The sequence below is a fragment of the Opitutus sp. genome (genome assembly GCA_024998815.1).
Classification (GTDB): domain Bacteria; phylum Verrucomicrobiota; class Verrucomicrobiia; order Opitutales; family Opitutaceae; genus Rariglobus.
The window spans coordinates 1-57,671 of record JACEUQ010000001.1; the positions used below are offsets into that span (position 1 = coordinate 1).

General features: G+C 59.8%; 40 protein-coding genes and 2 pseudogenes (1 of these 42 running past the window's edge). 12 read left to right on the forward strand and 30 right to left on the reverse strand.

Features of this window, described 5'->3' with window-relative positions; all coding sequences use genetic code 11:
• Nucleotides 1–17: 17 nt before the first annotated feature.
• From H2170_00005 to H2170_00050, 10 genes are read left to right on the forward strand one after another with little or no spacing between them, the layout of a single operon-like run.
• On the forward strand, nucleotides 18–167 hold the full coding sequence (locus H2170_00005; GenBank protein MCS6298478.1) for a hypothetical protein: 150 nt from the start codon (nucleotides 18–20) through the stop codon (nucleotides 165–167).
• Nucleotides 164–1,192, forward strand: coding sequence for an N-acetylneuraminate synthase family protein (locus H2170_00010; GenBank protein ID MCS6298479.1), 1,029 nt, complete (start codon nucleotides 164–166; stop codon nucleotides 1,190–1,192). The genes H2170_00005 and H2170_00010 overlap by 4 nt, the downstream gene beginning before the upstream one ends.
• On the forward strand, nucleotides 1,189–1,419 hold the full coding sequence (locus tag H2170_00015; protein ID MCS6298480.1) for a hypothetical protein: 231 nt from the start codon (nucleotides 1,189–1,191) through the stop codon (nucleotides 1,417–1,419). The genes H2170_00010 and H2170_00015 overlap by 4 nt, the downstream gene beginning before the upstream one ends.
• Complete coding sequence (locus tag H2170_00020) at nucleotides 1,416–2,504, forward strand: IS630 family transposase (protein ID MCS6298481.1); 1,089 nt, start codon at nucleotides 1,416–1,418, stop codon at nucleotides 2,502–2,504. Before H2170_00015 ends, H2170_00020 begins: the two co-directional genes overlap by 4 nt.
• A 45-nt stretch (nucleotides 2,505–2,549) precedes the next feature.
• A complete protein-coding gene (locus H2170_00025) occupies nucleotides 2,550–3,044 on the forward strand; it encodes a class I SAM-dependent methyltransferase (GenBank protein MCS6298482.1) in 495 nt (164 codons plus the stop codon).
• Between the two features lie 2 nt (nucleotides 3,045–3,046).
• Entirely contained in the window at nucleotides 3,047–3,988 is a 942-nt protein-coding gene (locus H2170_00030; protein ID MCS6298483.1) for a formyltransferase, read from the forward strand.
• A complete protein-coding gene (locus H2170_00035) occupies nucleotides 3,985–4,614 on the forward strand; it encodes a class I SAM-dependent methyltransferase (protein MCS6298484.1) in 630 nt (209 codons plus the stop codon). The genes H2170_00030 and H2170_00035 overlap by 4 nt, the downstream gene beginning before the upstream one ends.
• Nucleotides 4,611–5,336, forward strand: a complete 726-nt coding sequence (locus H2170_00040; GenBank protein MCS6298485.1) for a WbqC family protein — start codon at nucleotides 4,611–4,613, stop codon at nucleotides 5,334–5,336. Before H2170_00035 ends, H2170_00040 begins: the two co-directional genes overlap by 4 nt.
• Nucleotides 5,333–6,016, forward strand: a complete 684-nt coding sequence (locus tag H2170_00045) for a PIG-L family deacetylase (GenBank protein MCS6298486.1) — start codon at nucleotides 5,333–5,335, stop codon at nucleotides 6,014–6,016. Before H2170_00040 ends, H2170_00045 begins: the two co-directional genes overlap by 4 nt.
• Before the next feature lie 36 nt (nucleotides 6,017–6,052).
• A complete protein-coding gene (locus H2170_00050; protein ID MCS6298487.1) occupies nucleotides 6,053–10,615 on the forward strand; it encodes a glycosyltransferase in 4,563 nt (1,520 codons plus the stop codon).
• Nucleotides 10,616–10,819: 204 nt separating this feature from the next.
• On the opposite strand, the gene H2170_00055 is transcribed toward H2170_00050, so the two are convergent.
• Entirely contained in the window at nucleotides 10,820–12,409 is a 1,590-nt protein-coding gene (locus H2170_00055; protein MCS6298488.1) for a transposase, read from the reverse strand.
• Nucleotides 12,410–12,443: 34 nt separating this feature from the next.
• Entirely contained in the window at nucleotides 12,444–12,635 is a 192-nt protein-coding gene (locus H2170_00060; GenBank protein MCS6298489.1) for a hypothetical protein, read from the reverse strand.
• Nucleotides 12,636–13,378: 743 nt separating this feature from the next.
• Between H2170_00060 and H2170_00065 the strand changes: the two genes are divergently transcribed.
• Complete coding sequence (locus H2170_00065) at nucleotides 13,379–14,353, forward strand: transposase (GenBank protein MCS6298490.1); 975 nt, start codon at nucleotides 13,379–13,381, stop codon at nucleotides 14,351–14,353.
• 138 nt (nucleotides 14,354–14,491) lie between these two features.
• Here H2170_00065 and H2170_00070 read toward each other — a convergent pair whose 3' ends face one another.
• The 27 genes and pseudogenes from H2170_00070 to H2170_00200 all read right to left on the reverse strand — a co-directional run bounded on the left by H2170_00070 (nucleotide 14,492) and on the right by H2170_00200 (nucleotide 51,561).
• On the reverse strand, nucleotides 14,492–15,457 hold the full coding sequence (locus H2170_00070; GenBank protein MCS6298491.1) for an FAD-dependent oxidoreductase: 966 nt from the start codon (nucleotides 15,455–15,457) through the stop codon (nucleotides 14,492–14,494).
• A 318-nt stretch (nucleotides 15,458–15,775) separates the two neighbouring features.
• Nucleotides 15,776–16,543 carry an ATP-binding protein gene (locus tag H2170_00075; protein ID MCS6298492.1) on the reverse strand — a complete coding sequence of 256 codons (768 nt, stop codon included), beginning with the start codon at nucleotides 16,541–16,543 and terminating at the stop codon, nucleotides 15,776–15,778.
• Entirely contained in the window at nucleotides 16,540–18,006 is a 1,467-nt protein-coding gene (locus H2170_00080; protein MCS6298493.1) for an IS21 family transposase, read from the reverse strand. Before H2170_00080 ends, H2170_00075 begins: the two co-directional genes overlap by 4 nt.
• Nucleotides 18,003–18,362: a hypothetical protein gene (locus H2170_00085; GenBank protein MCS6298494.1), complete on the reverse strand. Its 360-nt coding sequence runs from the start codon at nucleotides 18,360–18,362 to the stop codon at nucleotides 18,003–18,005. The genes H2170_00080 and H2170_00085 overlap by 4 nt, the downstream gene beginning before the upstream one ends.
• Nucleotides 18,363–18,977: 615 nt before the next feature.
• Nucleotides 18,978–19,250, reverse strand: coding sequence for a hypothetical protein (locus tag H2170_00090; GenBank protein MCS6298495.1), 273 nt, complete (start codon nucleotides 19,248–19,250; stop codon nucleotides 18,978–18,980).
• A 54-nt stretch (nucleotides 19,251–19,304) separates the two neighbouring features.
• Complete coding sequence (locus H2170_00095) at nucleotides 19,305–19,649, reverse strand: hypothetical protein (protein MCS6298496.1); 345 nt, start codon at nucleotides 19,647–19,649, stop codon at nucleotides 19,305–19,307.
• Between the two features lie 177 nt (nucleotides 19,650–19,826).
• A complete protein-coding gene (locus tag H2170_00100; protein ID MCS6298497.1) occupies nucleotides 19,827–20,165 on the reverse strand; it encodes an acetylxylan esterase in 339 nt (112 codons plus the stop codon).
• A 297-nt stretch (nucleotides 20,166–20,462) separates the two neighbouring features.
• A pseudogene (locus tag H2170_00105) lies at nucleotides 20,463–20,844 on the reverse strand (FAD-dependent oxidoreductase).
• 45 nt (nucleotides 20,845–20,889) lie between these two features.
• Nucleotides 20,890–21,582 (reverse strand): carbohydrate-binding family 9-like protein, encoded by a 693-nt coding sequence (locus tag H2170_00110; GenBank protein MCS6298498.1) that lies wholly within the window; start codon nucleotides 21,580–21,582, stop codon nucleotides 20,890–20,892.
• On the reverse strand, nucleotides 21,575–23,056 hold the full coding sequence (locus H2170_00115) for an FAD-dependent oxidoreductase (GenBank protein MCS6298499.1): 1,482 nt from the start codon (nucleotides 23,054–23,056) through the stop codon (nucleotides 21,575–21,577). Before H2170_00115 ends, H2170_00110 begins: the two co-directional genes overlap by 8 nt.
• 11 nt (nucleotides 23,057–23,067) lie before the next feature.
• On the reverse strand, nucleotides 23,068–23,802 hold the full coding sequence (locus tag H2170_00120; protein MCS6298500.1) for an SDR family oxidoreductase: 735 nt from the start codon (nucleotides 23,800–23,802) through the stop codon (nucleotides 23,068–23,070).
• A 28-nt stretch (nucleotides 23,803–23,830) separates the two neighbouring features.
• Nucleotides 23,831–24,598: a sugar phosphate isomerase/epimerase gene (locus H2170_00125; protein MCS6298501.1), complete on the reverse strand. Its 768-nt coding sequence runs from the start codon at nucleotides 24,596–24,598 to the stop codon at nucleotides 23,831–23,833.
• A gap of 11 nt (nucleotides 24,599–24,609) precedes the next feature.
• A complete protein-coding gene (locus tag H2170_00130; GenBank protein ID MCS6298502.1) occupies nucleotides 24,610–25,608 on the reverse strand; it encodes a hydroxyacid dehydrogenase in 999 nt (332 codons plus the stop codon).
• A gap of 46 nt (nucleotides 25,609–25,654) precedes the next feature.
• Nucleotides 25,655–27,928, reverse strand: a complete 2,274-nt coding sequence (locus H2170_00135; protein ID MCS6298503.1) for a heparinase II/III family protein — start codon at nucleotides 27,926–27,928, stop codon at nucleotides 25,655–25,657.
• Between the two features lie 222 nt (nucleotides 27,929–28,150).
• Complete coding sequence (locus tag H2170_00140; protein ID MCS6298504.1) at nucleotides 28,151–30,646, reverse strand: hypothetical protein; 2,496 nt, start codon at nucleotides 30,644–30,646, stop codon at nucleotides 28,151–28,153.
• A 9-nt stretch (nucleotides 30,647–30,655) separates the two neighbouring features.
• Entirely contained in the window at nucleotides 30,656–31,585 is a 930-nt protein-coding gene (locus tag H2170_00145) for a glycoside hydrolase family 130 protein (protein ID MCS6298505.1), read from the reverse strand.
• A gap of 13 nt (nucleotides 31,586–31,598) precedes the next feature.
• On the reverse strand, nucleotides 31,599–34,646 hold the full coding sequence (locus H2170_00150) for a glycoside hydrolase family 2 (GenBank protein MCS6298506.1): 3,048 nt from the start codon (nucleotides 34,644–34,646) through the stop codon (nucleotides 31,599–31,601).
• 21 nt (nucleotides 34,647–34,667) lie between these two features.
• A complete protein-coding gene (locus H2170_00155; GenBank protein ID MCS6298507.1) occupies nucleotides 34,668–35,663 on the reverse strand; it encodes a glycosyl hydrolase family 43 in 996 nt (331 codons plus the stop codon).
• 110 nt (nucleotides 35,664–35,773) lie between these two features.
• Nucleotides 35,774–38,995, reverse strand: coding sequence for a LamG domain-containing protein (locus tag H2170_00160; protein MCS6298508.1), 3,222 nt, complete (start codon nucleotides 38,993–38,995; stop codon nucleotides 35,774–35,776).
• A 58-nt stretch (nucleotides 38,996–39,053) separates the two neighbouring features.
• Nucleotides 39,054–40,337, reverse strand: coding sequence for an FAD-dependent oxidoreductase (locus H2170_00165; GenBank protein MCS6298509.1), 1,284 nt, complete (start codon nucleotides 40,335–40,337; stop codon nucleotides 39,054–39,056).
• Complete coding sequence (locus H2170_00170) at nucleotides 40,334–42,379, reverse strand: alpha-galactosidase (protein ID MCS6298510.1); 2,046 nt, start codon at nucleotides 42,377–42,379, stop codon at nucleotides 40,334–40,336. The genes H2170_00165 and H2170_00170 overlap by 4 nt, the downstream gene beginning before the upstream one ends.
• Nucleotides 42,380–42,512: 133 nt before the next feature.
• Nucleotides 42,513–43,844 carry an SGNH/GDSL hydrolase family protein gene (locus tag H2170_00175; GenBank protein MCS6298511.1) on the reverse strand — a complete coding sequence of 444 codons (1,332 nt, stop codon included), beginning with the start codon at nucleotides 43,842–43,844 and terminating at the stop codon, nucleotides 42,513–42,515.
• Between the two features lie 418 nt (nucleotides 43,845–44,262).
• A complete protein-coding gene (locus tag H2170_00180; GenBank protein ID MCS6298512.1) occupies nucleotides 44,263–45,879 on the reverse strand; it encodes a glycosylase in 1,617 nt (538 codons plus the stop codon).
• Nucleotides 45,876–47,072, reverse strand: coding sequence for an SGNH/GDSL hydrolase family protein (locus tag H2170_00185; protein ID MCS6298513.1), 1,197 nt, complete (start codon nucleotides 47,070–47,072; stop codon nucleotides 45,876–45,878). Before H2170_00185 ends, H2170_00180 begins: the two co-directional genes overlap by 4 nt.
• A 138-nt stretch (nucleotides 47,073–47,210) precedes the next feature.
• The gene (locus tag H2170_00190) at nucleotides 47,211–49,517 is read right to left on the reverse strand and encodes a DUF5110 domain-containing protein (protein ID MCS6298514.1); all 2,307 of its coding nucleotides are present in this window, start codon (nucleotides 49,515–49,517) and stop codon (nucleotides 47,211–47,213) included.
• Between the two features lie 2 nt (nucleotides 49,518–49,519).
• Nucleotides 49,520–51,364, reverse strand: coding sequence for an FAD-dependent oxidoreductase (locus H2170_00195; protein ID MCS6298515.1), 1,845 nt, complete (start codon nucleotides 51,362–51,364; stop codon nucleotides 49,520–49,522).
• Nucleotides 51,361–51,561: a hypothetical protein gene (locus H2170_00200; protein MCS6298516.1), complete on the reverse strand. Its 201-nt coding sequence runs from the start codon at nucleotides 51,559–51,561 to the stop codon at nucleotides 51,361–51,363. The genes H2170_00195 and H2170_00200 overlap by 4 nt, the downstream gene beginning before the upstream one ends.
• 441 nt (nucleotides 51,562–52,002) lie before the next feature.
• Here H2170_00200 and H2170_00205 point away from each other — a divergent pair.
• Nucleotides 52,003–52,677 (forward strand): annotated as a pseudogene (locus tag H2170_00205) (transposase).
• Between the two features lie 221 nt (nucleotides 52,678–52,898).
• Here H2170_00205 and H2170_00210 read toward each other — a convergent pair.
• On the reverse strand, nucleotides 52,899–57,671 hold the 3' portion of the coding sequence (locus H2170_00210) for an autotransporter domain-containing protein (GenBank protein MCS6298517.1). 501 nt of this gene lie beyond the right edge of the window; only the last 4,773 of its 5,274 coding nucleotides appear in the window; its start codon lies off the right edge, out of view — the gene reads right to left on this strand; the stop codon is at nucleotides 52,899–52,901.

The window sequence follows — 57,671 nt, forward strand, 5'->3', positions numbered from 1 at the left end:
GCTTTCGCGCGATGACCATGGGCGAATTGCTTTCCGGCGATTTGTCGGCCGAACTGACGGCGCTGCTTGCAGCCAGGCCGGAATTTGGCGATTTCGATGCTGATGGCGCGGCTCGGGTCGTTGCCTGCTTAACCTCGCCTCCCCAGACCCCTGTTTCAATTCCATGAATCCCCCCCTTCCCCTTCTCGTGGCCGAAATCGGCATCAATCACAACGGTGACATGGCGCTCGCCGAGGCGATGGTACGTGCGGCAGCGGACGCCGGTGCCGATGCGGTGAAATTTCAAAACTACGCCACCGAGGATTTTCTCTCCGATCATGCGCTCACCTATACCTACCGTAGCCAGGGGCGGGAGATCACCGAATCGCAGTTCGCGATGTTTAAGCGCTGCGAGCTTGGCGACGCTGATCTGGCGCGGCTGAAGGCCTGTTGCGACGCGTGCGGGGTGATGTTTTTCAGCACGCCGACCAGCTCGGCCGGGGTGGATGCGCTGGTGCGCGCCGGGGCCACGCACCTGAAAAACGGTTCTGATTACCTCGGGCATCTTCCGCTGATCCGGCACATGGCGCGGAGTGGGCTGCCGACTATTCTTTCAACTGGCATGGCCACCGAGGTCGAAATTGTCGAAGCGGTGGACGCCTACCGGGGCGCGGGGGGGCGCGAGTTGGTGTTGCTGGCGTGCACCTCGGCCTATCCGACGCCCCCGGAGCAGGCCCACCTCCGGCGCATACCGGCGCTGGCTGCTCGTTTCGGCTGCGCCCCGGGTTTTAGCGACCACACAGCGGGCTGGGAGGCGGCGGTCGCCGCGGTGTGTTTGGGCGCCGTTATGGTGGAGAAGCATTTCACCACCGATCGCACTTTGCCGGGGCCCGACCAGTGGTTCTCCTCCGATCCGGCGGAGTTTGCTGAACTCGTACGCCGGGTGCGAGACGCCGAGACCCTGCTGGGCCACGCCGACCTCGGACCGACCGCGGCCGAGAAGCGTTCCCGCGTTGATTTTCGCCTGTCTTGCGTGGCAGCCCGGGATTTGCCGGCAGCTCACGTTGTTGAAGCGGGGGACATCGCCTTCCGGCGCCCGGCCACCGGTCTTCCCCCGTCGCAGGTTGAGCGGCTGGTGGGCCTTCGCCTGCCTGGCCAGCTCAAACGCGGTGAACCATTTACTGAACAACAACTACTTACACTTTTATCATGAATACAGCTCCAATCGACCCGGCTTGGGAAGATGCCATTTATTCGCAAGGTCGGCACCTCAACCGCTACCCCTTTGATGCGGTAGTCAGTTTTGTTTATCGCTATCGCCCCACAGGCCGCGCGCCGCAGGAAATCCGTATACTCGAAGTGGGTTGCGGAGCGGGTAATACCGTTTATTTAGCTAAACAGGTCTATTGGAATGATTGCTGCTTTAGGGGAAACCAATGAAACCGAAAATCAAGTTGGTGGATGAGCAGGGGCGAAAAGAGGTGAAGGCGCTGTTGGCCGGGGAGGAGCAGGCAGGATTGCCAAAGGCCAGGTTGATGGCCGTGAGGTTGGCGTTTACTGGACAGCATAGCCTGGAGGAGATTGCGGAGTTGACGGGGATGGTACGCAGTCGGGTGATCGAGTGGATCGGACGTTTCCGCAAAGAGGGAGTACAGGGGCTCAAGAATAAGCCCAGAGGGGGCGCGAAGGCGGGTAGCACCCAAGTGACCCCGAGCGCTGAATCCGGGTTGATCGAAGGGCTCAAAGAGGGCCGATGGAAGCGGGCCGAAGAAGTCCAACGTTGGGCGAAGAGCCAGGGGGTGAACTTGTCACGGCCCGGGGTGTATGGATGGCTGCGGCGGGTGGGGGCGAAGCTGAAGTTGCCGCGCAAAAGTCACGCGAAAAAGGATCCTGCCAAAGCCGATGCGTTCAAGCGGGAGTTGGACACTCGCCTAGCCGCGCTGGGTTTACCAAAAGGAACGAAGGTAAGGGTTTGGGTGGCCGACGAACACCGCTACGGACTGATCAGTGTCTTGCGCCGCGTGTGGACTTTAAGGGGGCACCGCCCCACTGCGCCTTACCGCACTCGTTACCAATGGGGCTATCTTTACTCCGCGCTCGAGGTAGCCGGCGATGGTTTGGCCGAAGCCATGTTCGCCGATGGAGTAAGTCTGGACATGAGCCACGCCTTTCTTCGCCAAATCAGCACCCGTGATCCCGAAGCAGTCCACGTCATCATCTGGGATCAGGCTGGTTTCCACCAGAACACCGACACCTCGCTCGATCAACTGCCCCCGAACGTACGCATTATCTCGCTGCCTCCCTATAGCCCTGAACTTAACCCGGTCGAAAAACTTGGTGATCTGATCAAGGACCGCATCGGCAACATTCTTTACGACACCCTTGGCGACATCGAAGCGGCCATCAGCGAGAAACTCCATCCCATCTGGCACGGTCCAGAGCGCGTTCGAAAATTGATCGGCGAGGGTTGGCTTCTCGCTAAAACAAACTGTTCCTTCAAACGCTATAGACCCGTTTTGGCATAGAAATAGTATAACAACTTGTGGTTTGCCGCTCGGGAAGGGTTCGATGTGGCCGGTATCGACGGCAGTGTTTCGGCCGTGGACCATGCGCGGCGGCGCTTTGAACAGGAGGGACTCAAGGGCGACCTTCGGGTGGGTTTGTTTGGGCAGTTGCCTTGGCCCGATGACAGCTTCGACTTGGTGGTGGACCGCGGTTCGCTGACCTGTGTTGCGCCCGCTGGGCAGCAGGAGGCGGTGACGGAGATTCACCGCGTGCTGCGACCGGGCGGATATTTTTTCCATAACGGCTATTCTTCCCGGCATTTAAGCGCCCAGTTGGGGACTAAACTGCCGGATGGTCGCACCACCGATATTACCAGCGGAAGCTTGGTGGGCGTTGGCGCATTGTATTTCAGCACGCGTGAGGACATTTTTGCCCGCTTTTCGCATGGCTGGGAAATCGGCTCGTTTGAACACGTCGTGAGTGAATCGGTGGCGCTCTCGGCGGATACCTCGCCTGCTTGTACCCACGCTGAGTGGAGGGTGGTCGTTCGTAAGCTATGAGTATGTCGCTGCGGGTCGTCTTCCTCGGCAACCACACCGTGGGTGTACGCACACTCACGGCCATCCGCCAGCAGGCGCTGCTTGTGGGCGTGGTCGCCCATCCCGATGACCCCGAGGACGGCGTGCGCTACGAGTCGGTTCACGCTGAGGCCGTTCGCCTCGGAGTGCCGGCGATCCGCTCGACGGGCAAGGCCCCAGCGCTGAAGGAATTTATCCGCGCCTGTGCTCCCGATTTGTTGTGGATTGCGGATTTTCGCTACCTGCTGCCGCCCGACGTAGTGGCGCTCGCCTCTCTGGGCGCGGTAAATCTCCATCCCAGCCTGTTGCCGGCTTATCGGGGCCGGGCTTCGATTAACTGGGCCATCCTGCGCGGCGAAGCTCGCCTGGGACTCACCGCCCATATCGTGGAGGCGGGCATGGATACCGGGGATATCGTTGGGCAAAGTTCCTATGAGCTACGCGCTGATCAGGACGTGGGCGATGCGCTCAATTTGCTTTATCCGATTTACGGACACCTCACGGCCGAGGTCTTATCCGCCTACATTGCCGGGAGGGTTACGCGTCGGCCCCAAAATCAAAGCGAGGCCAGTGAGTTTCCTCGCCGCACGCCCGCAGACGGGGCTGTTGATTGGACACGGAGTGCACGTGAGGTGCGTGATCTCATTCGGGCGGTTGCCCGCCCTTATCCTGGTGCATTTGCACCCACTCTCGGTGGCTGTGTGCGACTTTGGCGCGCAGGGGAGATTTTGCGCTTTTCGGGCACGAGCCATCCCGCCCCAGGTGAAATTCTGGAGGCTGCGCACGACGGCCATCTGCGGGTGGCCTGTAAAGACGCCAGCCTTCTTATAATCGAAAGTGCATGGGAGGGCGTTGTTCATGCCCGTCCATCCGTCGGCGTTATCCTTGGCGATGGCTCACCCCAAAATTCCCTACGCGGCAAATGACCTCCCTCGATTCCTCCACTGCCCGCGATGATCAAACCACCATCGCATTTTTCAGTAAACAGTTGGAACGCCACCAAGAGGGACCATTGGCGGTGAATTGGGGCAGCCAAGCCGGTCAGGATCGCCGCTTTGCTGTGTTGGCTGGAATTGGGGATATGACCGGTTGTCGGGTGCTTGATGTGGGCTGTGGTCTTGGAGGGTTCTATGATTGGCAACTGCGGCAGGGACTCGGACTGGACTACGTCGGGGTGGATATCACTCCGGGCATGATTGAAGCGGCGCGCTTGCGCCACCCAGGGGTGGATTTTCAAGTGGCCAATGTTTTGGCGACCGACCCCGGCCAGTTTGATTACGTTATCGCCAGTGGCATTTTCTACCTGCGGCAACACGAGCCCGAAGCGTTCCTTGAACGGATGGTGACCCGGTTGTTCGGGCTAGCCCGGCGCGGCGTGGCCGTTAACTCGCTCAGCACTTGGAGTCCGCGGCGCGATGCCGGTGAATTCTACGCTGACCCGGTGCACACCCTTGAATTTTGTCGCTCTTTAACCTCCGCCGTTGTGCTTCGGCACGATTATCATCCCGGAGACTTTACCCTTTATCTCCACCAAGCAGCCTTCGCCTCATGATCGTCTCCATCATGCAACCTGCCTACCTGCCTTGGTTGGGCTATTTCGATCGCATCGCCAAAAGCGATCTTCACATCGTGCTGGACGACGTCGCTATCGATGCCAACAGCAAGACCAAGTTCGCCAACCGTAACAAAATCCGCACGCCGGATGGCTGGATTTGGCTTACCGTGCCGCTCCGCTCAAAGGGCAAGCACGGCAACTTGCTCCTCAGTGAGGCTGAGATTACCCCTGACACCCCTTGGAGGCAAAAACACCTTGGGGCGCTGCAATCCAACTACACCCGCACGCCTTACTTTGCCGAGCACCGGGCCTATTTCGGGGATATCTATGCGCGGGATTGGGCCCACTTGGATGCGCTCACGGCGGAGACCACCGGTTATCTCCGTGGCGCTCTGGGCATCACCTGTCCGATTCAGCGCAGCTCGGCCATGAATGCCAGCGGCGAGAAGGATGCGCTCATCCTGAATTTATGCCGCGAGGTGGGCGCAACCACCTACATTTCGGGCCCGTTCGGCAGGGAGTACCTTGACGCAGCCGCCTTCGCTGCGGCTGGAATCCAGCTGGTGTTTCATGATTATGCGCATCCCGAGTATGCACAGGGCTTCCCTGGTTTTGAGCCCTACATGTCTGTCGTGGACTTGCTTTGCACCCAAGGCCCGGCTGCTGGCGACATCCTGCGCAGCAGCGAAACTTCACTGGTTAAAGCCGACCTTTTATGAACCGAATTCTTGTAATCGCCGCCCATCCTGATGACGAAGTGCTCGGCTGCGGGGGCACCCTGGCGAAGTTCGCCGCCGAGGGCGCCGCCGTCTCCGTGCTCATTCTCGCCAACGGCCTCACCTCGCGCCCCGGCTTCGATCCGGTGCGCGACGCCGAAATGCTCAAAGTCCACCACGAGCGCGCTCGCCGCGCCGGTGCGCTGCTTGGCGTGCGCGAAGTCAACGTGGCCGGCTTCCCCGACCAGCGCATGGACACCCTGCCGCTGCTCGACATCACCCAGACAATCGAGCGTGAGATCGCCCGCGTGCAGCCGTCGATCGTCTTCACCCAGCACGGCGGGGATTTGAACCTCGATCACGTTATCACCTTCCGCGCCACCCTGACCGCCACCCGCCCGATGGCCGGAGGCGTTGTGCGCGAGCTTTACAGTTACGAGGTGCCGTCATCGTCGGAGTGGGCGTTCGGTCAATTCGAGCCGCGTTTCCAGCCGTCGGTCTTTTTCGACATCGCCGACCACCTCGACGCGAAAATCGCGGCCATGCAGGTTTACGAGAGCGAGACGCGCGTCTTCCCGCACCCGCGCTCGCCCGAGGCCCTGCGCGCCTTAGCCCTCCAGCGCGGGGCCGCCTCCGGCCTGCGCGCCGCTGAGGCCTTCCACTGCGTGCGTTGCCTTCGCTAAGTCAATTCCTGGTCCGCCCCCTCTTTCTGTCCCCTGATGAAAAACATCCTGTTCTTTTCGCCCTACGCTTTTTGGAAACTGCATGCGTTGTATGAGGTCGGGCTGTTTCACCACTTTAAGCACCGCGGGCTTAATGTGGATTACATCCACTGCGACGGGGTTTTTGGCGACTGCGATCTGTACTGGGAGGCCACCGTCGGCCCACGTCCCGCCTGTGCCTGCGAGGTTTGCCAACGTGAGGTCAATGCCTTCCTCAAGCAGTATCACTTGCCCGTCGATCCGCTCGGCGCTTACACCCGACCCGAGGAGAAAATCGCCGCGCGCGGGTTTGTCGACGCGTTGCCCAACACCGGGCTGCTACAGGCGGAGTTTCTTGGCTTCCCCTTGGCCACGTGGATCAAGTCCTCGGTTCACACCCACCTGCGCGTCAACGTACTTGATCCGGCCAACCCGGGGCATGCCCGGAGCCTGCGCAGCTACCTTTACCATGGAGCTGTCGCGCTACAGGCGATTCAGCGCGTGTTGACCGAGAAACGCCCCGACGTGGTCGTGTTGTTCAACGGCCGCATGTCCTATCCCAACATCGCCCTCGAGCTCGCCAGACTGCGCGGCATCCGGGTGGTCTGCCACGAGCGCGGCGTGCTGCGCGAGTCGCTCGCGCTTTGGGAAAACAACCACTGCATTTCGTTCGGGGTCTTTGCCGAGATGGCGGAAAAGTGGGGCGCAGTCCCCCTGAATGGACCGGAGGCGACCCTGGCCGCCAAATGGCTGGCGGACCGCGCCAAGGGCAAAAACCTCAACTGGCGGGCGTTCAGCACCGACGGGTCCAGCGGCGCTTTCCCAGGGTTCATGGCCCGGCACCCCGGTAAGAAAGTCGCTGTGCTGTTCACTAGCAGCATGGATGAGATGATCGCCTGCGAGGACTACCAATGCGTTTTCGGCGATCAGATTCCTTGGATCGAGCGCACCGTGGCCGAGTTTGCGACCATGTCAGACGCCGTGCTCGTGATACGCGCTCACCCGAACTCGGGCAGTAAACAATCCACCGGCGTCAACCTCGACGAACTGGGCTATTACCGGGAACTGCAAGCGAGGCTTCCGGCCAACGTGTTTCTGGTTCAGCCCCAGGACTCGGTGAGCTCCTATGCACTGATGGAGGCGGGTGACCTGGGCTTGGTTTTCGGCAGCACTGCTGGGCTGGAGATGTTAGGACGGGGCAAACCGGTGTTGGTGGCCGCCCGTTGCCAATGGACCTATGCCCAGGTCCTGCCGCAGATCATGGATTCCTCCGGCTACGGCGATTTGCTCCGCAGCACTCTCGCCGCGCCCAGCACGCTGGCCGAGAAGTTGGCGCGGATGCGCACCGCTTACCGGTTCATTTACGCTTACCTCTACCGTTGGCAAATCGCGTTCCCACTGGTGGCCATGCCCGATCCGCACACCGGCGAACTGCGCGCCCAGACCCTCGAGGATTTCAAACCTGGCCGCCACGCGTGCCTCGATGCGGTCGCTGGCATCGTCCTGGGTGAGAATTCACTGGTTCCCGAGGTGAGCGGCCGTTCATTAACCGACGATTCCGCCGAGACCGCCGCTTTGGAGCGTTATGAGCGGCAGGGCGGTTATCGCTCGGGCCGCGCCGAGGGTGTGACCATCAGCGCGGTGGTGACGTGTTATAACTATGCCGATTTCCTCCTCCCGTGTGTGCGCAGTGTCGTCGAGCAAACCCGGCCGGTGGATGAGATCATCATCGTCGATGATGGTAGCACCGACGACAGCGCTTTGGTTGCCGAGCGCTGCATTGCCGCGTTTCCCCAGGCCAATATCCGGCTTCTGCGTCAGGCCAACTCCGGCCAACCGGCGCTGGCCCGCAACGCCGGCATCCACCAGGCGCGCGGCGATTACATCCTGCCAGTCGATGCCGACGACCGGATTGATCCCGGCTACATTGAGGCCTGCTGTGAGGCCATCGAGGACCAGCCCACCGTCGGGCTCATTTATGCTGACCCGATTTATATTAAAAACGGCCAGGCCAAGCAGGTGGTCGCGGGGCAGTTTTCTGTAGCATCGATGAAGCTGGGCAACCAGCTCGTCTATTGCTCGCTGTATAAACGCGAACTGTGGTGCCGGATCGGCGGATACCGGGACAATATTCGCGGCTATGAGGACTGGGATTTCTGGGTGGCGATCGCTCTGCTGGAGGTAAAGGTGGTACACCTTTCGCGTCCCGGCCTGCTTTATAACGAGAAGGATACCGGAGTGTTTTCGCAGACCACCGGCTCGCATCAGCAACGCGTCGCCCGGCTGACGTTGAACAATCCCGGCGCCTTCACCGCCACCGAATTGCAGGCGGCCGCCCGGCTCCTGCGCAGCCAGGGGCAAGATGTCCCCGCGCTGTTTACTCCGGCGGCGGTCGATCGTTTTCGTAAGGAGGTCGCACTGTTGCAGGCTCGCCGTGATCGGCTCGCCGGGGCCACCGTCGGTGACGCCCCCGAGGCGGCGGGGCAGCTCACCGCCGAGTTGTTGTTGGCCTGGCGCCATCACGACTGGATGTTGGGCGCGCAGCTGGCCGGACAGTGGCTCGCCGCCGTGGGGGCCGATCCGTTTGTGCTCACGGTGCAAGCGACCTGCTGGCAGCGCACGATGCACCCCGACCTGGCCGCCGCCGCTCGCCAAGCGGCGCAAGCGTGGACCCCGGAGTTTGTTTCGAACAACGCGCAGCCACTCGCCTTGAGCGGGGACTGGCGAAGCCTCGTGCGGGCAGGGCTGGCGCAGATGACGCCGCCGCGCCGCGAGGGCAGGGGGGCCTGGAGCTTGGCCTGGGCGTTGGTGCGGCTGGGGCGCGCCGATTTGGCCGAGGCAGTGGTGCGCGCTTGGCGCTCGACCGCGCTCGAGGCGGGGCTGGCCGATCTGATGGAAGCGGCGCTGGCAGGGATGCCCCGGCCGCAGCCGATCGCCGGTGAGGTGACGCCGGCGGCCAGCGAAGGTGATTTTACGGCCGACGATGTGGCGGCGGTCGCCGCCCTGGCCGAGGAGGCGCGCAACGATTCGACCAACGAGGAGTTGCGCGGGCAATTACAGGAACTCGGCGATGAATGCGCCCGGCGTTTGCTCGCGCTTCCGCCCGCGGAGGTGCGGGGGCTGTTTGCGAGTAATTTTGGCGCGATCTGGGAGGCGGTCAGCGGGGCTGGCATGGGATTGTCCGCCGCGCCGGTTAAACCCGGTGCGATCAGCGCCCCGGGTTCGGCAGGCTGGGCTCAGTCCGTTCTGGTGGCCTGGTTGCATCCGGAGGCGGTGCCGTCCGACACGGCTTGGGATCAAGCTCCGTTGTGGGTCTGGGAAGCGATTCAGTCCTCCTGCGCAGGGCGGGCGCGGGTGCGTGTCGACGCGGCCGCAGCGTCGGCCGGGGCGAAAGCGACCTTCGCCGGTTTAGCCGGCAAGCGGGTTTTGCTCTACGCCGACGACGAGGGGCAGGGGGGCGCGGCCCATTATAACCACCACCTCAGTCTAGCCCTGCGAGCGGCGGGAGCGGTCGTGGTGGTTGCCCAGCCCAAGTCGGCTACGCCCATGCTCCAGGAGCAGGCGCGCGCCGGTATCCGCCATGTGTGGACGGCCTACGATGCTTCCGGGATTTTCCCCCGCTCGATGACCGATGAGGCGGATGCGGAACGCATCATCGCCCAGGCGCGCCCGGACCTGATTTATTTTAGCGATTGCTGTGCGGTGTCGCACCTCGCGGCCAAACGTTATGCCGCGCGCAGTGGGCACGCCTACATGGTGATCTGCCACTCGGAGGCGGCCTACCTGGCCGACCGCTTCAAAGCCAGTCTGCCCGAGGTGGCTAGGCTGCTGGCCGCCGCCGCCGAAGTGGTCGCCGTTTCCGAGAGCAGCCGCCGGGTCTTGCAGAGTTGTTTCGGCCTGGCGGAGGGGCGCGGCCAGGTGATCTACAACGGCCGGCCAGCGTCGTATTTCGCGCCGGTTGATCCAGCCGAGCGCCAGCGGGTACGTCAGCAGTGGGGCGTCACCGACTCGACGTTGGTTGTCCTCACGGCGGCGCGCTTCGATAGCGGCAAGGGTTACCCGTTTCAGATCGAGGCGATGAAACACCTGCGTTCGGCCGGTGCGCTTGAGGGAGTGCAATTCATCTGGGTAGGGGAAGGCGAACTACGCGGGCAGATCGAGGACCAGGTCGCCCAGGACCAGCTCGCGGCGCACGTGCGCTTCCTCGGTTATCGTTGGGATGTACCTGAACTACTCGCGGGGGCCGATGCGTTCATTTTGCCCTCCCTGCACGAGGCGATGCCGCTGAGTATCATTGAGGCGATGGCGCGCGGGGTGCCGGTGATCGCCACCGCTGTCGGCGGCATCCCGGAGGAACTCGGTGACACTGGGCAACTTTTGCCCGATCCCAACCGCGATCCTCTGGCGACGAGCCGGGTGATGGCCCAGACGCTCGTGGAGTGGAGTAAGGACCGAGCTGGGTTGCGCGAGCGCGGCCGGCGGTCGCACGAACGGGCGAGCGGGCTTTTCCGGCAGGAACAGATGCTGGAAAAAACCCTCCAGTTGATCACCGCCACGCTCAAGGCGCTCGGCCTGAGTTAAGGAGATGCGGGCGGGGTGGTCACGAGGGGCGGTGTTGCGCCCCCCGTTGGGCTGGGCCTGCCCCAGCCCAACGGCCCGTGGTTAATCGCGTTTGCGCATCAAAACCTTAATCCTAAATCCGGCAATAGAAAGTGCGGCCGGCGGGCGTTGCCCGTCGGATAGATGAGGGTGGAGAGTGCTGCGGCAGGCTGAACGGAAGCGCGATCAGCTTGGGGCGGTGGCCAAAGGCGGTTCAGGGCCGAGTACAGGGAAGTTTTCCTGTAAAATCCTCGCTACGATTTGCCCCCAGCGCTGGGCGACACTCCATTGCTCCGCATTATGAAGGATACCATGTAACCATCTGGCCAGCTTTGTGATGAGTTCACTCAGGCGAGGTGCCTCGGCATGGCTCAAGCGCACGTCCAGGCGGCGTTGACCGGAGTGTTCGCTCTGCCGGGTCGCTCCGCAGAGCAGACGGGGACGTGTACTCACCGCCTCGTGGTGCTGACCGGGTTGAAGCAGGCGGTGATAGAGCGTCCACCAGTTGTAAACCAGTGCGGCCAAACGCGCGGCGTGCTGACAGGAGTTTAGCTCCTGGGAGGTAAACCCCGACCAGCTCCACTGGTTCTTGAGCTCGTCGAAGGGGTTTTCCGCGCCCCCACGTTCCCGATACAGGGTGGCAAGGGTAAGGATCTCGTAGGGCAGGCTCGTAACGAGGATCTGATGTTCGTAGATGATCGGCTCGCAGGCGGCCGCGTCGGGGATGTTCAGCAGCAAAGCGTGGTCGGCTTGCTCGCGCACGAGGCGGCGGCGGGCCCGGGGGTGGCGTTGGTCGTTGAGGCGACGGCGCAAGACCACCACACGTCGGGCCCGGTTCCAGCCTTGCAGGCGCAGGCAGCTTTCGCAGCCCTGCCAGCCTTGTCCGGCGTCGGTCCAAGCGGTGGTGGTGGTGCGTTCAAGCGCGGCCACCAGCTCGCGGGCCTTGGCGGTGCGGCGCAGTTTGAACAAATAGTTGAGTTTACGCGCTTCAGCTTCACTGAGCAGCGCCTCCTGGCCATAGGCGCAGTCACCGCGCAAAAGATGGGGCCGGCGCTCGGCTGGCAGTCGGTCGATGAGCGCCCACAGCCCCGCAAAACCATGTCCGGCGGCGGATTGATCGCCGGGGTGCACCTCCACGTCCAGACACAGGCGCAAGGTGGCGATCCAGTAGGTGTGGTAGGCGTGGCTGGGGCGTCCGGGCTTTTGCGGGTTATAGCCGATGCTGGCACCTTCCTGACGTCCATAGATGGGCTTGATGGTGACATCGATGTCGAGGATCCACTGGTTATCCAAAAACCCATGACAGGTTTGGTCGAGGTGACGCCGCAACCAGTCCTGCCCCTGCTCGGCACCGATGCGAGCCAGCGCCCGGCGCACACAATCCTCGCTGACAATCGACTTAAGTCCGAGCAGGCTCGGGGCAATGTCGTCGCCGCGCAGGGCCGCGAGGTGCGCGTAGCGATAGTGCCCGGAGAGCATCCCCAAAAGCAGGGTTCCAATCACGTCGCGAGGGCGGTGTGCGCGGTTGCTGCTGTAACAAAGCGGCGTGTCCGCAACCAGTGCCTCGAAGCCTCCTGTCGCACACAAGTACTGCGTGAAAAACACCAGTGCCCCCAAGGGGCTCACCGGCAACTCTGGGGCGAACTGCGCACGAAAACGTCCTCCGGGTGTATCCACAATCAACACCTCGGCGGCATCGCTTGGCGTTGCCTTGTGATCAGGGTTTTCTGACTCACCCTCGGGGTGAGCTTTTTCCGGCGGTAAAAACGGCGGCATATGACAGCCAAACAATCACCTGCGTGATTTTTGGCTAGTTTCTATTGCCGGATTTAGGGTAACTCAGCCCGTCGGCGTCACCCACGGTTACCAGGACCAGATAAAGTCCCCAGGCGGGGGCACTGGCCCGCCCCAGGTAATTGCCCCGCACCAGCCGGTGGTCCAGCCAGCTAAACTGGGCCGGCGTGCGCCGGAGTTGTTCGCGATCGATCGGTTGTTTTTGCATAATCGGGCGGCTGGACGTCGATGCCCAGGATCACCCGCCCCCGGGATTGCAGGTGTCGCAGCATGGGTTCGAGGTCCTCTTGTAACGTCACTCCGGCGAACTGCGCGATAAGCCCCACGAGCACAGGGTTTTGCGACTCCCAGCTGTCTTGTAACGCCGCGCAGGGATTCGGTAACGCCACCTCGGCGACCGGCTCGGCTTTAGGCTGGTGCACAACGGATTGCGTAGTTGGGATGTCTTGTAACGCCACCCGCCGTCGCGGCCCCCTCCGCCTTGAGTACCCCGGATTGGCCTTCCGCCACTCCTGCACCCGTTGGACATTTTCTGGGCCTTTCCAGTGGTCGAGGTTCTCCGGCTTCGCCAACCATTTGGCCTGACTGGCCGCCCGGCTCGCCCGTCGGCATCCCGGCTTCCCGCAGTAGCGCTGACGCTCGCGGTTATGCGCGTCGGGCAGAAAGAAATCGGCACAGTGCAAACACTTGCGTGAACCGGTTGGATGCATCGCTGTGCATCCGCCAAGCGTCCCGCCGGTTCAATCTCCACCCATTCGCACCCCTCATATCCCCAGCCGGACAGGGAAGAAAACCCACCCACGGAAGAAGAGTATTACTCTTTTTAAGGGGAAGAAGATCCACCGAAGAAGAAGTGCATTCCTAACCGCCAGAAATAGACGCTTTCCCGCTCGCCGCTCACAAAAGCCCGGACGCCCCAGCCACGCCTACCACACCTACTGGATCGCCACCTTGCGCCTGTGTCTGGACGTGGAGGTGCACCCCGGCGATCAATCCGCCGCCGGACATGGTTTTGCGGGGCTGTGGGCGCTCATCGACCGACTGCCAGCCGAGCGCCGGCCCCATCTTTTGCGCGGTGACTGCGCCTATGGCCAGGAGGCGCTGCTCAGTGAAGCTGAAGCGCGTAAACTCAACTATTTGTTCAAACTGCGCCGCACCGCCAAGGCCCGCGAGCTGGTGGCCGCGCTTGAACGCACCACCACCACCACCACCGCTTGGACCGACGCCGGACAAGGCTGGCAGGGCTGCGAAAGCTGCCTGCGCCTGCAAGGCTGGAGCCGGGCCCGCCGCGTGGTGGTCTTGCGCCGTCGCCTCAACGACCAACGCCATCCCCGGGCCCGCCGCCGCCTCGTGCGCGAGCAAGCTGACCACGCTTTGCTGCTAAACATCCCCGACGCGGCCGCCTGCGAGCCGATCATCTACGAACATCAGATCCTCGTTACGAGCCTGCCCTACGAGATCCTTACCCTGGCCACCCTGTATCGGGAACGTGGGGGCGCGGAAAACCCCTTCGACGAGCTCAAGAACCAGTGGAGCTGGTCGGGGTTTACCGCCCAGGAGCTAAACTCCTGTCAGCACGCCGCGCGTTTGGCCGCACTGGTTTACAACTGGTGGACGCTCTATCACCGCCTGCTTCAACCCGGTCAGCACCACGAGGCGGTGAGCACACGTCCCCGTTTGCTCTGCGGAACGACCCGGCAGAGCGAACACCCCGGTCAACGCCGCCTGGACGTGCGCTTGAGCCATGCCGAGGCACCTCGCCTGTGTGAACTCATCACAAAGCTGGCCAGATGGTTACATGGTATCCTTCATAATGCGCAGCAATGGAGTGTCGCCCAGCGCTGGGGGCAAATCATAGCGAGGATTTTACAAGGAAACTTCCCCTTACTCGGCCCTGAACCGCCGTTGACCACCGCCCCAAGCTGATCGCGCTTGCGTTCAGCCTGCCGCAACACCCTCCAACCTCATCTATCTGACGGGCGAAGCCCGCCGGCCGCACTTTCTATTGCCGGATTTAGGATTAACATTTTGCATCAGCTTTTCATCTTCGTAAAGCGTTGATTGCTAAAGTACGACGATGGCCTCGTGGATGTGGAGCGTGTCGAGACTGATCGTGAGGGTTTGTCCCTTGTGCGTCCACTTCGGCTTAGAGCCTTCCCACGCTGCGCTAACCGATGTGGGCGGCTTTGTGGTTTTCATCGTGATGACGATCGGGCCTACTTTGGGGATCTCGTCGATCGCGCCGTTGTTCGGCTGGTTCGGGATGCCGCTGGCGCGGTTGACGAAGTGGAGGATCGAGCGGTCTCCCTTGCGGCGCAGCGCGACATCAACGCAGAGCGGGGCCCGCACGCTGATCGGCAGTTTCCCGGCAAGCGCACGCGTCACTTCGCCGATGAAGGCTCGGATCACGCGCACCTGGTCGGCGTCGAGGCCGGTGAGAAGCGCCATCAGGCTCATCGGTTGGGTGTGGCCGTCCTCATCGCGTCCCATATCAAATCCGCAACCCGCCGCTGCCGCGAGATCGCCGTCTCCGGTGGCATCAACAAACATTCCCGCCGTCCAGGCTTCGCGACCGGACTTTGATTCCGTGATCACATGGGTGAGGCGTTTGGTTTCATCCACCCCGGCGGCGACGACTCGCGTGTGCAATCGGATGTGAACCCCGGCCTCCATGCACATCTCTTCGAGAACGCTTTTCATTCCCTCGGGGTCGTAGGCGTTGGTCCAAGTGCCGTCGGCGAGGCGCGAGCGAAAACCTCCGGCCTGTAAACGTTCGAGGATCTCCGCCATTATGCCCGGTTTGTTCTCGTGATCGAGAATCCAGCTCAGCGCCCCCGCAGTCCAGACCCCGCCAAGGCACCCTTGCACCTCAATAAGCGATGTGCGGGCACCCTCACGGGCGGCGGCGATGGCCGCGGCGATTCCAGCGGGGCCGCCGCCGCAGATCAGAACGTCCGATCGGTTCACCACGGACGTCGAACGGGATGCTTCAATAATGGTTTCGAACATTTTTTCCGAATCAGGATTCATAGAGCCTATGAGTGAATGACAATGGCTTCGTGGATACGGCTGGAGGCCAGGTTGATCGCGAGCTTTGATTCCCGGTGTGTCCATTGCGGCTTGGAGCCTTCCCGAGGTACGGAAACGTATGCAGGCGAAACGCGAGGTCCTGTAGATCTTGTTTGGTCTTTGAGTGGGGTCTTCATGACTTTTGATCGGAGGTCTTCCGCCTTGGCAGAGGAGAAGCTGTGAGCGGCGGCGCGAACACCGTCTATTTCTGGCGGTTACAAAATCACCTGTCGTAAAAGCCGATGACCGGCCCCGCCAGGGGCCGATCATCAGGCCCGGTCAGCTTGCAGGTTCGTCGGCCAGGCGGTCTTTCATGCGGTAGGATTTGCCCTCGATGACGACGGTCTGGGCCCGGTGCAGTAGGCGGTCCAGGATCGCCGCGGTGATGCCAGCGTCGTTGTTAAAGATCCCTGCCCAGTGTTTGTAGGCCTTGTTGGTGGTGACGATCAGCGAGCCGCGTTCGTAGCGTTGGCTGACGATCTGGAAGAGCAGGTCGGCCCCCGACTTGTCGAGCGGCAGGTAGCCGACCTCATCGAGCACGAGCACCGCAGGGGTCATGTAACGCTTCAACTCGGCTTGCAACCGGTGCAGGGACTGGGCGGTGACCAGGGCGTTGATCGCGTCCACCGCCGTCGTAAACAGCACCGTGTAGCCCGCCTGGCACGCCGCGTAGCCCAACGCGCTCGCGAGATGTGTCTTCCCAAGCCCCACACCACCGCAAAACACCGCGTTGGTGCGCTCCTTGACAAAGCCCAGTTCGAAGAGGTGCCGCACCTGCGCTTCGTTCAACTCCTTGGGCCAGTCCCACTGGAACTGGTCGACGGTTTTCTTGACCGGGAAGCGCGCTGCCTGGATGCGCCGCTCCAGCGCCCGGATCTGGCGGTCCTGGGTCTCGGCCTGCACCAGTCGGCGTAAAAATTCGGCGTGCGAACAGCGCGCCTTGGCCGCCTCGGCCGTGAGTTCGCCGTGGTGGCGCAGCAGGTAACCGAGTTTCAGGTACTTGAGTTGATCTTTTAATAAATCGGTTTTTTCGGGTTCTGTTTTCATTGGGTATAGGGGCTTAAATCCGGGGGACGCAGTTCGAGTTCCAGTGCGGCCAACGCGTCGGCGCGGGTGAGGTGGATCGGCCCGGCTTGCGGCAAGGCCCGCGCGCGTTGTTCGAGCAAGTTGAGGATGTAATCGCTGGAGTAGGCGCCGAGTTCATGGGCGCTTTCGATCGCCCGGCCGACTGCCTCCGTTCCATACAGGGCCACCAAACCCACGATAGTCGCCAGGTGGTGTCCCGCGTTGAGCCGGCGCTCCTCCAGCCCCCGTTGGTAGGCGGGTGCCGCCGGGCTCAGTTCCAAAAACCGTAGCCGCAGGCGCTGCCGCGCCCCCTGCCGTTTGCGCTCCTCGAGTTCGCGCACATGCTCGGGGTTTTCCACATCGGCGCGGCGGGCAAAACTGCGGGCATGCTCGGCCACCAGGGTGCGGTCCGCATAAAACCTCACCTGCGCCCCCTCGATCTGCGCGGTGAGTAGCGCCCCGGCAAACTTCGTGGGCACCGAGTAGCGGTTCGTTTCGATACTCACCCGGCACCGCCGCGACGCCCGCACGCTTAAGGTGCGCACCGCCGGACTGGCCACCGGGTTAAGCGGCAGGAGCGCAGCGCGCTCCTCGGGCAGCCGGTCCACCGGCCGGCCCTGGGTTTCAGCGTGAACGCGCACGTTGGCCACCGTTTCCAGCCACAAGCTGGCGGCCGGCCCCAGCTCGGTAAACCCGTTCATCTGCCGCCCGCCAAGGAAGCTTTTTTTCACGTAACCCACCGCGTTTTCCACCATGCCCTTGGACTGCGGATGCCCCGGCCCGCACGCTTTTATCGTAAACCCGTAGTGCCGGGCAAAGTCCAGGTACTGGGCGTTGTACACCGGGTCGGTCCCGGGCACATGCGAGAGGACGGCCGTCTTGCAGTTGTCCACCATCACCTCGCGCGGCACCCCGCCGAGTTTTTCAAAGGCGCGCCGGTGACAGCCCAGCCACCACTCCTGGCCCTGCCCGAGGGTAAATTCCACATGCAGGAACCGGCTGTACCCCAAAACCATGACGAAAAAACTTAAAGCCCGCCGGGTGCCGTCCACCTCCACCGCGCCAAAACTGCCCCAGTCCACCTGCGCGGTCTGGCCGGGGGCAAACTTGAGGGTAAGAAACGCCTCCAGGTTCCTCGGCCGCACCCGCCGCACGTAGTCTTTCAAAATTGAATACCCGCCCGTGTACCCCCGCTCGCGCACCTTTTGCCAGAGCTGCATGGCGGTGAACGGATGGGCCTCCAGCCAGCGCGCGATCGCCGGCTTGTGCACGTCGAGCTTGCTTGGCCTAGGCACCTGCGCGGCCTGGCTGCGCACGTACTTTTCCTGCGCCTGCCAGCGCCTCACCGTCTGCACGTGCAACTGGAGCGAGCGGGCGATTTGCGGCGCACTGTGACCGGCCGCCTCCGCCTGTTTTATCCGGCAATACAGTTCGTAATCGATCACGCGCCCACCTCCCGGCTCGGCGGCGGCGTTGCCGCCAGCGTGTGCGTTGGCCTGCCCCGGTCCAAGGAGAGCACCTGGTAAAGTGGCGCGGCGTAGGCGATCACCCCGGCCTCGATTAACTGCCGGCGCGCCTCGACCAGGCCGTCCTCGCTGAGCGTGAGCAGCCGGGCCAGGGTGCGCGTGGCGTAGTAACTCAGCCCGTCGGCGTCGCCCACGGTGACCAGGACCAGATAGAGGCCCCAGGCGGGGGCACTGGCCCGCCCCAGGTAATTGCCCCGCACCAGCCGGTGGTCCAGCCAGCTAAACTGGGCCGGCGTGCGCCGGAGTTGTTCGCGATCGATCGGTTGTTTTTGCATAATCGGGCGGCTGGACGTCGATGCCCAGGATCACCCGCCCCCGGGATTGCAGGTGTCGCAGCATGGGTTCGAGGTCCTCTTGTAACGTCACTCCGGCGAACTGCGCGATAAGCCCCACGAGCACAGGGTTTTGCGACTCCCATCTGTCTTGTAACGGCACGCAGGGATTCGGTAACGCCACCTCGGCGACCGGCTCGGCTTTAGGCTGGTGCACAACGGATTGCGTAGTTGGGATGTCTTGTAACGCCACCCGCCGTCGCGGCCCCCTCCGCCTTGAGTACCCCGGATTGGCCTTCCGCCACTCCTGCACCCGTTGGACATTTTCTGGGCCTTTCCAGTGGTCGAGGTTCTCCGGCTTCGCCAACCATTTGGCCTGACTGGCCGCCCGGCTCGCCCGTCGGCATCCCGGCTTCCCGCAGTAGCGCTGACGCTCGCGGTTATGCGCGTCGGGCAGAAAGAAATCGACACAGTGCAAACACTTGCGTGAACCGGTTGGATGCATCGCTGTGCATCCGCCAAGCGTCCCGCCGGTTCAATCTCCACCCATTCGCACCCCTCATATCCCCAGCCGGACAGGGAAGAAAACCCACCCACGGAAGAAGAGTATTACTCTTTTTAAGGGGAAGAAGATCCACCGAAGAAGAAGTGCATTCCTAACCGCCAGAAATAGACGCTTTCCCGCTCGCCGCTCACAGAGAAGCCGGCGTTTTTGGCGGAAGACCACTGCATCGGGGCGCGTGATCCGGTGCGGTTGAAGCCGTCTTCCCAGTGGACGAGACCGTGGACATAGCTCATGCCGATCTCGTCGCCATTGGTATCGAGAATGCTCCGCGAATAACCGTCGTAGATGAAGGCGTTGGCCAGCCAGGAGGGTGTGTTTTGCTTCATAAGAATCTAAAAACTTGCGTGGTTGAATTGAATCAGGCGTTGGCGTTCCGTCTTTCAGAGCACCAGGTGCTCGCTGCTCACCACACAATCCTGTGCGTCGAATAAATTCAGGTAACAGACGGTTGTCGCGGCGGGGAGGGTGGCCGTGGTCATACCACCGGAAACATCCAGCTCCGCCGGTCGTGTCTGCCAGTGCCGATCCACCCAGCGGCCTGTGTCGGTCGTATAGCTTAACTCGGCCTTGGTGATGGGCTCCCGGCTCTCAAAGCTGGCGCGAACATTCCTTCCTTCCAAGCTGCACTGGCTGATTTGAGCGAGCGGGCTGCCGCCCTGAAAGAGCGCCTTGGCCAGGGCATGGATCTCCGGCGAATTTCCACCCGGCCCGTGCCCATGGTCCATGCGCCACCCGGAGCGACATGGTCCGCTGTCCTTCAGGCAACCGGTAAGATTTCTGCCAGGAATCCATTGGAAATGCGAAGTCGTTAGTTCCGTTGACCCAGAGCATGGGGCACTTCACCAGCGGCAGGTAACCCGAAGGATCCCATAGGCGCCCCCAGCGTTGCGCACTGCCGGGCTTCATTTTTCAAACTCCCCCAGCCACGTCGAATTCTCAGTCAGGAATCCGCAGCCATAAACCGGCGCGGCGAAAGCGAACCGATGATCGATCCCGGCGGCAATGCATGTCAGGTATCCGCCCCAGGAAACACCAGTGACGCCGATCCTTGCTGGGTCCACCTGATGGAAGGATCGGAGCAGCGAGTGCGCCCTGACCACCGCCGACACGGCATGGAATGTCCACTGATCTTCGATGGGTTCATCGATCTGACCAAACCCGCCCCAACCGGCAGGGCCGCCATCCGCATGGCGGGTATGGTTTTCGTAGCCGCCTCCGCTGATGCAGCCGCAGGTGTCCATGGCGATGGCGGCGTAACCGCGACTCACCCACAGCTTTACCCATGGGATAAATGCCGCCCCCCCCCCCCCCCCCCACCGCCATGCACCAGCACCATGGCGGGAACCTTTTCGCCTGGCTGCGAGGATGGCATGCCGTAATACTCAAAGACGCGGGTCGGCTTGCCTTTCCATGGAACCCCCTCGTAGAAAATCACCTTGAGCCCTTCGACGCTACTCTCCGTATCCGCGTAAACAAGGGGCACCGCCGAGAGCGAATCCATATTCCATGCAGAGAGTATTGGTGTTGTCATTGGCGATTCAGCTGTGAACCACGGCCTCCAGGCACAGCTCTTCGAGAACGCTTTTCATTCCTTCGGGGTCGTAGGCGTTGGTCCAAGTGCCGTCGGCGAGGCGCGAGCGAAAGCCTCCGGCCTGTAAACGTTCGAGGATCTCCGCCATTATGCCCGGTTTGTTCTCGTGATCGAGAATCCAGCTCAGCGCCCCCGCCGTCCAGACACCCCCGAGACGGCCGTGCAATTCGATTAAAGTTGCGCGGGCAACCCTTGCGAGCGAATGCGATGGTGGCAGCAATTCCAGTCGGACCGCCGCCGCAGGCAAGGACATCGCAGTTTGCCGCCAAATGAGTCCTAGGGGTGGGTTCGGAAAAAACCGTTGGGTCGGGATTTGCAGGAGTTGGCATAGAGTTAACCCGGCATCAGCGCTATCATCATGGATGTGTGGCAGTTTAGAATCCAAGGGTAACCAGCGTCCACTCCTGCTGCCGATGGAAGGAGAGTTTCTTGTGTAGTGAGGTCGAGTAAAGCTCCTGGGTCATACCATCCGCCGTTCGTGTGTAGTCGTAGCGGGAAAATGAAGCGAGCAGCTGCGATCCGGGTTGGATCGAATTCTCTGAAATCGCGTCTAAAGGGATTTCTGCAAAAACCTCCCACCGTTCATTCGGACGGTCGATGCGAACGACACTTTTGAGGGGCACGGTGACGGGTTTAGAGCGAATGATCTCGCCCTCTTGCGCTTCCGCCAAGTTCTTCGGAAACCGAGCTTGGTAATGTTGGTTGGACGGTGAGATGTGCAACTCGTAATAGGCGGCCTGTGAAACCGGACGAAGGAAAATCTCAAATACATCGCCTTTGAGGTAGGCGGGTTCGTTGAACTCTGTCACTGGGTTGAAAATATCCCGGTCGGGCAGCGTGGCGTGAATCAAAAGACTTTCCCCATTCCAGGCCAGGCGCACGTTGCCTCCTATGAGGTCAGAATGCGTCTTCCACGCCTGCCGCATGATCAAGACGGGCTCGTCACCTGGCGGGCGGTCCATCCAGTCCGTCAAACAACAGTCCTCGGTATTTGGGCAGTGCAGATGCTTTTCCATGGGAGCAACCGGATCACATCCTCCGGCTTGGGTTGTTTGAGAATCAGACATAAAGAGGTTTTTCTACGCTTTGGGCCTGCGAATTAATCAGACGTTCTGTTTCAACGATAGGGCGGGGCCATTCGAGTTCGACATGTTCCTTGCGGAGGCAGCGCCGCAGCTCGCTAGCGGGCACTTCGCGCAACGATAAGGATTTTTCCTTGGCCAGCGCGCAGGCTGTTCCGGCGGCGTGGCCTAGTGCCATCATCGTGCGGGAGAGCCGGCAACTCGAGGCGGCGATGGAGCTGAAACTCGCACCGCGACAGGCGACGAGAAGGTTGTTGATTCCCTTGGGCAGCAGGCAGCGGTAGGGAACGCCGTAGGGTTCCTTTAACTCCACACATCCCCCACTATCGCCGTGACGATCCAGTGCGTGGTCGGCGATCGTGATAATGTCCGGATGCTCCTGCCGGCTGAGTCCGGCCATCAGGTCATACTGGGTCAAAACGTATTCTCCCACCACGCGCACGGTCTCGCGAACGCCCAGCGCCGGCGCGATCCAGGAGATCGTGTAACGCTGGAACTCGGGAAAATCCGGGCGCGTCTGGAGGTAATGCCAGTGGGCGAGCACGCGGCGGCGGCACTCGGTGTAAGCCGCAGGGTAACCGAGCCGCAGAAACTCCTCGCCCTGCATCGTCGGCAGCATGTTGATATTCAGGTCACCGTTCGGGTAGGAGGAATTGAGGGAAGCAGGGAAACGGGCCTGCCACCAGCAGTCCGAAGGAACATCCGGCGGCAGCGGATCAATCGCTACCTCATCGCGGGGCTTGACCCGATAGATGAGAGTCACGGCATTCACCTTAGAAGAGGGTTGTTCCGGCGCGTCAGGCTCGCCAAAGGCCTCCCGTCCTTCCTGGCCACGCATCAGTGTGCAGCCAGCGGCCTGACAGAGCTTGGCGTCGGCGGTGCCATCGACGTAAAACGAAGCCTTCACCACGTCTCCGTTGTCCAGCACGAGACTCGTGATACGACCTTCCTGCACGCACACATCGCGAAAGGCGGTTTCCATGAGAATTGTGCAGTTGCCCGTTTCCGCGAGCATTTCGCCCACAACACTTGAGTAGGCATGTGGCTCAAACACTACGGCCCGGAACAGAGTCTGCGGGCCAAATTTTTCTAGTAACGAAAGTTCCTTGAGCGAGTGCCTCTGCAAAGAATCGGCGTAGCGGGCGAGAGGATCAGGCAAAACCTCGCCTCCCGGATAAGCTGGCTTGCCGGGTGCCGGCGCGCAGCAATGGCGACCCATTTTAGTGATCGTCACCGCTCCCGGAATCGCACGCAGACGGCGGTAAATCTCATACGGAAAATCCGTCCCGCCCACCCCCGGCTCCCAATTGTGAACCCCGCCCCGGACAGCGTTGCCGCCGAGCGTGTCTGACTTCTCCACCAGTAAAACCGACAAGCCCGCTCGGGCTCCGGCCAGCGCAGCTCCAATGCCCCCGCTGCCAGCGCCAACCACGCAGAGATCGTAATGAGATTTGGACATGTGCAAATGGATCAGAGCGGCATGATTTCCTGCACGGTCGGAACCACCGTGAGCTCGAGGATGCCCAAGTGGGCGGGCGTCTCGACGATGTCGGCCACGATTTTACCGAGTTCCAGCGGATGGGTGCATTTGGCGCGCACGGCGGGATCCATCGCCGGGTGTCCGCCGATGCCTGAGACATCGCAGAAATCCGTGGCACCCCAGGAAGGAGTAAGCGTCGTGACGCGCACGCCGCTCGTCCGCACTTCGAGATAGAGCCCCTTGCTGAAACGCTCCACCCCGGCCTTGGCGGCGGAGTAGATCGACCAGCCCGGCCAGGAGTATTTCGCGCAGACGCTGGAGATATTGACGATGGTTCCCGAGCCTTGAGCGGACATCACGGCAGACACGCGGCGACTACCAAGAATCACGCTGGTGAGATTCAGGCTCAGCGTTTGGACGATCTCCTCGTCGGTCAGTTCCGCCGTCGGGGCGATGCGCCCGGCGGCCCCGGCATTATTGACCAGCGCGTCGATGCGGCCAGCGGCATCGAGCACGGTCTTGATGACGCGATCCCAATCGGCGGAGTTGGTGGCATCCGCGACAATGGCGGTAGCGCCGATACGCGATGCGACCTCCTCAAGTTTCTTTCCGTTTCGGGCGGTGATCCAGACGCGATAGCCGCGCTGAGTGAAGGTTTCGGCGATCCCGGCTCCGTAGCCGCCAGAGGCGCCCGTGATGATGACGGTGGGTTGTGTGTTTTTCATGAATTCTATTTTTGATTAGGGTTTAAGATTAATTGGCTATCAGAAGCTCGCGCAAAACAACGGCGTCATCGATCAAGGCTGCCGGATCATCGTTGGGGACGAATTCCAGAAGAATATCCGGGTCGCAGCCAGACGAACGGAGTGTAGCAATGTAGGCAGCCCAGCGAACTGAACCTTCACGCAGTGGAAGACGGTGCGAAGGATCCGGCCACCAGTGGAATGCATGCACATGATGGAGCCGCGGAGCCAGAAGGCGAAGGCTGGAAAGACATTCGTCAAGCGGACGTCCGTGCGGAGGCTGCCAAAGGGTTTTGATGAATGGATGCTGCGTTTCAGCAAGCAGATCGCAGGCGGATTCGACCGTGTCCGTGAGCGTGCCGCCGTGAAATTCGTAGCAAATGCGAATACCCTCCGCCGCAGCGAGATCAGCGCAGCGCAAGGCGTCGTCAATGACTCGCCCGCGCCAGTTTGCATCAGCGTCCGCCGATCCCCGGGTTCCCGCCCAGACCCGGATCGCCTTGGTGTCCAGTGCAACGGCAGAGGCGAGGACACTGGAAAAGGGGAGTCCCTGATGGGGGCTTACCGCCAATCGATAATAGGAACCGTAGGCTGCCGAAATAAGATTATTCTGACGCATCAGTTCCCGAATTTCTGCGGCAGCAGTTTGATCACCATGGGGGATATGCACATCCCCTCCCCACTCGATGGCCTTGAGTTGGTTTTCCCGGCAAAGTGAGACGATCTGTCTTGGGGACAGCTTGCGAAAAGTGATTGAGACGAGTCCTGGCAACATGATCGGAGAAAAGTTTAGGCCATGCGGGCAAGCATCTCCTCGGAGACGGCATGGCGGAGAGGTTGGCCTGCGAGATAGAGTGCGAGTTCGTCTTTCATCCAGAATCCCATGCGTGCTATCTCGCCGCCGATGCTTCCCGCGATGTGCGGCGTGAGAACGACATTGGGCAATGTTCTCAAGGGTGAGTCTGGAAGGGGTGGTTCGGGGTAAGTTACATCGAGAATCGCCGTGAGATCGGTGCGCTCGGCGAGGACGTCGCAGAGATCGCGCTCATCGATCAAAGCCCCACGCGAGGTGTTGATGATCGCCGCCCGGGCAGGCATCGAACGGAGCAAGGCAGCGTTGATCATTTTTTCAGTCTCCGGCAACCAAGGCGCGTGCAGGCTCACCACATGGCTTTGTGCAAAAAGTTCCTCCAAGGAAACCAATGTAACGCCAAACGAAGCGGCGGTGGCCGCACTCACAATCGGATCGTAGGCGAGGACTTTGACTTCGTGTTTTGCCAGATGGCCGGCAACGAGTTTTCCGATGGCACCAAGGGAAACCAGCCCGACCGTGGAACGGAATGCGCCGGGCAGAAAAAACTGCTGATGTCGAAAGTGTCCCTCCCGCGAGATGCGCTGGCTGATCCAGAATCCTTTCAGGCCGAGCAGAATGGTGGAGAGTGCGTATTCCGCCACTGGAATGGCGTTGGCCTGCCAGGCGCTGGAAATCACGATTCCCCGCTTGTAGGCCTCCGGCGTGGCGAATCCCTTCACCGAGCCTGCGGCATAAAACACCGCCCGCAAACGGGGCGCCGCCGCGAGAAATTCCCCATCCAGCTTGGGCATTCCCCACGTGGCAAAGATCACGTCCGCCTCAGCAAGCGCCGCCGTGTGCATTTTCCATTTGGCGCCCTCGATAGGTTCAGGGAGTAGGTGAACAAGTTTGCCAATCGCGACGCGGAGGTCGTCGGGATAAGCAAGCGGCAGATAGCCAGGAATTCCCAGCAGAAGAGCAGTTGGTGAAGTCATTGGTTTTTTGTGTTGTTCAACGATTCCGTCCCGGGACGCATCGTCTTCAATTGAGGGGCTCCAGGTGGATCTTCGTCTCAAGCTTTCCGGTCGGGGCGTTGTTACGAAAGCGGATGGTGGAAAGGTCCCTCGTGCCGAGCATGCGGCTTGGAATTATTTCAACGGTTGTGCCAGCAGGCGGTGTGATGAGCGCGCGACCTCGTGCTCCGTTGATGATGACTTGGCCATTTTCATTTGTGACGGTCAGGGGCGTGTGCCAGAGGAACTCGACACCATCGGCTTTGTTCAGTTCGTAATCATCCGTGATGGTGATTTCGCTCGCAGATGGAGAAGTGAAAGTGCGTTTCCATGATTTGTAAAAACTGGGCCAGAGGACGCCAGAGTTGATCGTGGCGTTGAAGGCGGTGGCATCGCCGGTGGCTTCGGGAATGACGGCGACACGTGCCGGGTTGCTGGCGCCTGGGCGGTTGCCGGTTTTGACCACGGGAACGAGCATATTGTGGTTCTGCGCGTGCTTCATCGCCTGTGCCGTGGCGTCGGAATAGGTCAAGCCACCCGGATCGGCCGCGAAAGTTTCGCCGGCAAACTCGAGCACAAAGCTACCGCGATCCTCATGATTGTGTCCCGCTTTGGCCGGTCCACCAACGACGATGAGTTTGCTCAGGAGTTCTCCATTCTTGCGGCAAGAGGCCGCGATGCCGTTGTGGGGAAGGAGAATGAATGGCTCATAGAATGTGGCCTCCACGCCGGTCAAATCCGGCGATGGCAAGGCCCAGAGATTCATACCCAGGCGCTGCGAAGGGCTCGTGCCGGCAAGCATTCGCGCAGACGCGCCGCCTGGGCGGATCTTGCTCATGACGCTCAGCACCGAAGGGCTCAACGACGCGAAAGGACCTCCCTGGGCGTCGCCAACCAGAACAAGCTTCGTCGGGTCCGCCGTGCTGCGGAGTGCCTCGATGTAATCGTCGGTTTTTCCCAGCAGCGGCGGCAGCATCTCGCTATAAAGCTTGCCACGTGCATTGGCATAAATGGCAATCGCCGGAAGAGCTGTTTCGAGGGTGTAGGCCAGATATCCGGAGCCTTCCGGAAAACCTCCGTCGGGCAGGAAAATTTTCCCCAGGCTCTCATTCAGTTCCGCAAACGCGAGATCGGTGTAGGGTTCGACGTGCCCCCAGTATGACTGCTTTTCGAGCAAGGCATAGGCCGCCAGACGTCCCGGTGAAAAGGCGGCGAGCTGGTTGCAGGTGAAAATGTAGGGATATTTCCAGACGTTGTAATTGATGTTTCCCAGGCCATCCTCGGCCAGACGGCGGACGATCAAGGCTTGCCCGGCGGGAGTGATCCACGATCCCGCCAGATCGAGCGCCACCGAAAGCGCCTCGCAGACTTGGGATTGGACGAAACAACGCTGATCCCACGAACCGTCCGGAAACGCCGTGATAAAATCAGCATCCCAATGCGGAATCAGGGCGAGCTGAATGGCCGCCTTGGCCACCTCACGCAGGCCCTCCTTATCACTGACCAAGGCCGCCTTCTGCGCAGCGTCTAGCAAGCTGATGCTCCCCTTGGTGCCATCCCCCTTGGTTATCGCAAAGGTCTGGCCTATCCGGTTCGGGCTTTTCGTGCGACGGCCATAGAGGTTTTGATTCGAGGCACCTGAGAGGTGCGGTTCCAGCGTGATGCGAGGTTCCACGGCAATCGGTTTGAGTCCCGCTTCTTTGGCTCTTGTCTGCGCCTCTTCAAATCCTACCTTCGAAGCGAGGAGGTTATAGAGTGGTGCCGCGCTGGACGGCTCGGGTTCCTTGCGCAGGAACACGTCCATGGGTTGCTCGGAAAACCGCTTCCAACGCGCCGCCTCGATTTCTGCGACCTGAGGGTCACGCAGTCCGAGCCAGAGAACGGAGCCGGACACGGGGCCGTTTTCGGCGGCACCCAGAGATACCTCCACTTTGTTCAGATGCGTCGCCCCCTGCGGAAGGGGAAGAACGAACTGGTCCGTGAAACCAACCTCGCACACGAACTCCTTGGTGACATTCCCCGCAGGCGTTGTGGCGGTGAGGGTGACCTTGGTTCCTTTCGTAAATCCCGCACTCAGCACAAGCTGGGAATAAGGAAAAAGATCCACTCCGGCTCCGGCGTAACTGCGCGCGAGCACAGCCCCCTCCCCGGCTGCCTCCGCATTCCAATTCAACACGACCCGCGACCATTGGTGCACCACTTGGAATTTGGGATTGTCTCCGAGAACCTTCCACTTCGGCCATGCACCCAGACTGCGATCCCAGAACGGCTCAATGATCGCATCGCCGCCGGACACGGGCACGACCCGGGCATCCGTAGGGCCGGACGGAGTCGGGGATGGAGTTGTTGTAGGAGATGTGGACACGATTGGCGTTGCGGATGCCTTTGGCTCAACGGGCGGCGCGGAAGGCGCGGGATATCCTTTGCAATCTGCACCTGCAAATGTGAAAGCCAATGCGGCGATAAAGATGGATGGATTTAAATGAGAGAGAGCGGATTTAGTCATAGGATTGGTGTTGGTTTTTTAAAAAGATGAGAGGGATTCGATAAGATGGAGTTTGGGTGCACCTAGGTGGTGTGGCCAGGGCAGCACGGATGGAATGCCGGGATAAATGTCGAAGAAGTTGTCGGGTAAGGCCTGCTCGCCTTTGAGGTCGAGGCAGACACGCCATGCGAAGGTGTCGCTGGTGAAGACGGCCTTACCGCCTTTGCAGGTGACACGAACCTTGGCCTTCGGCCATTTCATTTCGCGGAAGAGCGGCAGGATGAGGCAATCGCGGGCAATCTCGCCCGCATCGTTGGAGAGGACGGCAAAGGCCACATGCGTCGTGACGCCGAGCTTGTCCCACTGCGTGGCCGGGAGCTCGGCGATCACCGTGCTCGCATTGGCAGGTAGCGTGACGGCTTTGCTTTGATTGAGCGGGTATTTTCCCATCAGCGCCATGAGGCCGTAGCGGAGCGTGGCGGTTGTTTCCGCGCCTTCATTGATGCCATAAACCTTCACGCTGTTTCCCTCGCAGGTCACCACGACGGTGATCGGCGCGAAGGCGCGGCGCACCGGCCAGAAGGCGGGATTGCGGCGCTGTTTCCAGTCGATAATCGTCCAACTGCGCGTGCAGGGCCACATGTCGTTGAACATCCAGAAGACGGCCGCCGAGCTGTCGAACATACGGCGTCGGAAATTTTTGATGTATTCCGAAAGGCCAACGCCCTGAAGCACGCCGCCGTAATAGACATATTCTTCCAGCGACAAGTCAGCAACCCGCTTGCCGAGCCATTGTTCAAACATTAGGTCTGGGGCGTAGGCGGGCTTGATTTCCCAAGAGGTCACAGCGTTGTCGTGAAGCTCCCAAGGAAATGTGCCGATCTTGCTCGGCGCATCACCGAAGCATTCGCGGGTCGCCAGAAGATTGTTCGGACCAAGGATACCGCCTTCGTTCGGGAAGCGGCAAATCATGTCGCGGTATTTGCGGAAATCATTGTCGCGAAAACCAAGGCTCCACGGGTGCTGGTCGCCGAGATGGTCGGCGGTCGGCGATTCTCCGTCGGGTGAAAACGGCGAGCTTGGTTGATAATACCGGCCCGGATCCTCCTCTTTCATGAGGCGCGGCAGCACGAGATGATAGAGCGCGTAGTCGGGGAAGGCCACGCCCTGCTCGTAGTTCCACTCCCAGTTTCCCTGCTCGATCTCGTTGTTGCCACACCATGCGACGAGACTCGGGTGGTGCGCGAGTCTCCGCACCTGATGCCTCGCCTCCTGCGTGACATCGGCAAGGAACGCCTCGTCGGTCGCGGGATACTTGCCGCAGGCAAAGATGAAATCCTGCCAGACCATGATACCCTTCTCGTCGCAGATGTCGTAAAAGTCATCGCTCTCGTAAACACCGCCACCCCACACGCGCAGGAAATTGCAGTTCGCCTCCAAGGCCCGATCAGTGAGTACAGCGTGACGCTGGCGATCAATGCGGCTGAGGATGAGGTCCGCCGGGACATAGTTGCCACCCTTGCAGAAGATCGGTTTGCCGTTGATCTCGATGATGAAATAACGCCCGCGTTCGGGATGCTTTTCCTGATTCACCCGCACATGTCGGAAGCCTATTTTGCGGGTCAGGCTTCCTGCGGGATTTCCCCCGACCACGAGTTTTACAGTAACCTCGATGCGGGTTTGTTTACCATGCCCGACCGGCCACCAGAGTTTGGGGTTAGCCACGGGAAGGACCGCTTCGAGTCGGTTCATGCCTTGTTCAAGCAGCACCGGCATGCGGACGGGATCATTGGATTTCCCAAGCTTGAGCAACAGCTCTCCATGCAACGGCTTATCCGTTAGGTTTTCCGCTAAAACCCGTGCCGTGACGCGGCCGCAGCGCAAATCGGCAGAAAGGTCCGGAAGCAATGCCGCTCCCTCCCACCGGATGGTCGAGCAGATTTCCAAACGCACGCTGCCGTGAATGCCGACATTGACGAGGCGGGGAGACCAATCCCACCCAAATTCGCTCTGGGTTTTGCGCAACCAGTTTGATTTCGTCTGGCGATGGTTGAGGCGTAATCCATAGCCCTCGGACGAGCGCGTCATCGCGTGATAAATGCCGCTCTCGATCTCGACCACGAGTTCGTTTTCACCAGTCCGTAGCGCGGCGGTCGCCTCCAACCGGCACGGATGAAAGGCGTTGGCATGCGTGCCGATCTGCACGCCGTTGAGGTAAATCTTGGCTGCCAAGTCGAGCGTTTCAAAAAACAACCACGTGCGTTCGCCTTTACGCAGGCGCGGCAGCTTAAATGTTCGGCGGTAATACCAAACCGTTTCCTCCACCCATCGGCAGGCGAGCACATTTGTGCCGATGCCCGGATCGGGAATCACGCCGTGAGCCAGCAGCGTCTCATGCACGCTACCTGGCACAGAGGCACTCCACGCGCGGCCCCAGTTCACCTCGCCAGCAGTCACCCGCTTGGGGCGCTCACCGCGCTCGCCGTCGTTCCAGCGAAGTTGCCAGGTGCCGTTGAGGTTGAGGGTTTGGTTCATGGGCTTTTCTCAACGCGCTGCGAGACAGAACTCGAGCATGCGCTCAACCGTCGTCTCCGCGACGCACATGCGCGTGTCGGCTCCGCCGTAGTAAACCAGCAGGCGACCGTCGGGCATTTCCACTGCGCCGCCGGTGAAGACGACATTGGGCACTTGGCCCACGCATTCGTAAGGGGTCTCTGCGGCAAGGATCATGTTGCGCGGCGCGGCGATGATCTTCGAGGGATCCTCCAGATCGAGCAGTACGGCTCCGAGGAAGTAGTTTTCGGTGGAGGCGGTCATGCAGGTGCCGTGATAGATCTCGAGCCAACCGGCGCGGGTCTTGATCGGGATGGCGCCCGCACCGCTTTTCTTGAGCTGCCAGTTGGTTTTCGGAATCGGGATCGGCGACGAGCGCCCCCAGAACTCGAGGTCGGGCGAGTAGCTGACCCACATCCGACCTGTGCCGTTCACATCCTGCGGACGCTCCAAGCGGGCGTAGAGACCGTTGATCTTTTCCGGGAACAGCACGGCATTGCGGTTCGACGGCACGGAGAGATGCGGGAACGGGGTGAATGTCTTGAAATCTTTGGTCTCGCAAGTGGCGATGCAGGAGCCATAGCCGGTGAGCCACACCGCGTGCATGACAATGATGCGGCCATCAATTTTGGTGACGCGCATGTCGAAGCGGTGCGCGTCATGCGCCGCCTCGATCGGGCGCATCGGGTAATTTACCGGTTCGGTCTCCACCGTGAATTTTATGCCATCGCGACTGCGGGCGACATAAAAGTTTGTCGCGCGTGTGAGGTCTTCGACGCGCAGCAACAGGATCACCTCGCCTTCGTGCAGGATGGCGCCGGCATTGAAGACGGTGTAGCAGGGAAACGGCATATCCTCGGGACTGAGGATCGGATTTTTCGGGTGGCGTATGAGGGGCGAGCGACTGATTTTGAGGTTCATAGGAAAAATTTGCTCAAAAAGTTGCAGCAATGAGGCGCTCAGCAGCGCGTGCAGCAACCGGGTTGGTCTTGATGCGGTTGTGGAGATCGAGCTGGCAGATGATCCAACACCCTTTGCCATCCTGCTTCAAAGCAACTGCGTGAACAGGTCCCCACGAGGTGGCCATGCCACCCGAACCGGAGAAATAGACTGGCTCCCAACTCTCGGACTTGAAGGTCGTGTGCAGAAACGGCGAAACATAACCGAGATCCTCGTCGAACCAGAATTTGACGCTATTTGCCTCCAGTCCCTCGACCAGCGGGTGATCAGTATCGCGGCTGACAAAATGCACGGGGTTGCTGGTGCATCTGAAAAACTCAATTTCTTCACCAACGATGCGATGGACGCCTTCTTGAACGCTCAGAAAAACACAGCGCGCGCCACGACGAACCGCAGCGGTTATGTCCACTTCGTGTGCGGCATAGAGAGCGAGATCATCGATGAGGATCAATTGAGCCTTCGCCAGTTGATCGATCTTCGAAACTCTAAGGCTCAATGCCTTGACCAGCCGCTCGGCCTTGCCCGATGGTTGTCCGATGACGACCGTTTCCAGCGGCGGCACGGCAGGCACTTGCGGGTAAACCTGAAAGGTTTGTTGCGCACTCTGAATCGTGCGTCCATCGCGATCGATCAAGGCGACCTCCACAACCACGGCCCCGGTTTCTTGCGGCGCATGGAATGATGCAACGCCCTGGAAGGCGGCCTCCATCGGCACGATGCCTGCGGTAGCCGATCCTCCCTCGAGAATCCGCTCACCCTGACGAATGCGCCACGCTAGGCGCACGCCTTCGGGAACGTTGTGGGTGTCGTTACAGAGCCAGAGTTCGATCGGCATCGCCTCGCCTGCAAAAAAGCGGTCACGGTCGCTGCGCAGGCTGATCATCAGTGGAGCGCAGGCATCACGGTAGGCGTAAAAGGCGAGCTTCGGCCGGCGCTCGCAATCCATGATCGTCTTCATCCATCCCGAGGGGAAGGCGTCTATGAAAAGATGGACGGCAAAGCTGTTGTTGCGGTTGTCGCGGCGGAAGGCCTCGGTCATCAGGCGCACGCCCCAGGCCTGATGTGCCTGGCTGGTTGCGATCCATTCCCCGACCGACTTCCCGGCTTCAAACCATAGGTAATGGAACTTGCCGCTCTGAGCCCTCACGATCGAAGTTGGGCTCCAAGCCTTCTCCGCTTCCGGAGTCCATGGCAGCCACTCGCGCGGATAGAACTTCCTCATAAGCGATTCGTCTTCGAGGCCCTCTGCTCCGAATTCGCCGCAGGCATACATCCAGTCGGGTTTGACCTTGAGCCAATAGCCTTTGTGCAGTTTCCCGAGGTCGAGGCCGTGGCCGTTATACCAGATGTTGTAGCAGTGGTTGTCAGGGAGCGACGCGCAGGGTGGATCGTAATCGCCATCGACATGTTTGATCACGCGGTCGGGATTTTCCAAATGGATGACGCGGTCGGCGCACTCGAAAAACGCCTCCATTTCGGGTCGCTGAAGGTGCCTCTCAGGCTTCTTCCGCGCATTGGGGAATGGCTCATTGATATAGGTGACCATGATGTTGGCCGGGCTGTTGCGCACGAGGCGCTCCATTTCCCGGGCCTGCCGCACCAGCTCGCAGACCAAGTTGCGCCGCACCACGCCGAAGAGAGGAAGGTCGGTTTGCAGCATGAGGCCAAGCATGTCGGCATACTCGTAGATCTCCGACTGGACCGGACGCTGGGTGAGTCGCAGGAAATTCATGTTGCAGACCTTCGCCAGCAGGAGGTCCTCGACGAGTTGATCGAAGTCGCCGCGCATCACGCATTGCTGCTCGTGCCCCATGGTGTTGGCACCACGTAGGCGTATTTCGCGGCCGTTCAGGTAGAGGCGGCCCTTGGGCGTGGATTCCTCGTCGATACGGAAAGAGCGCATGCCGAAATGACGGGAGGCCGCGTCGAGCAACTTGCCCTCCGCATCGAGCAACACCGCGTGCAATTCGTAGAGCCAAGGCGCGTCTGGTTCCCAATCGCGCAGCCCCTCGGCCTTCACCGTGACGCGGTAGAAATTCACTCCCGATCCGGCGGGGTTGATCGCTTTGAGTTTCTGATCCATGCAGACCGTGGCCTCGAAATTCCGACCGAAGATCGAAAAGGATATATCCACCGGTTCATTGCCGCGCGTGCAGTTCCAAACTTCGAAGGTGAGGTCGAGCAGACCATCCTCGCGACGCGGGCGGATGAAAAGATCGTGGAAATGCTGGGGTGCTCGCGCTTCGATCCGCACGGCTTGGTAGATTCCCATGCCCGGCGGACAGTGGTGCCAGCCTACGGCGGGATCATCATAGCCCGGACCGGTGGCGGCGTAAATTTTGTCGCCCTGCTCGGAGGTATCGGTCCAACTCGTGTTGCCCAACTGCACCGCGTCGTTCTCGACCTTCACCACGAGTGTGTTGATGCCGGAGCGCAGCGACTTGGTGATCTCGAATTCAAAAGGCGCGAAAAACCCTTCGTGCGAACCATGGTAGTTGCCGTTCACGAAGACATGGGCGATGTAGTCCACGCCCTTGAAGCAGAGGAACACCGCACCCGGCGCGGCGAAGTCCGTCGGCAATTCAAACTCCCGCCGGTAGTAGGTCACTGCTCGGCCGAGAGGCTCGCCATAGTGCGGGATCGTCACCGTTTCCCAAGCCCCATCACCTGTCAGCGCGCTTGAAAAATCCGCCCTGTCCGCATCCGTGCCGATCCTCCATGAAAAGCTATCAAGCGGCATGGCCGCCCGCTTCATCGGTAGTGCCGGAGCCAGTCGCTGCATGAAGGGCGCGAAGGTTTTCTTCAAGGCCTCCAAGTCGGCCCGCACCGCCTCCGGCGTGTCGCGCGCGGAAAGCGGAGTGAAAAACTCCCTTCCACTGGCGGGTTCCACCGGCAGAGAGGTGTTCGTCAGCACAGGCGGTTGAGGCTCCACCAGGCCCGCCGTGCGATCGGTGGGGTTCGCGGTGGCAATGAGGGCGAACTGGTCGGCTCCGCCGGAGTTCTTCGCAGATGGTTGGTTCATGATGTGAATTTCAAAGAGGTTCTATCGAAGGGTGATGGATTGGTTCCACGAGGCGGTGACTTTGCCGATGTGGTCGGAACCGACGGCGGTGGCGAAGTAGATGTGGGTGAGGCGTCCGTCCTGGATGAGAACCTGCGGGCGCTCCAAAAATGATTGTTGCGACGAACTCCCGTCCGACCATGAGAGGTCGCGGGTGTAGGCGGGGTCACGGCTCACCAAGGACCAGTTCAGGCCATCATCGGAGCGGAACAGCAGACCGGCTTTCGGTTGCGAGCAAACGCGGCCCTCCATGCACTTCGCGAGCATTTCGTAATGATCCCCTGCCCACCAGATGCAGGGGTCCTCGAGGTCGTCATCATCTTCATCAAAGGCCACGATCGGCTCGTCTGAGAGTCGCGTGAAGGGGCCTGTCGGCGTCTCTGCCGCCGCAACGCCGAGGTGCATCGGCCCGCCGCGATACTCGACGGATTTGTAAACCATGAGCGTGTGGCCGTCGGGGCGGATGGAGATCGATGGGTTGGTGGTGATGAGGCCATCCCATTGCCCGGGTCGCGGCAGAAGCAGTGGCGCATCCATGCGTTTCCACGGGCCCGATGGCGATGAACTCGTTGCCACGCCGACGCGCTGACCCGAGTGAGCCTTGACGAGCAACTCGGGCACGGCGGCCGGATCGCTCAGGTTTCCTGGATCGCTGGCGGGAATGGGGGTTTCCAGCGAGGGCGTGGGCCCCTCATAGGTCGTGCCGGTGTAAAACAGATAGTAGGTGCCGTCGTGAAAATGGATCGTGGGGTTGTGCGTCATCCGCCCATCCCAGTATTCCGCTCCACGCGGTGGCAGCGCGACATCGCTAAATTCGAAAGGCCCTTCCGGTCGATCCGCCACGGCATGGACGACTTCGGAGTTGGTGATCCAGTGCGGACTGAAAGCCAAATTGTCCGGCCAGCGCGAGGCAAAGAGATGGTAGCGACCATCGCCGCCGCGAATCACGGAGCCGCACCAGATCCAGTAGCCCGGCATGCGAAAGCCCGCGCCGCGCTTGACGCCGGAGAAGCGGACATGGCCGCCGTTTTCAAGGCTGAGCCAAGAGGACTCAGTGGGTGAGGATGTTGGAGAATTCATCGAATTTTTTATGGGTTTGAAGGTGATGGCTGCAGGCTCACAAGGGTGTAGTTCCTCGCTTTAACTGGAACGGTGAATTGACCGTTGTTCCATGGGATGCTCGCGCCTGTTCGCTCATCGGTGAGAACGGGTTCGGAACCTGATGGCCAACCGAGAGCTGCCAGATCCACGCTCACATCAACCGGCGTTTCCTTGGGAAGCGTGTTGGCAATGGCCAGCACCGCGCGTTGGCTATCGAATGCGTAGGCCGAGACCAATGCCTTGTCCGTGCTCGTTTTTGCCGGGCACCCCGGACGCCAGTAGGGGAAGAAGCGAGCTTGGGGTGAACCGATGCCGAGGCGCGCGCGCAACTTCCACCACTCGGGAGATTGGTCTTTCATCTCCCACGAGGCGATAAACTCCACGCCCTCGACCGCGCAGCGGGCGATGACCGAATCAGCAGCTTCGTTTTTCTGTTCTGTCGTCACGGTCCCGCCCAGGTTCGTAGCACCCCAGTAGCCGGGATCGCGCTTGAAGGACCAGCGCAAGAAATCGGTGATCAAGACACTGGGCACCCCCGAGGCCTGCTCGGCGGCAGACTCAACGCGAAAGTGCTCGGGGGAAATGGTTCCATCGATCAGGGCAAACGGCCCCACCTTTGCGCAGATATCGTTATACTGCTCGCCCGGATACCACCAATCGGCATAACCGTGGTAAACAGGGCAGAAGCGGTTCTGATCGTGTGCCATCCAACTCAGTGGCCTCTCCGGCGTGCTGTTCTCGCGCACGATACCCGCGAGACGGCGAGCCAGATCACGCAGGCCAAGAATCCGGTAATCAAAGACTTTGCGTCCGAACTGATCTACCTGAAGGTGGGCCGGGTTCACCTTGTTCAAATCCGTGGTCCAGGCCGGATCGACATGGCTCGAAAGGTCGGTGTAAAGGCTGGTCGGCCCGACCTGGCGTTGGAGTTCCTCCGCTGACCAGCAGAGGTAGTCGGCATAGGAGGGGATACCCGGGTTGACCCGTGTCAGGTTGTGTGTAACCAGGGTCTTGATGAGTTCGTCGCCGACATAGGGGTTGGCACGCTTTCCATCCTTCTCGTAGCTCGGGAAATTCCGGGAATAGTTGAACGGGCCGAAGACATAACCGCCCGGCGCGTGCCAGAGTGGCTTGAAGAAATCATAGACCGGGTTGTTGTCACCCGTGCCGTTGATCGAGCCGTAGGGAAAGCAGGAAATGCCTCTTGCCAAATGGTCATCGAGGAATTTCTTGAGCTTGGGGGTATCCATGGGCACCCACATGCCCACTCGTTGTGCATAGCCTGGGAGGTAAATGTAATCGCTGACTTCCGGTTGGTGGGCGGTCTCGCCCCAGCGGTGCGAGAAGCGATCCTCACGTAGCGGCTTCACCGGCGTGGCTTGGAATCCCAGCGAGTAGGTGACAGGTCCGGTCAGCGTGGTGGGTTTGTCGATGAGGCGCAGTGTGATGCCCGCCTCGGCTCCGCTATCCACCACGATCGGTGCGCGATCGCCGCTGTTCACCCAGTTGGCATCGGAATTGGCGAACCACACAAAACCCTCGTCCAAGTTGTTAAGCCAGAGATAAGGCATGAAACGCCCCAACTCGACTCGCTGGCCGTGGAGACGCATGGGCCTGCTCGCCGAGCTTCCGTGAGCCTGGAATTTGAGCGGATGCTCGCCCATCGCGCCAAAGAGATATTTCGTCATGTCTGGACGCAGCGGAATTGAAAGACTCAGCGCATCGAGTTGCACATTTTTCCGAATTGGCGTGAGGGTGACTGTGGTGTGGGTGACACCATCGTATTCGGTCCATGAGGTCCACGAGACCTTGAGATCTTTGATCCCGGGAAATGTGGCATCGCCTTTGAACTCGGCGCGAACTGGGCTTTCCACCACCGTGGCGCGATCGGTTTCGGTGAGTCGCGCCTGTTCCTTGCCTGCCTGAGCCTTGAGCGTGATCGGCGCACGCAGCATTTCGCGGCCTTGGTTGAGGATGCTTTTCGGAAACGGGCCATCAAAGAGATAGCGGCGTCCCCAGGACTCGACAGAACGCCCATCGGAAGTTTGCAGCGGTGTCCAAGGTGTCATCACCTCGGTCGGGGCCTTTCCTTGGCCGATCCATGGAGTCGGAGGTTTGATCACCGGGCGCGAAGCCGTGAGCACGCTGTCCCCGCCTTCAAGACTTAATCCTACCTCATGTCTGCCGTCCGACCATTGGTAAGGCATCCAGTAGGTCGCCGTCTTGGGATCATAAGTGAAACGCGCCTCCTGCTTGGCGCTCGCGCCTTTGTTGGGCCCTTGCACGGTCACCGTGAGTGCCGCCTTACCTTTTGCCTCCGCAGCTTGAAGCGCTGCCCGTTCCTTGGACGAGAGCCGAGGCTCGGCCCGCATTCCCAGACGATCCCCGGAAACATCCGGCACCACCTCGAAGACCAAGGGAGCCACGGTGATGCCGGGCTGCTCGCAGGCCAGCGAGACGATTTCCGATGCGTCCAGCGCGCTATTGAAAAGACGCAGGTCGCTGATTTCCCCCCTCATGTCCCAAGTATTGGCCTGTCGAGAGTCGCCCCAAAGCCGTCCGATGCGTAGGGGGCCTTGGCCCTCCTCTGGCTCCAGGAGCATTTCTCTGGACCCCACTTGGATGCCATTGAGGTAGATTTCGACTCGTCCCTTGGCGGCAGCGAGCGGATCGGTATTCGGCCGGTAAACCGCAGCCAAATGGACCCACTCTCCCTCCTTCACTATCTTGGCTGCTGACTTGGTGTCGCACGACCAATCGCCCTTTTTCGCCATGATGTTAAAATAGATGCGAGCATCGGCGTTGAAGCCGAAAAGCCACTCGCCGACTTTGCCGGCGATGATGTGGTTTTTAATCGCATCGAGCTTCACGGTGGCCGCCACCGTGAGTCCCTTGGAGAGTGAAAACTCATTCAAGGAGGGCCGCTCGATGTAGTCGCCATTGCCGTCGAGAATCAGAATTCCGTCCTGGATTCGTGCATTGCCTTTCAGGGAGTCCTCCACCACTTCATCGCTCAATGAAAAGACCGGCGACGGTTCTGGTGCGGCAGGAGGAACTGACAACGCTTGCTGACCGGCTGACGTGCAGCCGGTGAAAGCAATAGAAGCACAGGCTAAGAAGCTGGTGATAAGAAAAAGACTTCGAGTCCAAACCGCATTGATGCTGCAGATCAATTTTCCAAAAGCAGGCAGGTCTTGTCGGATTTTCATGACGTGGTTTTCAATGTTTTAAAATCGCTGATTGCAGGATTGTTCATGCCTGAAACTTCTACTTCAGGCTTACAGCAGCCTTTGCCGCATGGCGGCCGGCGGCTTCTCCGGTCGCCACAGCATTGCCGGTGACGCGGTAGCTGGCGTGGGCGAAAAAATCTCCACTAATGCAACGGCCTGCCAAGAGCAGGCCATCGACATCGCGGGCGATCAGGGCGCGCAGCGGTATCTGGTAGGGCTTTGTCTTGATTCCGCCATTGTGCAGGCCCTTGTCCTTCTTCGGATCGACCGAGTGGATATCAACGCAGAAGGTGACTTCAGTCACGGCGTCTTCGTGGCGGGCGCCGTTACGCAAGTCGTCAGCGCTCACGGTGTAGCGGCCATGGATGCGACGACCTTCGCGCACACCGATCTGGGCGCCAGTGGAGACGAGACGCAGGTTGGACCAGCAGCCGCCAAGCTTCCGTAGCCCATCTACGATGCGCCGCACTTCCGCGCGGGCTTCGAGAGTGGCGCGGCTGACGTCATCCGCATTCGTTCCTTTGACCAAATATTGGTGATTGGCCATCAGGGTGAAAAGGTTGTCGTGGATGCGGAAGAGCGTGGGCTTCGAGTAGGATGGCTCCACACCCGCGCGGTTAATTTCCCTGCGAAGGGCCTCCAAGGAAACGCCCCATGGCAGGCCCTCGTCGGAGATAAAGCCGCGCACTTGGGCGGCATCGAGTCCGGTGAGCAGAGCCATCAGGCTCATCGGCTGGGTTTGACCGTCCTCATCGCGCCCCATATCGAAACCGCATCCGGCGGCTGCGGCGAGGTCGCCATCGCCCGTGGCATCGACAAACATCGTCGCCGACCAAGCTTGGCGGCCGGATTTTGATTCCGTGATCACATGGGTGAGGCGTTTGGTTTCATCCACCCCGGCAGCGACCACTCGCGTGTGGAGGCGGATGCGGATACCGGCTTCCATGCACATCTCTTCGAGCACGCTTTTCATACCCTCCGGATCGTAGCCGTTGGTCCAGGTGCCATCGGACAGGCGGGCGCGAAAGCCGCCGGCTTCCAAGCGATTGAGGATCTCCTTCATCACGCCGACTTTGTTTTCGTGATCGATAATCCAACTCAGTGCACCCGCAGTCCAGACGCCGCCTAGGCAGCCGTTTACCTCGATGAGCGTCGTGCTTGCCCCCTCGCGGGCGGCAGCGATCGCGGCGGCGACTCCCGCCGGCCCACCGCCGCAAATCAACACGTCCAATTGATTTACCACGGGAGTTGAACGGGATGCTTCAGTAAAGGTGCCGAGAGTTGGTGTGGTGTCAGGATTCATCGTCTTAGGGTGGTTCATGAGTGTCGCAAAGAAATGACGGTCGCGCGGAATTCGTCGGCGAGTTCTAGCCGCAGCGATTTGCCGATTAGGCGGCATTTGAGTCCGGACTTTAACGGCCAAGCTTCCTCCACTTCCCATCCAGTATCCGGCAAAGGTATCCCTACGGATTTCGGAAACGGTTTGCCGAAGGTATGGGCGACGAGCAGGGCGCGCTTGCCGTTTTTCGAGGTGCGGAGTACGGCCTGCCAACCTTGCGGGTGGCGCCAGCTTTTGCCGACTTCGCCGTGGAAGGTAGAATGGCCATCGCGGATTATTGGAAACACGCGGCGGTAGAGTTCCATCGCGGACTCGGTGAGTTGCCATTGTGCAGGGCTGAGGTCGTTGACCTCTCCCGATAGGCACATCCGGCCGAGGAAATTCGCCGCCAGCGAGTAGGCAAGGCGCTGTGCGGTGTCCGTCTTGCGCAATACGGCCCAGATCTGAGACTGGCGCGGCAGGATGAGGCGCTGGAGGTTGGCTGCGATGATCGGGATCTCCCGCGTCTCGTGGGCGTCGGAAAACGATCCCATCGCGCAGAGGCCCATCATCGAGGGTTCGAGCCGGTGTCCGCCCGACGAGCAATTTTCGATCACGAGGTCGGGAATCGCTTCTCGCATCTTGCGGAAGAATCTTTGCACGCCTTCGAGGTGTTGGCGCAGCCCTTCGCCTGGAGATTCGGCACCGTCCACACCGAAGCCGATGGTCTCGTTGTAATCAACCTTGAGGTAACCAAAACCATTGTCGCGCAGGAGGTGGATGACCTTCTTGGTGAGATATTCGAACGTGAACGGGTCGCGGAAATCCCAGTAGCGGCGACTGCCGACCTGAAGCACGCGACCATCGCGCTGAAGATGGTGATCGGTAAGATCGAAGGCCTTTGATCCCGGATTGCAGACCTCGAACTCGAACCAGATGCCGGGGATGAGCCCGTAGTCGCGGATAGCCTTACAGGAGGCGGCAAGACCATCGGGAAAGGCCTTGCGGTTGATTATCCAGTCGCCGTTTTGCTGGATGCCGCCGTCTGGCCGCTCCGCCCAGCCATCATCTATGACGAGGTACTTCGCCGGCGTCCCCTGGAGGCGTTTGGCCAACGCCAGAAGGTTTTCCTGAGTCGGATTGCCCCAGCTCGTGCACCACTCGTTCACCACGATGGGCAGCTCGTTTTCAAACTTTGGAAGAGCGGTCAGCGGGAGTTCCTGCGCAGAGGTGAGGCGCTGGGCAAGTTGATCGAGATTCCCCTTGATGCAGGCAAGCGTGGCGGGCGGAGTCTCGTAGGAATCGCCCTGCTCGAGCGTCTTGCACCAATGCCCGAGTTCACGGTCGGCCTGGCCACCCGAGAGCGCGACGAAATCATCCTTGCGGAACACGTCCATCTGCCACGAGCCGGGACAGGCGATTTGCGCACCCCAGAGCACACCCGCTTCGCGATCCTCCAGAGCGACGAAGGGGAAAAATCCACGCACGGGCATCGAGCCGACCTGGCCAAATCGTTCGCAGGCGATGCCGTGACCGATCCACGAACGTTCGAGCTGGAGTTGCTCGATACTTTGCGTGTCGAGGCGGCCTTCGGCGCTCCAAGTGGAACGATAGCGATGCACGAACAAACGGTTCGGCGCATCGTCGGGAGCATAGGGCGTCATGCCGCCAAGCGAGAAACTGCTGAGCATCTCGAGGGTGACCGGTTTTTTGCTGGTATTGCGCACGATTACACGGCTTGAGAAGACAGGCGTTTTTCCCTGCCAGGAAAGCTGATGCTCGCAGTCCAGTCCCGAGGGATGCGCAAGCGAGGTAATGACGCAGGTAGCACCGTTTTTCTTGTGAACCTTCTGGCCGACGAATTCGAGAACGGTCGTTGAGCGCCCCGCCCGCATCGTTCGTCCTTGGGAAAAGCAGCCGCCGTAGTTGTCCTGCATGCACTTGAGCTGGACGAGCGAATCAAGCGACCATGCGCGCATCGGTTGCCAACGTGCCGGCAGGCCAACGATCTCAACATCCGGCGGCAGGAACTCGCGGTGTTTCACTGGCGCTAGGGCTTTCGGATGAAGCGAAAGTTGCGGCGCGCCTTTGCCTTCGGCTGGGGCATCGAAGCGGACGATCGTGTCGCCAACAGTGAATTTGGAGAGGAGTTTGGTCATGAGAGTGGCAGGCGTTGGCTCATAATGCCTTTGGGCGGATACACTCGAGCGAGTAGGCGTATGCCGCGGGTTGGTTGATGCGGTAAATCTCGTCTTCGATTGCCCGGATTCGTGCCAGCATGGCCTGCTCGTTATCGATCTCCTTCAAGTAGGTTCGGGCGAGCAACATGTAGTATGCAGTGCGCTCTGGGGGATCGTCCTTCTGTGAAAGCATTTTCGCAACGAAGGCATCCAGCCCCTTTTTCACAGCTTCTCTGTCCTTCAGATCTACTCCGACGAGATCTTTCATTTCAACCCGGCGAAGCATCCGGATCGTTTTGCCGAGCGAGTGGTGGTCCGCGCAAAGTTTGCCGATCTCCTGCGCGAGGACATTCTGCGGGGTGGCTGGATTTTCGGCCAGATTCACCCCTTTCTCGAAGGCGCTGTGGGGGTAGGTTCCGACCTCGGTTCCGTTGATTTTGAGCGTGTGCTTGCCCGCAGGCATATTGTGAATCTGCAGCACTTGTTGGTTCAGGCGCTCGATGAAAGGAACGAGGTTCAATGCCTCCTTGGCGTCTTCGATGAGCGGGAAAGGCAGCGCCATTTCCTTGTTTGAAAATGTGAGCCCTGTCGGCGTCGGTACAAGATCGGTGATCGCTGCGTTCTTTTGTGCCAAAACCACATTGGCCTTTGCATCCAATGAGATTCGCCACACATCCCGCCCGGCGTTTGTTTGATCCAAAAACAAATAGGCCATCACTAGGTGCCCGATCGGTCCGGGATGAACGCGGTCATTGCCGACCAAAGTGAAAGACGCATTCGCTTGCTGGCGAGTGCGGTTGATCTCGTTCATCGAATGCCAGAAATCGACAACCGGGATGTTCCTGGCATTTCCGAATTCCAAGACAAAGTCCCTGCATTTGCCCAAGGCCGCATTTACTTCGCGCATGCTTTCGTCCGATGATTCCACATGTTCGTCGTAGATGGTCGGGGTGATGAGAATCTGGCTCACTCCCTTTTCTCCAAGTGCGTCTGATATTCTTTCGATGTTTTGTTTGAATGCATCGATCGCATTCCGTTTCCGGCTTTCGGCATTGTCTGGCACCCTGATGAGAGAGTAAAGATCGCGGCCCACATCATTCATCCCTGCGCTCAAGGTAACGACAGTGGGGTTGTTTGAAAATACATCCTGATTCAAGCGCCCGAGCATTCCTGCTGCTGAGTCGCCTGCGATGCCGCAGTTTACGAACCGAAGGCGCATCAGTGGGTGCCTGGTGGCATAATAAAGGAAAATATAGGAATGGTAAGTTCCGCTGTCCGTGATGCTATCGCCGACAAGGCAGATCGTGTCGTGGTTTTGAAAAGGCGTCATTTTGAGTGCTGAGTAATATCGCCAGCTGGATGAATTTAGACTTTGGCCCGATGTAGACCCGACCACCGGTCGGGCCTACACCGAGCCAGCCTAAAGTCTAAAACCGCCGTGCGGTTGGTATAAGTTGAAGAAGTTGATTCCTGCCGTCATTTTGTTGACCAATTTCAAAATGAATCCGGCTTCGTCCAGACCTTCAGATTGCGGAAGAGGATGTCGGAGCCTCACATGCAGCGGATGGCCAGGGTGCCGTTGCGCACGACCGGACCAAAGCCGAAAAGGTTTTATCTTCGACATCGAGCATCTGGACGCACTCGGAAACCTACGCTTAGGCGCTTATCCTCGATGGAAGTTGAGCTGGAGGCCTACGAAATGGTGCGGAGAGTATGGCGGGTATCAGGCCTCTTGGGTTTCGGAAGTCTCAGTTTTTAAAGACACCGTGCGAAATACCCTTCATTTCGAATTTCACTCCGGTCGTCGTGCGTTGGATGGTGGTGCCCTTTGTGAGCAGTTCGGTAGGCAGGGAGCGCAGGCCCTTGATGGGAATGGTCACACTGACCGGTTGGTCTGAGGGGTTAACCGCAACTATGTACGTCTCTTTGCCGAGTTTGCGGCGATAGATAAAAGGGTATTTGTTTTTCTCGGCGAAGAGTGGCTCTAAATCCCCATCGCCGCCGAGCGCGGGATGCTCGCGGCGCAGTGCCGCAAGTTGGCGGACATGGTTGAGCAAGGAATCGGCATCTTTTTCCTGCGCCTCGACGGTCGGGTGGTCCTTGGCGGGATCGATCGGCAGGTAGAGATCCTTGGCCTTGCCTGTTGAGAATCCTGCGTTCTCGCCGGAAGTCCACTGCATCGGAGTGCGTGAGCCTGTGCGGTTGTAGCCACCTTCCTTGGAGACAAGCCCGCGAACATAGCGCATGCCGATTTCGTCGCCACTGTAAAGATACGGCACGCCGGGCATGGTCATGAGGAAGGTGAAGGCGACCTTGAGTTCTTCCATCGTGCGACCTTCGGCGAGGCGCATGATGTCGTGGTTGCCGCTTGGGATCGAAATGTGGCCCGCACCGCGCGTCTTGCGGTAGTGTTTGAGATAATAATCCAGAAACACACGAATATCGCCTTTGCCCATTTTATCGAAAAAGCTGGGCGGAATATCCTCAAAAAAACCGAAAAGATCACGCGGGGCCTCGCTGCGGAAGAGCGATGTGTAGGCCGGATCATTGAAGTGAATGAGGAAATCGATGTGGAATCCGGCGGCGATGGCGCAGGCTGGATCCGACCACTCGGCAATGAGGACGGCCTCGGGGTATTCGGTGTCATACATGTTGCGCATGTCGGCCCAGAGTTTCATAGTTTCCTTGAAATCCTTGTCGCCTTTCACCAGCGAGGAGGCCATGTCGACGCGGAAGCCGTCGGCACCGGCATCAAGCCAGTAGCGCATGATCCTTTTCATCTCCTGACGCGTGGCAACACAGTCAGGATGGTTCACCGGCAGCTGCCATGGCTGCTTTGGATCAGGCTTGGCGAATCCGTAGTTAAGCGCCGGTTGGAAGTGAAAAAAATTAGTGATGTATTTGCCCTCGCGCTCGGAATAGCCCGAAATCGCGTTCAAGCCAGCTGCCTTTCCGTTGAAAACTTTGTCGGTCCACACATAGCGGTTCGTGAACTCGTTCTTCCCGGCCTTGGCAGATGCCTCGAACCACGGGTGCGCGGTGGAAGTGTGCCCTGCCACGAGGTCGAGACAGACGCGCATGCCTCGCTTATGAGCTTCCTTGAAGAGCCGCTTGAGGTCAGCATTCGTGCCGTATCGGGGTGCGACTTTGTAGAAATCGCTGATGTCGTAGCCTGCATCGCCGAAAGGCGACTCGAAGCACGGATTCAGCCAGATCGCATCGCATCCGAGCGAACGGATGTAATCGAGCTTGGCAATGACGCCCGGCAGATCGCCGATGCCGTCGCCGTTAGTGTCGAGAAAGCTCTGCGGATAGACTTCGTAGAAGAAGGCGTTGGCGAGCCAAGAAGGTGTGTTGCTTTTCATTTTATAATTCCGTGGTCGATTGAAATACCGAACTGCAAGACTCGCACAGCATGGCCGGTGCTGAGTGGATTGTGGCGATCAGCTACACGCAGCTGGGCCGTATGGGGGCCCTCTGGAAGCCCGTGAGCAAGAACATGGAAAACCGGTCGATGGAAGCGGTGGCAGTAGTTGTCAAAGAGGTCCATTTCGATGAATGCCCCGTCGTCGATCGAAATCTCCAGTATGCCAGCATCCATTCCGGCGATGGCATTCATAGTGAGCATCGTTCCAACAAATGGCAGTGTCAGTGTTTTACCCGGCGTTGTCGCGGTGAGGACATCGACCGGGCCGCTGTAGTTGCAGACCTTTTCGGCGAGCCATTCGTGAACCATAGTCCAGCCTCGCGCGTCCTTCGTACCGATCAGGCGAGCAGCGGCCAAATGATCTTCACACAGAGGCGCAGGCAATGGGTGGTATTTGATTTGGAAGGATGGTGAAGCATCCTTCCACGCCGCATTGAGGAATTCTTTGATGCAGCCTGCATATTGGTCATCCCCCAAGGGGAGAGGGTGGCAACTGTCGCGGGAAAAATCATTCCAAACAAAAAGTCCGGCATCCAGCCGACGGGTCATTTCCAGCGCGAGGTTGATGACCGGAATGCCGTAGTGCGCCATGATTCGCTCGTGATGAGTTATCACGAGCGGTTCCTTGCTTTCGCGATAAGCCTGCACCTTCCCCTCGTTGACTAGGTAGAGAACCAGAATGTCGGTCAAGGGATTCGCCTGTCGTGCTTTGCGGATGATGCCTTCCATCGCCTGCATCCGTTGGTTGTTGAGTCGATACTCGGAGGCGTCGTTGACCGCGAACTCGATAAATAACAAATCCACTGAGCCCTTAGCCAAAACATCATCATCAAAACGGAAGACTCCGAACGTGGAGTTCGTGCCGCCGATTCCCGCATTGATGAATTGGAATTTCGTTTCGGGAAAACGGGTGCACATATCCTCTTCGATCAGTTTGCTCCATCCGTTCATCTGGGTGATCGAGCCGCCGAGGAATGCGACGCGTCCGGTCTTTTCCCTAAGGAACTTCGCGCCGCTGTTGGTCAAGCCGCTGCGGAGAATCGCCGTGGGCGCGGAGAGCGCCGCCTGATCCAGCGCAACGACAGCGTCGTTGGCGTAGATCATTTTGTCTTCGGTGTGGTTCTTGCTCATATCTCAAGCTGATTCAGCATGTGCTCGCTGCTCACCACGCGACGGGAGCATTGATGTGTTCATGGGAGTTCTTCTGCTTCCAATCCAGGGCGAGCCAGGAGCTTGGATTGAGTGCAACTGAAAGTATTCCGGTATTTATCATGCTTCCCCTCCACAAACCACCGGGGGCGCTTCAGTATAATTCTCGTAACCAAACCCTGCCATGTTGACTGCTCGGAAGATGTGCCTTTCGATCATTCCATCAAAGGAACCTTGGCGCGCATGAACATGAAGTTGGGACGCGGCGTCATGCCAAGTTAGCGGAATAATCGAGTAAGCTCCCGATTCGTAAGCATAACCCTCGCCTTCGTCCTCATAAAGATCAAATGAGGCATCCGCTCCGGGATAGATCATCAATATCAAGTCATCAGAGATTTTCTCGCCGACGAACTGTTGGCACGGACCGAGCGGAATGATCGAACCGGCGCGCACATACAGCGGAATCTTTTCCAGCACCGCATCTGCCTTGATGTGTTGACCGCCTTTCAACTTCTTGCCCGTCCAGAAATCATACCAGTCGCAACCCTTCGGGAGATAAACGGAACGAGTCTTATCCTCCATTGCAAGCGGCTTCGAACCGGCTTCATAATACATCGGTTCCAGCACCGGACAGACCATCAGTGACGGCCCGAACATGAACTGGTCCTTCAGATCATAGACCTGCGGATCATTCATGAAATCAAAGGCCAGCGGGCGCACCATTGTGTAGTGTCGTTGGGTGATCCAACCGGCGATTGAATAAATATAGGGTAGCAGGCGATAGCGCAGTTCAATGAAGCGCAGCAGCACATCATAGAACGGAGTGCCGGCTTCGCCAAAGCGCCAGGGCTCCCTTGGGGTGTCGGTTCCATGGCTTCTGAAAAGGGGGAGAAAAGCACCGAATTGGAACCAGCGGGTGTAGAGTTCACGGTAGCCAAGGTCCTCGCAGCCGGCCTCATACTCGCCCGACCAGAACCATTGTTCTTTGGTCCGCACAAAGAATGCGCCGATATCCATCGTGCTGTATGGGCAACCCGAAGCAGAAAAGTTCAGAAGCGCAGGAATGTGCTGACGCAAGGTTGACCATTTGGCGGACGGGTCGCCCGGCCAGGTGATCGTGCCATAGCGCTGCTGGCCGGCATAGGCAGAGCGGGTCAAATTCACCACACGCTTGTCGGGAGCCGCGGCGCGTTGGTTTTCATAGATGCCCTTGGAATGGTAAAGACTGTAGGCATTCACGCGTGCGGCATCCATATGCAGCTTGAACTCGTCCAGATTTCGCTTGGCCCGCTCAGCTGATGATCCGCTCGTTTCGCCGCTCCAGTCGGCGATGTAGGGCTCGGTGGAATCGCACCACCAGGCATCGAACCCGTGACGATGGATCCCGTCATGGGTCTGCTTCCAGTAGAGATCGCGCGCGGCGGGATCAAAGGCGTTATAGACGCTGTGATCGTTGAGCATGCCGCCGGCCGCAATCATTTCGGGGCGGTTGATGGAATCCATCATGTTGGGCCAGATAGAAATCATGACCTTCATGTCCAGCGCGTGGATTTCATCACAAAGTTGCTTGGGGTCTGGATAACGGGCTGCATCAAAATGCTTTCCTCCCCACCCATCTGGCCAGTAGTGCCAATCCTGCACAATCAGGTCGATGGGGATTTTTCGTTCGCGGAATTCTCGCGCCACGGAGACGAGTTCCTCCTGGGTATTGTAACGCTCTTTGCTCTGGCAGTAACCAAAGAGCCACTTTGGCATCATACCCACCCGTCCCGTCAGTTCGCGGTAACCGGTGATCACTCCGTCGAGTGATCCGCCCTGAATGAAGAAGAAATCAATTTCATCAGTGGAGTCATACTCCATGTAACTGCCGGCCTCGTCGTCATGAAATTCAAAGGCGCACTCTTTGTTGAAGAGGATGCCGTAGCCCTTGGTCGATGTGAGCATCGGCACCGATGCCTTCAAGTTGTGCTGATAGACATACTGCATCTTGCCGCGCAGGCTCAACGCTTCTTCCTCATGCATGCCTAGGCCGTATAGTGCCTCGGTCTCGTCCCACTCAAAGTAAACTCGCGCCTTCCAATCCCGTCGGATCACTGTCTGCTTTGCAATTTTTGCCTGAACTCGCTCCCCGTCCACCGTGGCCTTCAAGACCAGTGATTTCGGATCCATCTCCGTTTGGATCACTTCAACAGCTTCAAAAGAAAAGTTCGAAATACTTAGGAGCGTTCTCCCCTCAGAGGAAAAGACGATTCTTCGCTCAGCATCCTGATCAACTTCCAAAACTGCATCCTGCCCTGCCGCTTGCGGACGGAGAACCACCATTTCCGAATTCGACTCCGTAGCAAAATCCGTTGGCGTCACCAGGACGCGGACAATCCGATCCGTGTAACGATCAAGACGAAATCTGAGATGTTCAATTGAATGCATTTTTAGTTATAGGCCCGCACCTCGACCACGCGTGCGTGATCGATGCCGTTGGAGGCGAGCACTTCGATACGGATTCGCGCTGTTGCGACGGCTGCGAAACTGTGGATTCGCTGACGCAGGAAATTCCCCCTCACTTCGGCAAGGGTCACGGGTCCGACGGAAGTCTCGGCGACCAGATTGTAATTGCGAATGCTCTCGGGCTGAGGACCCCAGATGTTGCGCGCATGAACGCCATCGCTCTGCGTAAGGGAGAACCAGCGGTGCAGGCCGGTATCAAAGGTGAGTTGCAGGCGGGACAGTGTGACGGGTTTATCCCACTTCAGCTCCAACCATGCGGGAAGTTTTTCCGACATCCATCGGTGCGTTCCCTCGGGCATCGCTCCCGGGCGTGTGCCGTGAGGGCCGGTGGTGATGCGCGTGAAACCATCGATGACATTTTGCGGTTCACCGCCTTCGCGATGATCGGATGCCGTGACTTTCGCGCTGCGTGCGAGATCGAGAGGATCGGCATTCGGCACGCCTATGAGGAAACCATCCTGTCGCAGAATCTCCTGCTGGATTTGCTGAATCAGCTCCTGCGATGTGCATGCTTCGAAGGTGCCTTTGCCCTGTGCCGCTGCCTTGGCTGCTGCGATGCCAGTGCCTTGGCCCATGGCGAAACAAGTGGCCATCACGCGCGTTGAGGCGAAGGCAACATGGGTAGCCGAAATGTTGCGTCCGGCAAACCAGAGATTCTCAAGCGTTCCACTGGCACAGCAGGAGAGGGGAAGCGGATACAGATGCGGCACTTCGATCTGTGTGCATGGGGCCTCCAGAGGCGCATCGACGCCCTTGGGTGGATGCAGATCCATCGGCCAGCCTCCGTAGGCGATGGCATCCGGCGCATCAGGTGCGTTTAGGACATCCTGCTCGGTCAGCGTCTTGCGGCCGATGAGGCGGCGGGACTCGCGCTTGCCAGGCAGCATGCCGACCCAAGTGAGCACCCAGTTTTCCGCGCCGTGTTTGCCACCGTTTTTCAAGTGATCCCAGATTCCGTAGGCGATGGAGAGGAGTTCGTGGCGGATGTGGTCGTTGTCGGCAATCGTGTCGAGATGCCCGCCCCACTCGAGCCACCAGAATCCATACTCAAAACCGCATTCCTCGCCTCCGGCTGTTTGGCCTAGGCTGTGCGGACGGTTCGCCAAATCCTCTTCGGTGAACTTTCTTGCCCAAGATGGTGAGGTGAAGGGGACCGGGTGGTCCATCTTCACCGCTTGGAAAAGCACGGTAGATCCGAGGGACCAGTTGTCGGCTTTCTCCAAGGCATACTGCTCGCCGAACTCCTCGCGGGATTCGCGGCCTCGGCGGAAGCGATTCCCCGCCGCAACGGCCATAGCGGAGTCGCCGCTCGCATCGATGAACTGAGACGCGGTGATTTTAAATTGTTCTTCGTGCGCCGGGCGGTCTGCATGGATCAAAACGATGCGCCCGCCATCTACCTTTGCCGCAGACACATGCGTATCTAGAAGAAGCGTGATGTTCGGTTCGCTGCGCACCATATCATAAAGCACGAGATCGATCCCGTGCGGTGAGCGCGCTGGGTTTTCGCAGGCCTGACGCAGACGGAGTTCCTCGACGAGGCCCGACTCGCGTGCCTCGGTTTGAAGCGGGTACTTGTTGCGGAAACCATTGGCATCCGCGCCTACGATGTGCATGCGGATTTCGCTGGAGGCGTTTCCTCCCAGCACAGAACGGTTTTGACAAAGAATGACGGTGGAGCCGGCACGGGCTGCGGCAAGCGCAGCCGAAACTCCCGCCGCGCCACCACCACACACCAGAATATCCGCGCAAAGGTTTATTGTATTCATAGAATGTTGTTGATCGTGCCATTTTTATCGAAGGCCTCCACCAGCAGGGTAGATGTGCCGAACGCCCCGGTCAGCGCCCACATGGCGCAGTGTATTTTGTTATACGCCGTAGCATCCAGCAACTCGATACTAGTGAACCCTTCCCTACCATTTCCTTGGGTGGCATTAGTCCCTAAATGTGATGAGGACTCATTCATCTATAAATATCTATTCCGGCATAGAGCCAAAGTTCAAAACACAAAAGCTGTTAATCGTCGCATGCCGCCTTGAATTCCGCCACGCCAGAGACGCTCAGGCGTGAATCAAGAACCGCCCGCGCAAGAAGCTCACCGAAAGCGCGGAACGGCAGCCGCTGCGGCGCATTGGAGGTAAGTTGAAGTTGCCACGTAAGTCACACCCCAAAAGGACTCGGCCAAAGCAGCCCAGTTTAGTCGGCCCTAAATAATTCATAAAACACTAATTATTATATACTTAATTTTTTTAGTTTCCCTATTTTCTTGGTTGATTTTAACCACACTAACAAAAACTGGGAAAATCGATGTGCGTACTCCAACTCTGGCCGCAATCTGATCGATGGACTTTCGCTCCACCTCCCTCCAAAGCCCCTCCAGGTATCCTCGATGCGTGGAGCCGCAGGGTACTCGGTTGCCCGCCAGATGAAACGGGCGCGGGCGTGCACCCGCAAACTCCGGACCAATTTGGGCCGAGTGATCCGCGAGATCGAACGCCAACAATCACAGCCACAAGGACTGCTCGGCAAGTTACTGGAGACAGCAAAACGCATCCATGCACAAGAGCGCGGCGATGGGCAAAAAGTGTAAAGTGTGCATGAGCCCGAGGTGGCGTGCATCGCCAAAGGTAAGGCCGGTAAAAAGTACGAGTTCGGCAACAAGGTCAGCCTGGCCGCAACCAGCAAGGGAGGATGGTTACTCGGAGCGTTGAGTTTATTGGGCAATCTCTATGACGGACACACCCTGGATGCGCAACTGGCTCAAGTGCGCCGGTTGGTCGCCACGCATGCAGTAAAAGAAGGCCATGTGGACATGGGCTACCGGGGCAATAATCATTAGGGCCCCGAGACGATCATCGTCGATAAACGCCGCCGGGGAACGATCCCCAAGCGAGTTTGGAAATGGATGAAACGCCGCGCCGCTATCGAGCCGACCTTCGGACACCTCAAGGCTGAACACCGATTGGAACGCAATCGCCTCAAAGGCACGCAGGGCAATGCCATCAATGCCCTGCTCAGTGCCGCCGCCATGAACTTCCAGAAGCTCCTCGGCTTCTTTTTGTGCCGATTACTCCACGTCCTTCGTTCGTTGTTCGTCCCGGCATCCCGGGATCAGTTTTTGGCAATGATGCCGGAAGGTGCCTTTTTCAGGGCCGACTAACTATGTCTAAATCCAGCATAGGAACTAGCCGAAAATCATGCAGGTGCTGGTTTGGTTAGTTCCTACTGCCGGATTTAGGTTCGCGCTTGATGCCAGTGCCGGGCCCCGTTCAATTTCAGCGCCACGCCTCATCCAGCGCTGGCCTAAAACCCGGCGCCTACACTAAGATTAACCCGGTACTCGGCGGATTGCGGATTTAGGATCGCGTCGTAACTCAGGCGCACGGTCCACCCGGTGGGCAGCACCGCTGAGAGGCTCGCGCCCGGGTTAATATACTCACTTCCACCGGCCTGTGGGTTAACCCTAAAGGCGTCTCCACCGGCGGCCAAACGAGCGGTGATACTATTGGGGTTAAACGACTGACGGCTGGCACTCAGACTCAGATCGGGAATCCAGCCAATTTTATTGGCTACAAAGGGCCGACTTACATGAACCCCGAGCCTCGTGGTGAGTGAGTCGGCGTTTTGACGCCCGACGCGCAAGTCGGCGGCGGAACCGGTTTCGTCAAAGCCGTTGATGTGCGCGTGGTCGTAGGCCACCGAGGCGGTTGGCCCCATTATATAATTGCCCACTTTAAAGTCGTAGCCGGTGGACAACTGGCCGCCACAACTGAAACCCTGCGTTTCACCGCTGGCGGTTTGATTTAAAAAGGCGATTTTGCGCTTACTGTCATAGTCCGAAAAGCCGGCCGACACCGAGGTATTCATAAAAAACCCCGCGTTATGGTAATCGTGAAACAAGCCGACGCGGCTCGTTGTGGTGCGGGCGCTTCCGCTGTTGGCGGAGAAATCCGTGTCAGCCAAAGCCTGGCTGACCACCAGGCCTACCGTTTGGTTTTGGTTGATCGCGTAATCGACCCCGGCGGTGGCCGCACCGGTCTGCGAGAAGGAGCCGAGGCGATCGACCGAACCATCAACTGCGGCAAACGCACCCGTGGCGGAAGCAAAGTAACCGTAGCGCTTTTGGGGCTTAGCTTTGGCAACTCGATAATGCACGCCGTCTTCAATCACCGTTTCGACTTGGGCGGCTTCGGCTGCGGCGGGACGCGCCACGCCGTTGAGGCTGACCGAAGCGGGGCCGTAGCGGCGGATTTCCGCGCTGCGCTGCTGGAGGCTGGAATTGAGGATCGAGGCGGACTGGAAGGTGCTTGCGGCGAGGGCGGTGAGTTTTTCCGGGGTGAGCTGGTCGTAGGCCGTGCGCAGGCCGGCGGCGGTTTGGGTTTTCAGGCCGTTAAACAGGGTGGCGCGGTCGTCCATGGTGGTGCGCTGGTCGAGTTCAAACTTGAGTCCCAAATTGCGCAGGGATTGGAGCGCCGCGCCGACTTGGGTTTGGTTGGCGTTGAGGCCGGGCACTGCGGTGGCGTAGTCGGACGGGACGGCGTAGAGGTTAACGGCGGTGGCGGTGTATTCGGGCAGCCAGGTGATGCCGGCGGCATTGTCGTCGGGGTCGAACGTGTATGAGGTAAACTTCCCTGTCACCGCGCTGCCGGTGATCACGGCGTGAACAGCGCCGAGGGTCGGCACGTAGGCCGGCACACTCGAACCGGTGAAAATCGTCTGTCCGATTAAAGTGCCGCCGGTGAGAGTGACCGCGCCCGCTGAGATGACCTGATCGTGAAACCCGGCTCCGGTGCCGGCGGTGGCGCCATCGAGTTCGATCGTGACGGAGCCGCCGGTATTTACCGTAAGCGAGCCGACGTGCTGGATCGCGGGGGAGTTACCCGGGCTGTAAGTGCCGCCTGAGTTAACGATCACGGCCCCGCCGATGTCACCCCGGCCTTTAAGGGTGCCGGTGCCGCTGACGGTGACGTTACCCGCCGAGTGGCCACCGGCAGCGGTGCCGATCACCAAGGTGCCAGCAGTGACCGTGGCCGTCCCGCTAGAGGTGTTTAAGCCGGTCAGGGTGATCGATCCCGTGCCTGATTGATTAACCGTGGTGGTGCCGGTGATCGGCGTGGCGATGACCAGGTCGGTGCCGCCGGAGTTGAGGTAGTTCGTGGACAACGGGACGATAAAGCCGTCGTCATCGATGCGCGCCGCGACGTTGCCGAATTCGACAAACCGAAAAAGGCCCAACTGGGTGGCAGTCAGGCCGCCACTGGTGGTGCCAAAGCGCAGGGAGTTGGTGCCGACCTCGAAATGGCTTACCGAAAGCGTTGCGGAGTTCCAATCGAGCGCCGAACTGTTGGCAAACACCAGGGCCGCCGAGCCACTCAGGCTGAGCGCGGAGGAGGCATTGAGATCGAGTGTGCCGAGGGTTTGGCTAAAGACGCCTAGGTCCATGGTGCCTCCATTGAGCGTGAGGCTGGCGGCGGCGTTGATTTGATTGGCCGCGCCGAGTGAAACCGAGGCACCGCTGGCGATCACCACCGCCGAGGTGTTGACGAGCGCCGTAGTGCCCGGGTTGTTAAGCGCAAGCGTACCGGCTGAAACCGTGGTCGTGCCAGTGTACGTGTTGGTCCCGGTGAGCGTGAGGGTGCCGGAACTGGTTTTGGTGAGGCTGCTGCCGGTGCCAGTGATCACTCCGGCACTGGTGCCGCCACTCACGGTGAGCGCGGTGCCGGAACCCAAGTTAACCGTACCGCCGTTGAGCGTCGTGATGGCACTGGTGGCGCCGTTCAAGTTGGCGGTGCCGCCGGAGAGCGTGCCGATCGTCGCCACGCCACCCACCGTGGTTGTACCACCGGAGATGTTGGCGGTGAGGTTGCCGACCGAGGTCACCGTGCCAGCCGAGATGTCGCCGGTAACGATGCCGTTGCTGCCGAAGGTCGTGTTACCTGCGCCGCTCAGGCTGGCGAGCGTCACCGTGCCGGTCGAAGCACTGAAGTTAAGTGCGTTGGTCGTCGTGTTGGCGTTGCTGACTGCGCCGAGGGTTTGGCCCGCGTTGGCGAAGGTGGCTAAGCCGCTTGCACCCACTGTGAGCGCGTTGCCGCTGGCAAGGCTGCCGGCGCTACCGATTGCCAAGGAACCCGCGCTGACCGTGGTCGCGCCGGTGTAGGTGTTGTTACCGGAGAGAACTAGGTTGCCGGCCCCTGTCTTGGTGATGCCCAGGGCGTTGCCGCCGTCACCGATCGCTCCGGAGAAGGTCAGCTTTTCCGTTCCCACGGTAGAGCCGGTTAGAACGTTCAGGGTGTGGTTGCCACCGCTCAAAAGGATGGTGCCGGTGAAAGTCAGCGATTTCTCGCTGGCGATGGTGGCAAAGGGCGTGTCGGCGGAGATCGTGACGTTGTTGCCGATTGTCCGCGAAGCTGTGGTTCCCGCCCGAATCTGCGCGCCGGCGAGATTGACTGTGCCCGTGCCTAGGGCGCCGCTGGTCGGAGCACCAGCAGGGCCGGCGGAATCTACGTTGACGGCCACAAAACCACTGCCACCCAGTGTGGCCCCGCCGCTGAAGGTGTTGGCGTTGCCTAACACCAAATTTCCCGCTCCGGTTTTGCTTAAGGCGCCGGAACCGTCGATCAGTCCCACGGCCAACTGGCCGCTTGTGACGTCAAAAATGCCAGTGCCACCGGCAGCCATGGTGAACTTCTTGGTGGCTGTAACGACGTTGGTGTTAAAGCTCAGCGCGCCGCTCTTGCCGGTGCTGCCGAGTATCACCGAGGAGGTGCTGTTGCCCAGCACCCCATCCACTGCCGAGTTGTTGACCGTGCTCACCGAGATCGCGCCTTCCGCCACGGTGAGCTGACCGGTGAAGATATTGTTGCCGGAGAGGACCTGCGTGCCCGCGCCGGTTTTCGTGACCGTCAGGCCGGCTGCGCCATTGGCGATGACGCCGGAGTAGCTGTTCGACGCGCCGGTTTGGGGATTAAGGGTGAGCGCGGTAACTCCCGCGTAGCCGCCAGATGTGGTGGTGAAAATCGTGGAAAGGTCCTTATTGCCGGTTAAACCTCCAATAGTCAGTGTCGTCACCGTGGCTTGGAGGCCTGCGGTCGTGTTGCCGGTGATGCTGCTCGTCGTATCAATCGCGCTGTTTTGGAGCGCCAAGCTGTTCGAGAGGGTTAGGACACCTGCGCTCACAATGGTGGCGCCCGAGAAGGTGTTGGCCGCATTGAGGGTCGTCGTGCCCGAGCCGAGCTGGGTGAAAGAGCCGTTGCCCGTGATCGCCGCTCCACTGAAGTGGGTGCCCTGGGTCAGGCTGCCGGTGCTGTTGGCGGTCAGGTTGGCGTTGTTGGTGATCGCGCTGCTGGTGGACAAATGGCCGCCCGTGCCGATCGCAAGGGTGCCCCCGCTGATGATCGTCGCTCCGGTGTTGCTGTTGGTGCCGGTAAGAGTGAGCGTGCCCGCGCCGGACTTCGTCAGGGCCAGGCTGCCGGTGATGTTCCCGCTGTAGGTCGTGCTGGCGGTTTGGTTGATCGTAAGGGTGGCCGCGCTGCCGCTGTTGGTCACGAAACTGCCGCCGGTCCCAGAGCCTGCGCCGGTCCGCTGCAGGCCGGCCACGGTCTGGTTAAAGCCGTTCAGGTCGAAGATAGCGTCAACAGATGCATTTGAAGAATCCACGTCGAGCGTCGTCCCCGTTGGCAGGGTGTTTGCCGCGCCGAGCTTCAGGGTGCCCTGCACGACCTGCGTGTTTCCACTGTAGGTGTTACTGCCACTGGCGGAGGAAACGATGATTGTGGCGGCGGCGTTATTACCGCGGACCTGCAGAGGTTGGCTGCCGATTCCCTGGATCGCTCCACTGAGGGTAAGCGTGCCGTTATCGCCCGCGCCGACGCGGGATGACGATCCTAGAATCACCGTGCCGTTCCAAGTCGCCGAGGTATTCGCGGCCACGTTCAACGCTCCGAAAAAATCCCCCGAGCCAGTACCGTTGATCGTCACCGTTTCCCCGGTGACGTTGACTCCGTTGGCCAGCACCAGCGCGGCGCCGGTGGTGACGCTGTTGGTGCCGCCTGTCGTGCCCAGGGCATTGTTGTTGCT

Bases quoted from the DNA above. Each gene is read 5' to 3' on its own strand.
- H2170_00035 (MCS6298484.1), top strand. From the start codon at position 3,985: ATGACCTCCCTCGATTCCTCCACTGCCCGCGATGATCAAACCACCATC.
- H2170_00165 (MCS6298509.1), bottom strand. From the start codon at position 40,337: ATGAACCACCCTAAGACGATGAATCCTGACACCACACCAACTCTCGGC.
- H2170_00005 (MCS6298478.1), top strand. From the start codon at position 18: ATGGGCGAATTGCTTTCCGGCGATTTGTCGGCCGAACTGACGGCGCTG.
- H2170_00195 (MCS6298515.1), bottom strand. From the start codon at position 51,364: ATGAATACAATAAACCTTTGCGCGGATATTCTGGTGTGTGGTGGTGGC.
- H2170_00030 (MCS6298483.1), top strand. From the start codon at position 3,047: ATGTCGCTGCGGGTCGTCTTCCTCGGCAACCACACCGTGGGTGTACGC.
- H2170_00085 (MCS6298494.1), bottom strand. From the start codon at position 18,362: ATGCAAAAACAACCGATCGATCGCGAACAACTCCGGCGCACGCCGGCC.
- H2170_00155 (MCS6298507.1), bottom strand. From the start codon at position 35,663: ATGCCGGGCTACTGGATCTGGTGCGGCTCCGTGATTCGCGGCGGCGAT.
- H2170_00185 (MCS6298513.1), bottom strand. From the start codon at position 47,072: ATGAGCAAGAACCACACCGAAGACAAAATGATCTACGCCAACGACGCT.
- H2170_00140 (MCS6298504.1), bottom strand. From the start codon at position 30,646: ATGAACCAAACCCTCAACCTCAACGGCACCTGGCAACTTCGCTGGAAC.
- H2170_00145 (MCS6298505.1), bottom strand. From the start codon at position 31,585: ATGAACCTCAAAATCAGTCGCTCGCCCCTCATACGCCACCCGAAAAAT.
- H2170_00090 (MCS6298495.1), bottom strand. From the start codon at position 19,250: ATGAAGCAAAACACACCCTCCTGGCTGGCCAACGCCTTCATCTACGAC.
- H2170_00045 (MCS6298486.1), top strand. From the start codon at position 5,333: ATGAACCGAATTCTTGTAATCGCCGCCCATCCTGATGACGAAGTGCTC.
- H2170_00120 (MCS6298500.1), bottom strand. From the start codon at position 23,802: ATGAAAAACACACAACCCACCGTCATCATCACGGGCGCCTCTGGCGGC.
- H2170_00015 (MCS6298480.1), top strand. From the start codon at position 1,189: ATGAATACAGCTCCAATCGACCCGGCTTGGGAAGATGCCATTTATTCG.
- H2170_00060 (MCS6298489.1), bottom strand. From the start codon at position 12,635: ATGCAAAAACAACCGATCGATCGCGAACAACTCCGGCGCACGCCGGCC.
- H2170_00010 (MCS6298479.1), top strand. From the start codon at position 164: ATGAATCCCCCCCTTCCCCTTCTCGTGGCCGAAATCGGCATCAATCAC.
- H2170_00095 (MCS6298496.1), bottom strand. From the start codon at position 19,649: ATGGACCATGGGCACGGGCCGGGTGGAAATTCGCCGGAGATCCATGCC.
- H2170_00130 (MCS6298502.1), bottom strand. From the start codon at position 25,608: ATGACTTCACCAACTGCTCTTCTGCTGGGAATTCCTGGCTATCTGCCG.
- H2170_00100 (MCS6298497.1), bottom strand. From the start codon at position 20,165: ATGGACACCTGCGGCTGCATCAGCGGAGGCGGCTACGAAAACCATACC.
- H2170_00200 (MCS6298516.1), bottom strand. From the start codon at position 51,561: ATGAATGAGTCCTCATCACATTTAGGGACTAATGCCACCCAAGGAAAT.
- H2170_00175 (MCS6298511.1), bottom strand. From the start codon at position 43,844: ATGACGCCTTTTCAAAACCACGACACGATCTGCCTTGTCGGCGATAGC.
- H2170_00055 (MCS6298488.1), bottom strand. From the start codon at position 12,409: ATGCCGCCGTTTTTACCGCCGGAAAAAGCTCACCCCGAGGGTGAGTCA.
- H2170_00150 (MCS6298506.1), bottom strand. From the start codon at position 34,646: ATGAACCAACCATCTGCGAAGAACTCCGGCGGAGCCGACCAGTTCGCC.
- H2170_00075 (MCS6298492.1), bottom strand. From the start codon at position 16,543: ATGAAAACAGAACCCGAAAAAACCGATTTATTAAAAGATCAACTCAAG.
- H2170_00115 (MCS6298499.1), bottom strand. From the start codon at position 23,056: ATGTCCAAATCTCATTACGATCTCTGCGTGGTTGGCGCTGGCAGCGGG.
- H2170_00040 (MCS6298485.1), top strand. From the start codon at position 4,611: ATGATCGTCTCCATCATGCAACCTGCCTACCTGCCTTGGTTGGGCTAT.
- H2170_00020 (MCS6298481.1), top strand. From the start codon at position 1,416: ATGAAACCGAAAATCAAGTTGGTGGATGAGCAGGGGCGAAAAGAGGTG.
- H2170_00160 (MCS6298508.1), bottom strand. From the start codon at position 38,995: ATGAAAATCCGACAAGACCTGCCTGCTTTTGGAAAATTGATCTGCAGC.
- H2170_00050 (MCS6298487.1), top strand. From the start codon at position 6,053: ATGAAAAACATCCTGTTCTTTTCGCCCTACGCTTTTTGGAAACTGCAT.
- H2170_00180 (MCS6298512.1), bottom strand. From the start codon at position 45,879: ATGAAAAGCAACACACCTTCTTGGCTCGCCAACGCCTTCTTCTACGAA.
- H2170_00190 (MCS6298514.1), bottom strand. From the start codon at position 49,517: ATGCATTCAATTGAACATCTCAGATTTCGTCTTGATCGTTACACGGAT.
- H2170_00110 (MCS6298498.1), bottom strand. From the start codon at position 21,582: ATGTCTGATTCTCAAACAACCCAAGCCGGAGGATGTGATCCGGTTGCT.
- H2170_00070 (MCS6298491.1), bottom strand. From the start codon at position 15,457: ATGAATCCTGATTCGGAAAAAATGTTCGAAACCATTATTGAAGCATCC.